At 30.4% G+C, this 46,249-nt stretch carries 42 protein-coding genes, 1 tRNA gene and 1 riboswitch; of the genes, 10 read left to right on the forward strand and 33 right to left on the reverse strand.

Going from position 1 to position 46,249, the window contains the following annotated elements:
* The 3 genes from B0A78_RS08665 to B0A78_RS08675 all read right to left on the reverse strand — a co-directional run.
* On the reverse strand, window positions 1-1,171 hold a 1,171-nt coding region (locus tag B0A78_RS08665), incomplete at its 3' end, for an oligosaccharide flippase family protein (RefSeq protein ID WP_097609584.1).
* A 94-nt stretch (window positions 1,172-1,265) separates the two neighbouring features.
* Complete coding sequence (locus B0A78_RS08670) at window positions 1,266-2,378, reverse strand: DegT/DnrJ/EryC1/StrS family aminotransferase (protein ID WP_014164593.1); 1,113 nt, start codon at window positions 2,376-2,378, stop codon at window positions 1,266-1,268.
* 28 nt (window positions 2,379-2,406) lie between these two features.
* The gene (locus B0A78_RS08675; protein WP_065213583.1) at window positions 2,407-3,354 is read right to left on the reverse strand and encodes a FemAB family protein; all 948 of its coding nucleotides are present in this window, start codon (window positions 3,352-3,354) and stop codon (window positions 2,407-2,409) included.
* A 107-nt stretch (window positions 3,355-3,461) separates the two neighbouring features.
* On the opposite strand from B0A78_RS08675, the gene B0A78_RS08680 reads away from it, so the two are divergent.
* From B0A78_RS08680 to B0A78_RS08690, 3 genes are all read left to right on the forward strand, one after another.
* Window positions 3,462-4,247 (forward strand): TrmH family RNA methyltransferase, encoded by a 786-nt coding sequence (locus B0A78_RS08680; protein WP_097609585.1) that lies wholly within the window; start codon window positions 3,462-3,464, stop codon window positions 4,245-4,247.
* A gap of 317 nt (window positions 4,248-4,564) precedes the next feature.
* The gene (ppk1, locus tag B0A78_RS08685; RefSeq protein ID WP_014164596.1) at window positions 4,565-6,679 is read left to right on the forward strand and encodes a polyphosphate kinase 1; all 2,115 of its coding nucleotides are present in this window, start codon (window positions 4,565-4,567) and stop codon (window positions 6,677-6,679) included.
* A 10-nt stretch (window positions 6,680-6,689) separates the two neighbouring features.
* Complete coding sequence (locus B0A78_RS08690) at window positions 6,690-7,580, forward strand: Ppx/GppA phosphatase family protein (RefSeq protein WP_014164597.1); 891 nt, start codon at window positions 6,690-6,692, stop codon at window positions 7,578-7,580.
* A gap of 300 nt (window positions 7,581-7,880) precedes the next feature.
* Here B0A78_RS08690 and B0A78_RS08695 read toward each other — a convergent pair whose 3' ends face one another.
* The 10 genes from B0A78_RS08695 to B0A78_RS08735 form a co-directional block, all read right to left on the reverse strand.
* Window positions 7,881-8,744 carry an IS3 family transposase gene (locus B0A78_RS08695; protein ID WP_097609586.1) on the reverse strand — a complete coding sequence of 288 codons (864 nt, stop codon included), beginning with the start codon at window positions 8,742-8,744 and terminating at the stop codon, window positions 7,881-7,883.
* Window positions 8,745-8,807: 63 nt separating this feature from the next.
* Window positions 8,808-9,047 (reverse strand): transposase, encoded by a 240-nt coding sequence (locus B0A78_RS08700; RefSeq protein ID WP_014164599.1) that lies wholly within the window; start codon window positions 9,045-9,047, stop codon window positions 8,808-8,810.
* An 18-nt stretch (window positions 9,048-9,065) separates the two neighbouring features.
* Complete coding sequence (locus B0A78_RS14480; protein ID WP_158649149.1) at window positions 9,066-9,398, reverse strand: hypothetical protein; 333 nt, start codon at window positions 9,396-9,398, stop codon at window positions 9,066-9,068.
* Between the two features lie 144 nt (window positions 9,399-9,542).
* Window positions 9,543-9,926 (reverse strand): IS1/IS1595 family N-terminal zinc-binding domain-containing protein, encoded by a 384-nt coding sequence (locus B0A78_RS15135; RefSeq protein WP_435528306.1) that lies wholly within the window; start codon window positions 9,924-9,926, stop codon window positions 9,543-9,545.
* A gap of 343 nt (window positions 9,927-10,269) precedes the next feature.
* Window positions 10,270-10,344: transfer RNA gene (locus B0A78_RS08710), tRNA-Val, on the reverse strand.
* A gap of 85 nt (window positions 10,345-10,429) precedes the next feature.
* Window positions 10,430-11,647, reverse strand: a complete 1,218-nt coding sequence (locus B0A78_RS08715; RefSeq protein ID WP_041253164.1) for a bifunctional folylpolyglutamate synthase/dihydrofolate synthase — start codon at window positions 11,645-11,647, stop codon at window positions 10,430-10,432.
* Between the two features lie 14 nt (window positions 11,648-11,661).
* Entirely contained in the window at window positions 11,662-12,429 is a 768-nt protein-coding gene (locus B0A78_RS08720) for an energy transducer TonB (protein WP_065213581.1), read from the reverse strand.
* 1 nt (window position 12,430) lies between these two features.
* Window positions 12,431-12,820, reverse strand: coding sequence for an ExbD/TolR family protein (locus B0A78_RS08725; protein ID WP_014164603.1), 390 nt, complete (start codon window positions 12,818-12,820; stop codon window positions 12,431-12,433).
* A gap of 2 nt (window positions 12,821-12,822) precedes the next feature.
* Complete coding sequence (locus B0A78_RS08730; RefSeq protein ID WP_014164604.1) at window positions 12,823-13,527, reverse strand: MotA/TolQ/ExbB proton channel family protein; 705 nt, start codon at window positions 13,525-13,527, stop codon at window positions 12,823-12,825.
* A gap of 320 nt (window positions 13,528-13,847) precedes the next feature.
* Window positions 13,848-14,405: a DUF6642 family protein gene (locus B0A78_RS08735; protein ID WP_097609587.1), complete on the reverse strand. Its 558-nt coding sequence runs from the start codon at window positions 14,403-14,405 to the stop codon at window positions 13,848-13,850.
* A gap of 506 nt (window positions 14,406-14,911) precedes the next feature.
* Between B0A78_RS08735 and cobW the strand changes: the two genes are divergently transcribed.
* Together cobW and cobN are read left to right on the forward strand one after the other, a co-directional pair.
* A complete protein-coding gene (gene cobW / locus B0A78_RS08740) occupies window positions 14,912-15,949 on the forward strand; it encodes a cobalamin biosynthesis protein CobW (protein WP_014164606.1) in 1,038 nt (345 codons plus the stop codon).
* Window positions 15,950-16,013: 64 nt separating this feature from the next.
* Window positions 16,014-19,748, forward strand: coding sequence for a cobaltochelatase subunit CobN (gene cobN, locus B0A78_RS08745; protein ID WP_097609588.1), 3,735 nt, complete (start codon window positions 16,014-16,016; stop codon window positions 19,746-19,748).
* A 263-nt stretch (window positions 19,749-20,011) separates the two neighbouring features.
* On the opposite strand, the gene B0A78_RS08750 is transcribed toward cobN, so the two are convergent.
* The 19 genes from B0A78_RS08750 to B0A78_RS08840 all read right to left on the reverse strand — a co-directional run bounded on the left by B0A78_RS08750 (window position 20,012) and on the right by B0A78_RS08840 (window position 41,410).
* Window positions 20,012-20,590 (reverse strand): cob(I)yrinic acid a,c-diamide adenosyltransferase, encoded by a 579-nt coding sequence (locus B0A78_RS08750; protein WP_014164608.1) that lies wholly within the window; start codon window positions 20,588-20,590, stop codon window positions 20,012-20,014.
* Window positions 20,591-20,622: 32 nt separating this feature from the next.
* Complete coding sequence (locus tag B0A78_RS08755) at window positions 20,623-22,296, reverse strand: VWA domain-containing protein (RefSeq protein ID WP_169859115.1); 1,674 nt, start codon at window positions 22,294-22,296, stop codon at window positions 20,623-20,625.
* 4 nt (window positions 22,297-22,300) lie between these two features.
* Complete coding sequence (locus B0A78_RS08760) at window positions 22,301-22,999, reverse strand: hypothetical protein (protein ID WP_014164610.1); 699 nt, start codon at window positions 22,997-22,999, stop codon at window positions 22,301-22,303.
* Window positions 23,000-23,038: 39 nt separating this feature from the next.
* A complete protein-coding gene (locus B0A78_RS08765; protein WP_065213577.1) occupies window positions 23,039-24,124 on the reverse strand; it encodes a cobalt-precorrin-5B (C(1))-methyltransferase in 1,086 nt (361 codons plus the stop codon).
* Between the two features lie 3 nt (window positions 24,125-24,127).
* Window positions 24,128-24,886: a precorrin-6A reductase gene (gene cobK, locus B0A78_RS08770; RefSeq protein WP_097609590.1), complete on the reverse strand. Its 759-nt coding sequence runs from the start codon at window positions 24,884-24,886 to the stop codon at window positions 24,128-24,130.
* Window positions 24,887-24,918: 32 nt separating this feature from the next.
* Window positions 24,919-26,754, reverse strand: a complete 1,836-nt coding sequence (cobM, locus tag B0A78_RS08775; RefSeq protein WP_097609591.1) for a precorrin-4 C(11)-methyltransferase — start codon at window positions 26,752-26,754, stop codon at window positions 24,919-24,921.
* The gene (gene cbiE, locus B0A78_RS08780) at window positions 26,747-28,000 is read right to left on the reverse strand and encodes a precorrin-6y C5,15-methyltransferase (decarboxylating) subunit CbiE (protein WP_097609592.1); all 1,254 of its coding nucleotides are present in this window, start codon (window positions 27,998-28,000) and stop codon (window positions 26,747-26,749) included. Before cbiE ends, cobM begins: the two co-directional genes overlap by 8 nt.
* An 8-nt stretch (window positions 28,001-28,008) precedes the next feature.
* Window positions 28,009-28,659: a 5,6-dimethylbenzimidazole synthase gene (bluB, locus tag B0A78_RS08785; RefSeq protein ID WP_014164615.1), complete on the reverse strand. Its 651-nt coding sequence runs from the start codon at window positions 28,657-28,659 to the stop codon at window positions 28,009-28,011.
* A 1-nt stretch (window position 28,660) separates the two neighbouring features.
* Entirely contained in the window at window positions 28,661-30,025 is a 1,365-nt protein-coding gene (gene cobJ, locus B0A78_RS08790; protein WP_097609593.1) for a precorrin-3B C(17)-methyltransferase, read from the reverse strand.
* The gene (cobI, locus tag B0A78_RS08795; protein WP_014164617.1) at window positions 30,022-30,729 is read right to left on the reverse strand and encodes a precorrin-2 C(20)-methyltransferase; all 708 of its coding nucleotides are present in this window, start codon (window positions 30,727-30,729) and stop codon (window positions 30,022-30,024) included. Before cobI ends, cobJ begins: the two co-directional genes overlap by 4 nt.
* A 35-nt stretch (window positions 30,730-30,764) precedes the next feature.
* Entirely contained in the window at window positions 30,765-31,703 is a 939-nt protein-coding gene (locus B0A78_RS08800) for a sirohydrochlorin chelatase (RefSeq protein WP_097609594.1), read from the reverse strand.
* On the reverse strand, window positions 31,693-32,481 hold the full coding sequence (gene cobA / locus B0A78_RS08805; RefSeq protein WP_097609595.1) for a uroporphyrinogen-III C-methyltransferase: 789 nt from the start codon (window positions 32,479-32,481) through the stop codon (window positions 31,693-31,695). The genes B0A78_RS08800 and cobA overlap by 11 nt, the downstream gene beginning before the upstream one ends.
* Before the next feature lie 3 nt (window positions 32,482-32,484).
* Complete coding sequence (locus B0A78_RS08810) at window positions 32,485-33,309, reverse strand: SDR family oxidoreductase (RefSeq protein ID WP_077225256.1); 825 nt, start codon at window positions 33,307-33,309, stop codon at window positions 32,485-32,487.
* A gap of 8 nt (window positions 33,310-33,317) precedes the next feature.
* The gene (locus B0A78_RS08815; RefSeq protein WP_065213572.1) at window positions 33,318-34,118 is read right to left on the reverse strand and encodes a HoxN/HupN/NixA family nickel/cobalt transporter; all 801 of its coding nucleotides are present in this window, start codon (window positions 34,116-34,118) and stop codon (window positions 33,318-33,320) included.
* Window positions 34,119-34,139: 21 nt separating this feature from the next.
* Window positions 34,140-36,761 carry a TonB-dependent receptor domain-containing protein gene (locus tag B0A78_RS08820; RefSeq protein WP_097609596.1) on the reverse strand — a complete coding sequence of 874 codons (2,622 nt, stop codon included), beginning with the start codon at window positions 36,759-36,761 and terminating at the stop codon, window positions 34,140-34,142.
* Between the two features lie 113 nt (window positions 36,762-36,874).
* Window positions 36,875-37,074: riboswitch (cobalamin riboswitch) on the reverse strand.
* A 49-nt stretch (window positions 37,075-37,123) separates the two neighbouring features.
* On the reverse strand, window positions 37,124-38,074 hold the full coding sequence (gene cbiB / locus B0A78_RS08825) for an adenosylcobinamide-phosphate synthase CbiB (RefSeq protein WP_097609597.1): 951 nt from the start codon (window positions 38,072-38,074) through the stop codon (window positions 37,124-37,126).
* Window positions 38,059-39,081, reverse strand: coding sequence for a pyridoxal phosphate-dependent aminotransferase (locus B0A78_RS08830; protein ID WP_060382195.1), 1,023 nt, complete (start codon window positions 39,079-39,081; stop codon window positions 38,059-38,061). Before B0A78_RS08830 ends, cbiB begins: the two co-directional genes overlap by 16 nt.
* Entirely contained in the window at window positions 39,078-40,559 is a 1,482-nt protein-coding gene (locus B0A78_RS08835) for a cobyric acid synthase (RefSeq protein WP_014164625.1), read from the reverse strand. Before B0A78_RS08835 ends, B0A78_RS08830 begins: the two co-directional genes overlap by 4 nt.
* Before the next feature lie 5 nt (window positions 40,560-40,564).
* Window positions 40,565-41,410 carry a GHMP family kinase ATP-binding protein gene (locus tag B0A78_RS08840; protein WP_065213568.1) on the reverse strand — a complete coding sequence of 282 codons (846 nt, stop codon included), beginning with the start codon at window positions 41,408-41,410 and terminating at the stop codon, window positions 40,565-40,567.
* Between the two features lie 62 nt (window positions 41,411-41,472).
* Between B0A78_RS08840 and B0A78_RS08845 the strand changes: the two genes are divergently transcribed.
* From B0A78_RS08845 to B0A78_RS14485, 5 genes are all read left to right on the forward strand, one after another.
* A complete protein-coding gene (locus B0A78_RS08845) occupies window positions 41,473-42,819 on the forward strand; it encodes a cobyrinate a,c-diamide synthase (protein WP_097609598.1) in 1,347 nt (448 codons plus the stop codon).
* Between the two features lie 850 nt (window positions 42,820-43,669).
* Window positions 43,670-44,428 (forward strand): hypothetical protein, encoded by a 759-nt coding sequence (locus tag B0A78_RS08855; RefSeq protein WP_097609599.1) that lies wholly within the window; start codon window positions 43,670-43,672, stop codon window positions 44,426-44,428.
* A gap of 40 nt (window positions 44,429-44,468) precedes the next feature.
* Entirely contained in the window at window positions 44,469-44,861 is a 393-nt protein-coding gene (locus B0A78_RS08860) for a DUF5675 family protein (RefSeq protein ID WP_097609600.1), read from the forward strand.
* 30 nt (window positions 44,862-44,891) lie between these two features.
* A complete protein-coding gene (locus tag B0A78_RS08865) occupies window positions 44,892-45,146 on the forward strand; it encodes a hypothetical protein (protein ID WP_014164630.1) in 255 nt (84 codons plus the stop codon).
* Window positions 45,136-45,306: a hypothetical protein gene (locus B0A78_RS14485; RefSeq protein ID WP_155761354.1), complete on the forward strand. Its 171-nt coding sequence runs from the start codon at window positions 45,136-45,138 to the stop codon at window positions 45,304-45,306. Before B0A78_RS08865 ends, B0A78_RS14485 begins: the two co-directional genes overlap by 11 nt.
* 70 nt (window positions 45,307-45,376) lie before the next feature.
* Here the strand turns inward: B0A78_RS14485 and B0A78_RS08875 are convergent, their stop codons facing one another.
* Entirely contained in the window at window positions 45,377-45,832 is a 456-nt protein-coding gene (locus B0A78_RS08875; RefSeq protein ID WP_231138885.1) for a DUF6943 family protein, read from the reverse strand.
* Between the last annotated feature and the right edge of the window lie 417 nt (window positions 45,833-46,249).

Here is a 46,249-nt window from a genome sequence, read left to right on the forward strand (position 1 = left end):
GTATTAATTTTATTAAATTTCCATATACCCCTTCAAAAAAAAAGTAAAATATTTTATCGCTTTTAGCAAAAGAAATATACCCCATACAGTAAGATACCAACTGAAAAAAAGTTGCAAAAGAAATCAATCGAATTATGAAAATCGAGTTTATAAATTGTTTAGATAAAAATAATTCAACTAAAAAGGGACTTACGATAATTAATAAAATTAATAAAGGAGAAACTAATAAAACCACCACATTGGTTTGTTCATTAACCAATTGTTTTACCTTATCATTATCTTTAGAAATGATAGATAATCTAGGAAAAAAATCCGTAGCTAATGCAGTTAATAAAAAACCGATATATTGGGTTGTTAATGAAATAGCCGCTGAATACAATCCTAAATCTTGTAAACCGCCTCTTTTTTCTATAAAAATATTAATTAGTTGATTTGTTATTAATCCTAAAAGCGAAACTACAATAATAACGAATCCCAGCTGTATAATTTTTTTAGTATATAAAAAAACCGAATAATCTGGTTTAAAACTTATATTAATCTTATTTTTTATGTAATAGAAAAGTAAAATTATAAAACTAACAAAAGCTGAGCCTACAATTGAAAAAACAATTCCTTCCTCTTTGTAGGTATAAAAAAACAAACTTGACAGTAAAAAACTAGCAATAGATATATATATACTTGAAACAATAATGTCCTGTATCATTTGTAAGGACTTAAAAATTGTTTGTATTCCTTTTCCTAAAATCGTAAAGAATACAAATAAAGATAAAAAGATAAAATCTTTGTAACGGTCAGAGGTATTAAATGTGAATAAACTTAATTGTTTTGCAAAAAGAATTGTTAATGCTGTGCCTAAAAGAGCTGAAAATAGGAATAATAAAACAGAAACATTAGTCCTTTTTTCTAACTCTTTTTTATTATCATTTTCTAATGTATCTGATATTTCTCGAACTACGCTTAACTCTAAACCCAATAAACTAAAAGTAGATATAATATTTAGAGTAGAGTTAAAAAGATTATTCAACGCAATACCTGAAGGCCCTAAAAAAACAGCCATTATTTTACCTTTAAATATAGCTATTATAATATTTACAAGCTGTACAAATCCAAAACTTAGTGTATTAGTCAAGCTTTTTTTATAACTCTTTATGTTTGGGTTTTCTTTTGTCATAGTATAATAATCTAAAACGTATTTTTCTTACTTCATACTCCTTAAACTAACAAATAGATCTAGATAGATTTTGTTTTTAATACAAACAAAAAATTTAAAAAGCATTTAATACCCTAATTACATAATCTACTTCTTCTTTATTCATTATAGGACTCATTGGTAAACTAAGTATTTCATCATGAATTTGTTCTGTAATAGGAAAACTCAAATTATTCCATTCTTTCATTGCTTTTTGTTTATGTGGCGCAACAGGATAATGAATAAGTGTTTGAACTCCATTAGCGTCTAAGTATTTTTGTAATTCATCCCGTTGTTTACATCTTATAACAAAAATATGAAATACGTGCTCATCTAAAGTTTTAATTGTAGGAAGAAAGATTCTAGGGTTTCGAATGTTTTTTAAATAGTAATCAGCTATCTTTCTTCTTTTTTCATTCTCTTGATCTAAGAATGGAAGTTTACTATTTAAAAAAGCAGCTTGTAGCTCATCTAATCTTGAATTAATTCCTATTAAATCATTATAATATTTTTTTGATGAGCCGTAATTTCTTAATTTTTGTATAATACTTGCAATTAATGAATCATCTGTAATAATAGCTCCTCCATCTCCTAAAGCACCTAAATTTTTACCTGGATAAAAACTAAATGTACGGGTATGACTTCCTTTAAATTTTAATCCATGAGCTTGTGCACAATCTTCTACTAATATTAAATCGTATTTATGTCCTATTGGTATTATAGCATTCATATCGGCTAATTGGCCATACAAATGAACGACTAAAATACCTTTTGTTTTAGATGTTATTTTTTCTTCTATCTTAGAAGGATCTATAGTATAGGTATCTAAATTAGGTTCAACCAATACAGGGGTGAGTCCAGCTTGTATAATTCCTAAAATAGAAGCTATGTAAGTATTAGCAGGCACTATAATTTCATCTCCCTTTTTTAAATTTCCTTTTTCTAGATATGCTAAAAAAGTAAGTGTAATAGCATCCAATCCATTCGCCACTCCAACGCAATAATTAGATTGGCAATAATCAGCAAATTGTTTTTCAAAAAGAGCTACTTCTTTCCCTAAAATATACCATCCTGATGTCAATACTTCTTGTAACTTATTTTGAAAAAGTATTTCATAAGGTTGATTAATCTTTTTTAAATCTAAAAAAGATACATTCATAGAGTCAGGGTATAATTTTATATTAGTCATAGCAATTCAGATCCATTTTTATGGTAATTTATTTATTTTCTATTTCAATTGTATAGGTATCTAAATTATAAATTGAACAGCCTAACTCTACTTTTTGTTGTAATAAACCTACGTTATAGCCTAAAAAGCTATCGTTACTAACTGTACCCATATCAAAAAAATGAAAGGAATCTTTAAATTTTTGAATGAGTTTAATAAATAAAAAATCAAGTGCTCTATACTTTTCTCCTAATATGGTTGTAGCTCCATATTGTGATTTAATACCTTTTTTAGATATAAAAAGCGTAACTCCAGCTATAATTTTATTTTCAAAATAAACAGAATATTGTCTAATGTTAGAAGGAAACTGATTTTTTAGTTTTTGAATTTCTAATAATGAATGTACTGGTTTGGTTTGATAACGTTCTAATAATCTAGGTTCTAAAACTTCTGTCCAAAAAGAGGTTAAATTAGATTCTTCTTGTATTTTTAAACCTAACTTGTCAATTTTATTAAAGTGTTTTAATTTACTTTTTGAAATTAATAATTCTTCTTTGTAATCAATAATTAAACTCATTTCTCGTTTGAACAAAAAACTTTTATAACGATTAAATAATATATAATCAATTCCTTGGTTTCCTTTTAGATATATACTAGGGATTTGTTTTAAAACAAGTTGTTTTATACCGCGTTTTTGTAAAAAGACAAAACTCTTTTGAATAATTATTTCTATTTTTTCTACAGTAAACTTAGAAGAAAAATAAAACCCTCCATAAGTTAATCCTTGGTGTGAATACAAGGTATCGCCTACTCTGTTCCCTGGTAGAATAGCTACTAATAATTGGTCTTCAAAAAGCATCAATGAAAAATCTTCAAAACGCGCCTTATGATATTCCATATAATCACGATGAAATAAAAAAGGAACACATTTAGATGTTTCAACAAACTGATTCCAAATCCTATAATAGCTTGAACTATATTGTACTGCTGTAAACAAACTTGAATTTTAAAAATTAAAGTCGAAAAATACACATTTTAATATGCTAATACAAATTTTAAGATCTCAGTTTTTTTAGATAATTTTGGTTTCTTATTAAAAATACAATGAAACAAATTAGCTCAATTCAAAATCCTTACATTAAATCATTAAGTTTACTACAAGAAAAAGCAAGGGAAAGAAAGAAAACAAAAACTTTTTTAATTGAAGGAATACGTGAAGTAGAATTAGCTAAAAAAGGGGGTTATCAAATAGAAACTATCTTAATTTGTACAGAAATAATCCCTACGTCTGATTTAAGTAAATTTGAATGCAATCAAATCATTGAAATTTCAAAAGAAGTATACCACAAATTAGCTTATCGTGATACTACAGAAGGAATTATAGCTGTTGCAAAAACTAAATCTTTTGAATTAACCAATTTAAAACTGCCTAAAAACCCCTTGATACTAATTGCAGAAGCTCCTGAAAAACCAGGCAATATTGGAGCTATACTTCGTACAGCAGATGCAGCCAATCTGGATGCAGTAATTATTGCAAATCCCAAAAGTGATCTTTATAATCCGAATATTGTTAGATCTAGTGTAGGATGCCTATTTACCAATCAAATTGCTATTGGTACTACTGATGAAATTATAGCCTTTCTAAAAACCAATCATATTTGTTTTTATGCTGCTACACTACAAAACTCAACAAATTATCATACACAAGATTACACAAAACCAACAGCACTAGTAGTAGGTACAGAGGCTACAGGGCTAAGCGAAGCATGGCGAACTCAAGCTACTCAAAATATAATAATACCTATGCAAGGTGCTATAGACAGCATGAACGTATCGGTTGCAGCAGCCATTCTCATTTTTGAAGCTAAAAGACAGCGCGATTTTAAATAATAAAAATACATATAAAATAGTTTTATTCCTATTTTAAACAAAAAATAACTTTTTACGTTATAACAGAATATTTGAAGTCATTTGATATTGTTAGAATTTATTATATCATTTCTATTTAAATATAAATTTAATGTAAAAATAGTGTTAAACAATTAATTCTTTTTAGAGATCATGATGTCATTACAAATTTTGTCAATAAATTTGAGGGTATTATATAAAATATTCTAATTCTATTCCTTTTATAAGTTTATAAAAGGAATAAGACTGATATTTTTAGAATAGATCCATATAATATTTGCAAAAAACAGACTACATAGATGCCAAATAATCAAAATAAATATATAGATAGAGAAAAAAGCTGGTTAGCATTTAATTTTAGAGTGCTACAAGAAGCAGCTGATGAAAAGGTTCCCTTATTAGATCGTTTGCGATTTTTAGGGATTTTTTCAAATAATCTAGATGAATTTTTTAGAGTTCGATATGCAGCTATCAGAAGATTGGCTTTAGAAGGAAAAACAGGAGAAGAAATTTTAGGAGGAATATCTTTACAACAACTAATCAAAGATATCACAGATACTGTTATAGAACAACAATCAGAAAGTCTTAGAATACTCAGTATTATTGAAAAAGAATTAGGAAAAGAAGGAATTTTTATCATTAATGAAACAGAAATAAATAAAGAACAACAAAAGTTTATTAGAAATTTCTTCATTCAAAAAGTAAGTCCTGAGTTAGTAACGATTATACTTAATGATTTAGACGAATTTCCTTTACTAAAAGACACTTCAGGCTATTTGGCCATTAAAATGGTTATGAAACCCAAAGAAGAAGCCTCTATGCTTCAAAAAATAAAATTAAAAAGAGAGGTCAGATATGCCGTAATTGAAATTCCTAAAACAATTAATCGTTTTGTTGTTTTACCTTCCAATAATGACAAACAATATGTCATTATGTTAGATGATGTAATACGATATAATATTCATCAAATATTTACCATTTTTGATTATGATAACATCAGTGCTCACATGATCAAAATTACTAGAGATGCTGAATTAGAGCTGGATAGTGATTTAAACAAAAGTTTCTTAGAAAAAATTTCACTAGGCGTTAAAGATAGAAGAATAGGAGAACCCGTACGCTTTGTCTATGATCAAACAATTGATAAAGATACTTTGAAATTTTTCTTATATAAAATGGGAATAAATTCAAAAGATAGTTTAATTCCAGGAGGACGATATCATAATCGTAGGGATTATATGGATTTTCCTAATCTAGGCCGATTTGATCTACTATACAAAGCAAATGCTCCATTAACAGTAAAAGGTTTAAGCTTAGAAGGAAGTATCCTAAAACAAATTGAACATAAAGATTATTTAATAAATGCTCCCTATCAGTCTTTTTCTTATATCATACGATTTCTTAGAGAAGCAGCTTTAGATCCGTATGTTACAACTATCAAAATTACCTTATATCGTTTAGCAAAAAATTCACAAATCATAAGTTCATTAATTAATGCTGCTAAAAATGGTAAAAAAGTAATTGTTCAAATAGAACTTCAAGCTCGGTTTGACGAAGCTAGTAATATTTCTTATGCAGAAATAATGCAAACTGAAGGCATAGAATTAATTTTTGGAGTAAAAGGGTTAAAAGTTCATAGTAAAATATGTTATGTAGAACGAATTGATGAAAAAGGGCGATTAAAACGCTATGGGATCATATCAACAGGTAATTTTAATGAATCCAGTGCTAAAGTATATACTGACGTAACACTCTTTACAGCGCATCAAAAAATACTCAAAGACATGGTTAAAGTCTTTGAATTCTTTCAAATTAATTATAAAGTCCATCGCTATAAACATCTAATCCTATCACCTCATTATAGCAGATCTAAATTCTGTAAATTAATTGATCGTGAGATACTTAACGCATCAATAGGCAAACCCGCTTATATAAAACTTAAAATGAATAGTTTATCAGATTACAAAATGATAGATAAATTATATGATGCCAGTAGAGCCGGTGTAAAAGTTCAATTAATTATCAGAGGAATTTGCTCATTAATTCCTGGTGTTAAAGGAATGAGCGAAAATATAGAAGCAATTTCTATAGTAGATGCTTATTTAGAACATTCTAGAGTTTATATTTTTTGTAACGAAAACAATCCAGATGTCTTTATTTCATCAGCCGATTTTATGACTAGAAATTTAGACGCACGTGTGGAAGTTTCATGTCCTATTTATGATCAAGATATAAAAGAAGAATTGATAAATACTTTTGATATAGGATGGAAAGGTAATGTAAAAGCACGTTTTCACTCAGAAAAACTAGATAACAAATATAGATTAAAAGGAAATAATCCTATTTTTAGAGCACAATTAGAAACCTATCAGTATTATAGAAATAAAATAGAAGTTATAGAAGAAATAATTTAAGTCAATCCAAATGATTAATATAAAAAAGTACGCAGCAATTGATATAGGATCCAATGCTGTAAGATTGCTGATCACAAATATAGTAGAGCAAAATGGCAAAGAAACTCAATTTAATAAAAGTGCTTTATTTAGAGTTCCCATTCGATTAGGACAAGATGCTTTTACAGTAGGAGAAATTACGCAGGAAAATATTAATCGGATGATAGATGCTATGAAAGCCTACAAGCTACTAATGGGCGTTTATAAAGTAGAAAAATATAAAGCTTGTGCCACTTCTGCTATGAGAGAAGCCTATAATGCCAAAGAAGTAGTAGAATTAATAAAAAAGAAAGCCGAAATTAAAATTGATATCATTGATGGCAAAAAAGAAGCCGCAATTATAGCTGCTTCTGATCTGCATTCATTTATAAAAACAGAACAAACTTATTTATATGTGGATGTTGGAGGAGGAAGTACCGAATTTTCTTTGTTTAGCCAAGGTAAGATTATAGCTTCTAAATCATTTAAAAATGGAACTGTACGATTACTTAATGAAATGGTAAATAATGTGGTCTGGGAAGAAATAGAAAAGTGGATCAAAAATGTTACGGATCCCTATGAAGAAATCACTTTAATTGGATCTGGAGGCAATATTAATAAAATTTTTAAATTATCAGGTAAACCACAAGACAAACCTTTATCTTATATTTATTTAAATACTCAGTACCAATACCTTTCTTCATTATCCTATGAGGAAAGAATTGCAGAATTAGGATTAAACACAGATCGAGCAGATGTAATCATACATGCACTTAGAATTTATTTAAATGCTATGAAATGGAGTAAAGCAAATAAAATTTACGTTCCAAAAATAGGTCTTTCAGATGGTATTATTAAAGCAATGTATTACGAAAAAATATAAAGTAATTCGTCAAAAAGAGTTGTGATTGTTTTTGGTAATGTGGTCAAAAATAGTTGGTGATTTTCCATTTTTTAATGCTTATATTACCCTGTCAAATTCAAGAGGAAGTTGGCTCTGCTGAGGAGCAACCAACCAGCAATAGGTTTTATAATTCATAGATAGTTAAGAGGATAGATTTTTAGTCTATCCTCTTTTAAATTATCGGTAATTGATATGGCTAAAAAAACCTATTTTAAGTTTGATTTTTATAGTATAAATACCATTTCAAAAAGTTTTTTCTGTTTTTTATGTAAACTTCCCTCAATTAGCTACATTCAAAACTAAAGAATTCCAATCAATAATTTTAAATTTCTCTTGTTGAAATATGGGAAACTCTTCGGCGGTTTCAAAGTTGAGTTTCCCATATTTCAACAAGAACCCTATAGACGTCATATAATTCAGCCCAGAATGAGGTCTTTCATTATTATAAATCCATATCCATGCGTTTACATAATTCTGCATTTGGCGGGTTGATTCAAACATATAACAATCCAATACTTCCTGTCGAAATGTTCTATTAAAACGCTCAATCAAACTGTTTTGGGTAGGTTTTCCAAGTTGAATATAGGTTAATTCTATTTGATTATTTTGGCACCAATCCTTCATCTTTTGTGCAATAAATTCGGGACCATTATCTACTCGAATTCGCTCTGGTTTACCCCTCCATTGGATTAAATTGTCTAATTCATTAATCACCCTTTGAGCAGGCAAGCTGTTGTTGATAGTAACCATTAATGCTTCCCTATTAAAATCATCTATGACATTAAGAGAACGAATTTTCCTCCCATCTTGTAGCGTATCCTGCATAAAATCAATACTCCATGTGATATTAGGTTGAATTGGTCTGAGTAAAGGCTCCTTTATTCTTGCGGGAATTCTTTTCTTACGCTTACATCTTAAATTTAGCCGCATTTCTGTATAAATCCGGTATACTCGTTTATGATTCCATAGATAATCTAAATTTCTCAATCGGTTATACATCATCCAAAAACCCCAAGTACGATGAGATTCAGCCAATTTTAATAACTCTTCGGAAATTTGAAGGTCGCAATTTTTTCGTTTGGACTTATAATAAAACACAGAAGTACTTATACGAAACAGCTTACAGGCCTGACGAAAGCTCATTTTAAATCGCTTCCCAACATAGATAACAAGCTAGGCATTAAAGCTTTTTTTCGATTACATCTTTTAAAACGGTGTTTTGCAAAGTGAGTTCGGCAACAATTTTTTATACTGGCTCAATTCTTTTTCAAGCTCTTTTAATTGTTTGAGCTGATTGGGTTCAATGCCAGAATATTTACTTTTCCATTGATAAAAAGTGGGCTGACTTATACCAAATTCACGGCAAATTTCATTGACCGTTTTGCCCTTGTCTTGTTCTGAGATAATTTTGATGATTTGTGTCTCAGTAAATTTACTTTTTTTCATATTGCTAAAATTAAAAAATTATACTTTTAATCGTAGCTGTTTTTGGGGAAGCTTACAAAACATATTAGGTAAAGCTTTTTTGATTACCATAAATGATCTTTTAACCATTTTGTGTGTATACCAATATCTTCCTGTTTCGGGATTATATGATTTTTGATTAATAAAATCTCTATAAGTTTCTTCCCATTTTATTAGCTCCATAAGCCATAACTGCTTTTTGTACTCTGTGTTTATATAATGAATTTTAACTGCAATTTGTTTAAGTTCAAAACCAGATTTATGTTTTGGATTTGCTGTAAGCCATATTCTACACATTCGTGATATATGAACTAAACATCTTTGAAAAGGCACTTTTGGACAAACTTTTTTAATGGATTTTATGGAAGATTTATCACCATCAGAAGTAATACTTTTTATTGTTATCCCAAGCTTTAATAGATTCTGTAAGTCTTCGGCTATTTCCTCAAAATGTTCTCCATTGCTTATTCTGTAAAGTTATGTTAGCTTTAAATGAAAGTTTCTATATACAACTAAACAAATATCGTTTGGAAAATAAGTACCACCTAGAACTAAGTAAATCTCATCAGCTGAACTAAACTCTAACACAGGAGATTTGTTTAGCATCGTATAGAAGTAGCCTTGTAAAGTACTTATACTATATCCTGATTCTTGTGAAATTTTGTTAAAAGTATCTTTGCCAATTATCCAATTTTTAAACCAAATTTCTTTATTAGAATCTGAAACAGATTTATTGCTACTAGTAAATAATTGTCCACAATACTTACACTTAAATCGTTGTTTGTTTTGTTGAATTCCCCATTTTATAGTTTCTAGACTTTTACAAGTTGGACATCGCTTTTTTTTGAGTTTTTCATAAATAAAAAAAGTTTATTGAAATTCGTTTCAATAAACTCTTCGAAACTTCATATTTTATAATGCCTAACTGCTATTTTACCAACTATTTTTGACTATTAAACCTAGATTTTATAACGAGTAAGTTTATTCGAAATCCGATGGATTTTATTCTTTTTACCGCCTTTAAGAAAATCGGTTTTTATCTAAGTAAACACAACTTTTAAACTTAATCTATTACAAGTTTTATTAGGTTTTAAAAATAATCAAAAAACATTTTGCTTATTAAAAAAGGATATGGTGGAATACCTTTAATATAGAAAATAAATAGGCTAATCAACCCAAATTAGAGATTGTCTTTTGACTTCTGTGGGCGATAAGGGATTCGAACCCCTGACCCCCTCGGTGTAAACGAGGTGCTCTGAACCAGCTGAGCTAATCGCCCGATAAATTTAAGAAGTATACCCTCCGTTATTGTGGGTGCAAATATAAGATAGTTTTTTTGTAAAACAATAAAAAAATAAAGAAAATTATACAATTTCTGCTACTACAAACGTACTCCCTCCTATATAAACAAAATCTTTAGGGTTTGCTAATTCCTTAACACGTTTATAAGATTCTGAAACAGAACAAACTATCTCATTACGCACTAAGCCATAAGACTCAGCTATCTTTTTTAATTTTTCCGCTTCCAAACCACGTGGTACACTAGGCTTTGTAAAAATATAATATGCTTCTTTAGGAAAAAGAGGTAAAATATCGTCTAAATCTTTATCATTAACTACTCCTAAAACAAAAAACAATTGATTATAGGTTTCATTCTGAATCTGATTCAGTACAATTTTTAAACCATGACTATTATGAGCTGTATCGCAAATAATTTTAGGAGACGAATCCAACTGCTGCCAACGTCCTAATAAGCCTGTATTTTGGACTACATTTAATAATCCTTTTTCTAACTGTTCTTCTGTAATACTAAAATACTTTTGGAGAATTTCAATCGTTTGTAAAACTGTTTTTTTGTTGTGTTTTTGATAATCTCCTAATAAGGTACAAGTATATTCTTTAAACATTCGATCTGAAGCAAAATAAATATCTGAATGTGTCTCTTTTGCTTTATCTAAAAAAACAACTTGGGTTTCTGGTAAATATTCCCCTATTACTACGGGTACCCCCTTTTTTATAATCCCCGCTTTTTCTAAAGCTATAGAAACCAAAGTATTTCCTAAAAACTGTGTATGATCCCAACCTATATTAGTTATAATAGAAACCAAAGGGATAATTATGTTAGTAGAGTCTAATCGACCGCCTAAACCTACTTCTATAATGGCAACATCCACCTTATGATCGGCAAAATATTGGAAAGCTAAACCAACTGTCATTTCAAAAAAGCTCAAATGATGTTGCTCTAAAAAAGATTTATTTGTTTTAATAAATTCTACCACATATTCTTCGGATATCAAATTACCATTTATTCGAATCCGTTCTCTATAATCTTTTAAATGAGGAGAAGTGTATAACCCTACTTTATAACCTGCTTCTTGTAAAATTGATGCTAACATAGAAGAGGTTGATCCTTTACCATTAGTTCCTGCTACATGAATGGTTTTAATTTTGTGTTCAGGATTTCCTAAATGAGCTGTTAGCAATATGGTGTTTGTCAAATCCTTTTTATAAGCAGTAGCCCCTTGTTGTTGATACATAGGAAGCTGTGCAAACATCCACTGAATCGTTTCTTGATATGTCATAAAAAATTGGAGAACTATTGCCCCACGTCAAAATTAAAAACTATAAAACCTATTTGTTTTTCAGGTGCTTGTTGATCAGCATGCCATTTAAATGCTCTTGCTGCTTCTAAAGCTGGGTTAACTAAACAAGGATGTGTATTTGTTGTTCCTTTTATATAATTAGCAACTACTACCTGACCGCTTCTATTTACAGTAACCTGTACAACTACCCTTCCTGTTTCATTACAATCTTGTACTTTTCGTGATTTAGAAGCAAGGGTTCTTCCTTTTAATCCCCAACCTGATCCTCCCATTCCAGTACCTGAACCATAGAATGAATTAGCATATCTATTTCCATTTGGATCGCCTTTATCTCCAGGCACTTCATCATTGCCATGACTTCCATTAGCACCTGTTACTTTAGGACCATTAATCAAACTTGACAAAGCATCATCTGTAGATCTACTAGGTTTTTTAGATTCTTCTTTATTCTCAGGCATTTGTTTAACTCCCTTGTTTTTTATAACCAGAGAATTACTTGAATCATCATTTAAAACCTCTTCTTGTTGATTTATAGGAGTTGATTTTTCTATCTTAGGTTGAGGCGAAGAGGCTACCCTTTTTTCAGGCTGTATTTGCCCCTGCCCTAATTGGGTTGTTCCAAAATTAATTGTTATTCCATTTTCAGGAGGAGGATCTATATAGGTCAATCCAAAAAACAGAAACAAAAAGAGTAAAATAGCAAAAATTGCCGTAGTAATGGCAAATGATTTTTTTTCTTCTGGTGTTTCTAAAAATAACATATTATTTAGGTCTTACAGCTAAAACAATTTTTATATGATTACGATTGGCTATATCCATAACATAAACCGCTTTTTCTATAGGTACTCCTTCGGCTACCCGAAGTATGAGTGATTGGTTTTCTTTACCAAGAATTGTTAACAATTTAGTTTCAATCTCATTTTCAGCAACCGTTTGCTCGTTTATATAATACTTTTTATTTTTATCTATACTTACTGATATACTTTTGTTGTTATCCGTCTTTCCTTTTGCTTTTGGCAAAACCAAGTCCAAAGCATTTGTAGTAACCATAGTAGATGTTAACATAAAGAATATCAACAATAAGAAAACAATATCTGTCATAGATGACATATTAAATTCTGCTGAAACTTTATTTCTTCCTCGTAAGTTCATATCTATCGTTCATTTAATAAATCTAAAAACTCAACTGCGTTTAATTCCATTTGATGTACGACTTTATCTGTTTTTACAACTAAATGATTATATCCTACATAAGCTATTAAGCCTACTATCAAACCAACAACCGTTGTCATCATAGCGGTATAAATACCCTCTGCTAGCATACCTACTTCTATCTGTCCGCCTCCACTTGCCATTTTATGGAAAGCCATCACCATTCCTACAACTGTTCCTAAAAAACCTGTCATGGGACCTGCTCCTGAAAGTGTTGCTAACATACTTACGTTTTTTTCTAATTTATAGACTTCTAATTTTCCAGCATTTTCTATAGCGGTATTAATATCTTCTAGGCGATTACCAATTCTTGAAATGCCTTTTTCAATCAATCGAGCCACTGGAGAATCAGTTGCTATACATAATAATTTTGCAGCATCTAATTTACCATTCCCAATATGATCTTTTATTAGTAACATAAACTTATCGTCTATTTTAGAAGCTTTATTAATAGCCATAAGTCGTTCAAAATACAAATACAATGCAAAAAACAACATGATAAATAAAGACAACATGATCATTTGACCAACCAATCCTCCTGAAGTTAATAACGCCCATATAGACAAAGTTTTTTCTACTGGCACATTTCCTTCATTAGCTTGATTAACATTTGTGGCAAGTGAATCCACTTGAAGAAATAAACTCATATCCTTTTTTATTTTAAACGGTTTTATTTTGAAATAATTGTTTGGTAAATATAGTAGAATTTTGATTTAAAGTTAAAAATGATTCTAAAGACTCTATTTATAAGAACGCAAAATAAGCTTAATTATCTTTTAGAAAATATTTAATAGATGTTCTATAAAATACTCATAATGTGTATTTTAAATAACTTTATTTTAAAAGTAGATTTAAATTTTAATACCTTTTATTTTGTATCGTATTCAGTTATTTTTTATACATCATATAATTATGATACTCTTCAACATTTTAAGAACTTTTTTTACTGGATTTACTTCAGATGGGTTCAATAATACATTCTAAAACCTAACGATTGACAAAGAGAATATTGTTTTTCAAACAGAGTCTCTGTCAAATCAACCACATCATCTATTTCCTCACTGAGTGAAAAATATAAATTATCTAACATGGTACTTAATATCGGCACACGATTAATATATCCTGAAAGAGCTTTGGCTCCTGTAGTATCTAAAAAGTATTGAAAAGTTTCTTCTTCTAAATCTAAAGGAAAAGTATTTGCAAAATGGATGATTTTGCCCTTTAGTTTCCCTTCAAAAAACTCAGCTATTTCCTCAAAACTGTAATAATAATTATCAATTTGAAGAGCATTTCTTTTCCCTTGGATTACTAAATAAATAATGGAGTAATTTTTAAAAAATCTATCTTCGTATAGTAAGGTGCTAATACTTTCTTCAAATCCTTCTATACAATCAAAAGTTTTATAAATATTTGTTATTTTGTATTGAAAAGCTAAATTTTCTAATGAAGTTAAAATAACACTTGGTCTTTCTTCTGTTACATCTGCAACTGATTCTAAACAATAGATGTGGTGATTTTCTGGCATCTTTCTTAATTCTATGTGTTTTTTAAAACGTATTCCAAGAATTGATTTTTTTAAGTTTTAATTTTTTTATAAAAAACGCAAAGTTATCTAAATCGTAAAATAGTTGAAAGAATTTACATCCATTTATTTTTGTTTCATTCCCTGAAGTTATAATTAGATGAAAAAGGGATTGTTATTTTTTGCTTTTATTAGTCTTATCCTAAAGATAAAAGTTTATTTTTTATGCCCTTATTATCTATTCTTTTACTCTTAACCTCAGATTACGTATTATAAATTTATTAGAGATAAAATGCCATTGAGTATAAAAGAGGGTCCCTCTTTTATACTCAATGTGATAACACTACAATCTTTGAAAAAATTTCCATATATTTTTATCTTCTTTTCCCTTTATAGTTTTCATCACAAAGGCTAAGGCATAATCTGGGATAAAATAAAAATAACTTCAACTATTTTTACTTTTTTCTTACAGATATACTATTTTTAACCAATAAAAAAATAAAGCTATTATGACAAATAAAATTCCTGTAACGATAATAACGGGGTTCCTAGGATCAGGAAAAACTACAATTATTCGCAACTTATTAGAAAATAATAATGGAAAACGATTGGCCGTTATTGTAAATGAATTTGGTGAAATGGGAATAGATGGCGAATTACTAAAATCATGTTGCAGTTTTGAAGAAGACATTTTAGAACTAAATAACGGTTGTGTTTGTTGTACTGTACAAGACGAATTTTTACCTGTTATGTTAGAACTAATGGAACGAAAAGATTCGATAGATCATATACTAATTGAAACATCAGGACTTGCTTTACCCAAACCTCTTTTACATGCTTTTAATTGGCCTGAATTAAAACCACAAATTACGGTAGATGCCGTAGTAACTGTGGTTGACGCTGTAGGACAAGCAACGGGCGAAATTTGCGATCGTGCTAGAGTTGATGCTCAACGTCTAGCAGATGATTCATTAGATCATGAAACGCCAATTGAAGAATTATTTGAAGATCAGTTATCATGTGCAGATTTAATTGTAATGACTAAAAAAGATTTGCTAGATCAAACGCAATTTGAAGAAGTACAATCTATCATTACAAACAAAATTAGACCCAATGTAAAAATAGTAAGTGCTAATAAAGGCGTAATATCCTCTGATATTTTACTAGGAGTGGGTGCACAAGCAGAAAATGATTTAGAAAGCCGACACTCACACCACGAAGAAGATCATGCTCATGGCCACGAACATGACCACGATGATCATATTGATTCTGTGGTTGTAAAAATTACGGCAAATCATACACCAGAAACTTTAATTAATACTTTAAAAGAAATCATCAAAGAGTATGAAATTTATAGAATTAAAGGTTTTATAAATGTACCCGAAAAATCTATGCGCATGGTTTTGCAAGGCGTTTCTACTCGTTTTGAAAGCTATTTTGATCGTAAATGGAAAGAAAACGAACCCCGAACGACAAGTCTAGTTATCATTGGAGATGAATTAAAACATAAAAATTTGCAACAAATTATAAATGAAAGATTAAATTAAAAGTATATTTGAATGGATAATTAACTCGAATTAATTATCCATTTTTTAATTTTGAATACTACAAATGCACTTAATACCTACCATTCCTGGCGGCTGGAATCCTAATGAGGACGGCGTTTTTTATATAGAACAATCCAAAGGCGATATTCTTTTTTTATCTGCTGCAGATACGGAAATACATTCTTTAAATACTGCTTATAAGGAATGTATGCAGAGTCTTAATAAACAGGGACTCCCTTCTTTACGAATGACTAATCTTACTTATTTAAAACAAGAGTTAACAATAGACAAATATGTTGAAGAAGTAGTAGGAGAATCAAAACTTGTAATATGTAGACTATTAGGAGGTGTTAGTTATTATCCTTATTTAATAGAATCACTTGAATTAGAATGTCGAAAAAAAAACATTCCTATTCTTTTTTTGTCCGGTTATGATGTACCTGATATTGAATTAATGAACCTATCAAATATTGATTTCTCCATTTCAGATTTAGTTTGGAAGTATTTTTGTGCTGGAGGAAAAAACAATTTAATAGAACTATTACGTTTTCTTTTTCATCATTTTTTTGGAGCAAAAGAATTGGTTTATAAAGAACCTCAACGTATACCTGATTTATTTTTGTACGATTTAAAAACAGGTATATTAACTAAAGAGCAAGCTTCTAATTGTGTATTTAACACCATAATCTTAGTCTATAAATCACATTATTTAGCCGATAATTTAGAGCCTGTCTATGCTATTTATAAACAATTACAACAAAAAAACATATTCCCGATTATTGCTTTTGTTAATAATCTAAGAGACAAAAATACAACTGATGAATTATATGAATTACTAACTCAATCTAAAAATTGTCAGTTAAGTTCGATTATTAACACCACTAGTTTTTCAATAAAAAACGTAACAGAAAATGACAATGGCTTTATTTTTCAAAAATTAAACATACCTGTTATTCAAGCCATTTTTGCTTCTTGTACTAAAACTATTTGGGACAATAATTTATTTGGCTTACCTCCTACTGATGTAGCCATAAATGCTGCATTACCTGAATTAGATGGGCGAATCATTACTACAGCTATTTCTTTTAAAACCCCTTTAGGTAAAGATGCTATTACTGATTCAGATATTTTGAAATATGAAACACATCCAGAGGGAGTCGATTTTGTAGTGGATTTTGCAATTCGTTGGTATAAATTACAAAATATAATAAATTCAGAAAAAAAAGTGGCTCTAATCATGCCTAATTATCCCAATAAAGACAGTCGTTTGGCTAACGGGGTTGGACTTGACACGCCAGAAAGCATGGTAAGAATTATACAAGCTCTTAAAGAAAATGGATATGATTTAGGTAACTTTATTCCTAATTCGAGTAACGAATTAATTCAATTGATTACACACTATATAACGAATGATATAGATACCACACAAGCTCGTCCGTTTCAGGTTTCATTAAAATTAGAAGATTTTTATAAAAAATACGAATCTCTTTCCCCCTATTTTAAAACACAACTTGAAAAACAATGGGGAAAACCAGAGGATTCTCCATTTTGTAGTAATGGACAGTTTGCTATTGCAGGTTTTTTATTAGGAACTATTTTTGTGAGTATTCAACCTGCAAGAGGCTATAATCAAGATGAAAAAGCCATTTATCATTCACCTGATTTACCTCCAACGTATAATTATTTAGCATATTATTTTTGGGTAAATCATATTTTTCAAGCAGATGCTATTGTACACGTTGGGAAACATGGAAACTTAGAATGGTTACCAGGCAAAAGTATTGCCTTGAGTAAAGAAAGTTGTTATCCAAGACTGTTATTAGAAGCTATTCCTCATTTTTATCCCTTTATTGTTAATGATCCTGGCGAAGGAACACAAGCCAAACGAAGAAACCAAGCTGTAATTTTAGATCATCTCATTCCTCCTATGACACGTGCTGAAAATTATGGCGTTTTAACAAGATTAGAACATCTTATAGATGAATATTACGAAGCTTTTACACTGGATAATAAACGTACTGCATTACTAAAAAAGCAAATTAAAGCTTTAGTTCAAGAAGCACATTTAGACACTGACTTAAAAACTTCTGTAGATGACATAGATCAATTATTAGTAAAACTAGATGGCTATTTATGTGATTTAAAAGAAGCACAAATTAGAGATGGTTTACATATTTTTGGGGAAGTTCCTAAAAATAATCAATTGTTAGATTTGCTTATTGCCCTACATCGTTTGCCTTCAGGAACAACAAAAGGTATAACCCAAGCTTTAGCTATTGATTTAGAATTAGATTTTAATCCTTTAGAATGCAATTATGCGGATTCTTTTAAAAAAGAAATTCATCAAGTACATTGCAGAACTATTGGAGATGCTATAGAACAACTAGAATTAATTTCACGTACTTATCTATCGCAATTTTTATTAGATAGAAAAAAAACAGGATATTTACATTTTGATGAAGTCCTTCAATTTATAATTAATACTACCTATCCTAAAATTCAACAAACGACTAATGAAATTACTAATTTAATAACAGGATTAAATGGCAAATACGTTCCTTCTGGAAGCTCAGGAGCTCCTACAAGAGGCCGTTTAGACGTATTGCCCACTGGTAGAAATTTTTATTCAGTAGATGTACGTACCATTCCTTCACCAACAGCGTATACATTAGGCGTAAAAAGTGCCCATTTAATTATTGAACGCTACCTCCAAGAAAACGGGGAATATCCAGAAACAATAGGACTCTCGGTTTGGGGAACTTCTACCATGCGAACAGGAGGAGATGATATTGCACAAGCCTTTTCTTTAATGGGGGTTAAACCTATTTGGGAAGGAGCTAACAGAAGAGTTATTGATTTCGAAATTATTTCACCTTTGATACTCAAACGACCAAGAGTAGATGTAATACTTCGTATTTCTGGCTTTTTTAGAGATGCCTTTCCTGATGTAATTTCGTTATTTAATAAGGCCGTTGAACGACTAGCACACTTAGATGAAGATCCTGAAATAAATCCTATTAGAAAACGTTTTTTAAAAGAAAAAGAAGAGTGGATAACAAAAGGAATTACTCATGATAAAGCTCATAAAAGAGCCTTATTTCGTGTGTTTGGATCTAAACCTGGGGCATACGGAGCAGGATTACAAGCTGTTATTGATGAAAAAAACTGGCAAACTAAAGAAGATTTGGCAAAAGTATATATGCAATGGAGCGGTTATGCTTATGGTAGCGACAGAATAGGAGAATCAGCTCATGAAGTTTTTGAACAACGCTTATCTGATATTCAAATTGTAATGCACAATCAAGATAATAGAGAACATGACCTTTTAGATTCTGATGATTATTATCAGTTTCAAGGTGGTTTGACTAATGCCGTACAAACAATTAGTGGCAAGCAACCAAAGGTCTATTTTGGAGATCATTCGCGTCCTGATAATCCAAAAGTCAAAACGCTTAAAGAAGAATTACTAAAAGTATATCGTTCACGTGTCATAAATCCAAAATGGATTGAAGGTGTAAAACGACATGGTTATAAAGGTGCTTTTGAAATGGCTGCAACAATGGACTATCTCTTTGCCTATGATGCTACTACTGATATGATTGACGATTTCATGTACGAAGGAATTACACAAGAATATTTATTTAATCCCGAAAATAAAGAATTTATAGAAAAAGCAAATCCATGGGCTCTAAAAGATATGACTGAACGAATGTTAGAAGCTATTCAACGAGGTATGTGGAAAGATCCCAAACCGGAAACGCTTGAAAAACTACAACATCTTTTTATAGATACAGAATAAGATTTTTTTCTGAAGGTTTAATTTTAGAAACTCTTAAAAAACGAATTGAACAGCCAAAGTAAATCTCACAAAGCGAGTCACGCAATGTAATTCAAATGTAAAACATTATATCTTTTTGAATTAGATTATGTGACCGCTCTCCTTTGGAAGTAACAAACGAAAGGCTAAATTCTAACTTTTTAAATACTCCCAATGCCCCCACTAAAAAAACCAAATAAACAGGATCCTTTTTTAGCAGTTTCACTATAATAATCTTATTTATTTTATTCAGGTTGTTTTTTTCTTTTATATAAGAATAACTGCCACTTTTCTTCTGCTACTCCCGCTTTGTCCATTTCTGCACGCCCTAGAATAAAAAATAAATCAGAAAGTCTATTGATATAAGCCGGAATATAATCATCTACCTCATCTTCTTTCATTAAACTTACTAATAATCGTTCGCCACGACGTATTTGTGTACGCACTACATGGCATAGAGCTGAAATTTCATTTCCACCAGGAAGTAAAAAATAATCCGATTTAGTAGTCATTGCTGCTTCTAATTCATCAATCCATGCTTCACAAAAAGAGGGTCCATCTTCTGGTTTTGGATTAGGATTGACTTTTTTACAGTCAGATGGACGTGCTAAATGAGACATCATGTCCATCATGTCCTTCTGAATTTTATGCAAATTAATTTGCCATTCGTGTGTAACTCCTAATTTGGCACGTAATAATCCTATTGTAGAATTTACTTCATCTAATGTTCCATAACAATCTACACGAACATCATCTTTATAAACACGACTTCCACCAAATAATCCTGTTTTACCTGTATCTCCTTTTTTAGTATATATCTTCATCTTTTTGTTTTTTTTCTGATTTTCTATAATTTTTAATAAACAAAGGTTTGGTAATTTACGCTCATTTCATTAGCTAATTTTTTGGCTAATGCTAACTTTACAAAACCTTTTTCGGTATCTATTATTGTTGTATTCTTGTTCATTTTTAGATAGGTTTTAAAATATGAAACCGCTTCTGCAAATGGGTTTTGTGTTTTTCCTTGATTTATTTTACCATCTGTTATTATATATAAAAGAGTTTTTTCTTTTGTTTTTTTAGACTTTATAAGTTGTTGTACTAACTGTAAGCCTGCTTTTAAATTTGTTTTCCCCCCAGATCGTAGATCTTGTATTTCTGCAATAAAGGTTTCTATATTTTGTGTAAGTTTTAAAACAATTGTAGCCGTACCATTTTGTAATGCCACAGCTGAAAGAACTATTTTTTTATTCTGAAATTTATGGACTGTTTCTGAAATTAATCCTTTTATAAAAGAAATTTGTTGATCTTTAATCATTGAGCTACTGGAATCAATCAGAAATACTAAATGTATTTTAGATTCAGAGATAGCTTTCTTGTAATAAATTTTAAACTTTTGAGTAGTTAAATATTTTTTAACTGTATTTACTATATTTATACTTATTGCGTTTTTTTTAAAAATATTATAACTCTCTTTTTGATTGGTTTGAGAATTAAAAACGGTTCTCTTTTGAGATTCTTTTTGGGGAATCTGAATTTTTAAAAACTGATCTGTACTTGTAGCTTGTAACAAATAGTCATTTAAACCTTTACTTCCATTTTTATTTAGGTTATCCTCCTTTTTATGATTATTTTCTTCTGTATTTGTTTTTGTTTGATCATTTTCAGGAAAATGTTTCCCTCTATGATTTAGAACTAAAGGGGCTATTTTTTCTAAATGTACAGATGTTACTTCCGTACAATTCTTAAAAGCGGCATAAGCACGACTGGCTTTCATGAGTAAAATATCAGCACGTAATCCTTCTACTTGATAAGCTATACATTTTTCCGCAATCGTTTCTCTGATTTCTTCCGAGAGATGAATATTTGAAAGTTGTTTTCTAGCACTTGTAATTTGGTTGGCTAATTGTTTTTCTTGATCTTCAAATTCATGATAGAATTCGTTTGAATCTAAATCAAATTTCAAACGACGATTTACAATTTCCATTCGAATTTTTTTATCTGTAGGTGTTTTTATAGTAACTGCTAACCCAAAACGGTCGAGTAATTGCGGACGCAAATCGCCCTCTTCTGGATTCATAGTGCCTACTAAGCAAAATCTACTATCAAGCCACTGTGAAATAGAATCTCGTTCTAAAAAATACCCACCACTTGAAGAAGCATCTAATAGCACATCCATTAAATAATCATTCAACAAATTTACTTCATCAATATATAAAATACCTTGATGAGCTTTGGATAGTAATCCTTTTTGTACTTCTAATCTTTTTTCGTTAATGAGAGTTTCTAATTGAATAGAACCTAAAACACGATCTTCTGTAGCTCCTATTGGTAGATTGACAAAAGGAAAATGGGGTTCAATATTTTTCATTAAACCTTGTAAAGCACGAACAGTGGTTGTTTTACCTGTTCCTTTATCTCCTTGAACCAAAACGCCTCCTAATGAGGGATCAATCATACATAAGAGTAAAGTCAATTTAAAATCATCTTGTGCAGAGATAGCTGTAAAAGGGAAACTTTTTTGCTCCATACTATTAACCATTTATAGCGTTGTAAATCCAAAGAAATCCGATAAAAATAGAAAAAATACCTACAATAGCATTCATTATTTTGAAAGCTATTTGATTTCTTTCAATAAAACGAGACACAGAAAAGGTCAGAACACAACTGTAGGTAGTCATTGCAATAATAATTCCTATACTTTGTAAAATAATAATTCCTATTGCTGTATACGAATCCTTAGATGCCATAACTAAGGCAATAGAACAGGCACCTCCTGTACCGGCTAATCCGTGTAACATTCCTACCCAAAAAGTACGACTTAATAAATTCATAGAAATTTCTTCGCCTTGTTTACCATGTATATGTAAAACATTGGTAGTATGCTCATGATCAGGAATAGCTCTATGGTCAGCCATTATTTTTTTGAGTTCGTGATTACGACGAATAGCTGATATGCCTAGCCAAATCATTACAGGTCCTACTAGTATTTCAGCATAAGTAGAAAGATTAAGTGGTAAAGTAGATTTTAACAATAGAGCAAAGGCACTAAATAGTAATAAAGATACGGAATGTCCCATAGCCCATTGGGAGGAACGCCATAGGAGTTTTCCTAGACCTATTTTGTTATTTTTTCGTTCTGATGCTAATACAGAAACTGCTACCATGTGATCGGGTTCAAAAGAGTGTTGTATACCTAATAAAAGTGAATCTGTAAATAAATAGCCTATCATTTTTTTTATTTTTAAAATTATTATTTATTTAATAATGAATTAGTTAAAACCTATTATTTGATCATTTGCATCAATTAAAAGTATATTTAATTCTACATTGGGAATATGTTGTTTACAAACATTATAACAATGTTGTCTTAGAGAGTAAAAAAAAGGCTCTTCAAGTGTAAAATTAAAAATTTCAGTAAGCCGTCTTGCCATATTTAATTCTAAAACAGGAGTACATTGTTTATCTGTATAACCACAGTTTTTAGCCATTTGATAAATAAACTCCTTATCCCATGTAGATTTTCCACTATGGGTATCTAGTTCTCCTTGGGCTAATTTAGCTGCTTTGCCTATCATGATTCCAATAGTTACTTTTTTTAATGAAACTGAATTTATTTTTGTTAAGGTATCTCCAATCCAATTACCATATTGTATAAAGGCAAAATCGGGTAAATTTAAAAATTGCTTTCTTAATAAATTTTCTGATCGTCCTCCTGAATTGATCACAATTTCTGTACAACCATTAGCTATAGCTACATCTATTCCTTGGGTAATACTGGCAATATAGGCTGAAGAACTAAAGGCTTTTACAATTCCGGTTGTTCCTAAAATTGAAATTCCGTTTAAAATACCAATTCTTGAATTGAGTGTTTTTCGAGCAATTTCTTCTCCTTTTTCTACAAAAACTTCAACATTTACACCTTTATTGCATTGAAATTTATGTTTTATAAAATTAAGGGTATCTGTAATCATCTTTCTTGGAATAGGATTAATAGCTGGTTCTCCAACTGCAATGGCTAATCCTGGTAAGGTAACTACTCCTACCCCTTTACCTTGTAAAAAATGAATTTCTTTTGTTTCATTTAATGAAATGGTACAACCAATAGTGGCACCGTGTGTAACATCAGGATCATCTCCTGCATCTTTAATGGTAGTACAAGTTGCATAGTCTGAATTAAAAATAGAAGATGTCATTTTAAATACTACCTTTTCGCCTAAGGGCAAGGTAATTTCTATTTCTGTAATTTCTCTTTGTTCCAAAAGGCTTATAAAGGCTGCTTTAGCACAGGCAGTAGCACAAGCACCTGTTGTATAACCATGGCGTAAAGGTCCTTTAGGTATTGGAATTAAAGACATTTTTTATTTTATTAAACTTATAGCATTAAACAAATCTATTTCATTTGAAACGAGTAAAAAACTATTAGGCAAAGGTTTTCTTTGAATAATAATAATTGGAATATTGTTTCTTTTTGCTGCTTCTATCTTTGTTGATAAAAAACCAGATTCACCACTTTCTTTGGTAATAATAGCATCGCAACTGTATTTTTTTATGGTGTTAATTTCATGATTTAAATCATTACTTGGATATTCCATAATTATTTTTTTTGTTGGAAAACCTGCTTTTTCTGCTATTATTATTGAATTTTTTCGAGGCAAAATTCTAAAATAAGTAGAATGTTTTTCCCAATAAGGTTTTAGTTTTTCTATGGTTTGTACTCCTGTTAGTGCAAGCAAATTAGAAAAAGTGCCGCCCATCAAATAATCAATAGCTTCTTTGTAATTTTTTACATAAATAATCTCTTTAGAAATTATTTTTTCGGGATATTTTCTTTCAAAACGAATTACTGGAATTGATAAAATTTGACTTGCTTGGGCTATACACTCATGTAATAATTCTGCAAAAGGATGAGAAGCATGAATTATTATTTGAATTTTGTTTTTTGTACAAAATTCAACAAGTTCATTAGTTGTGAACGCTCCAAAACGGTAGTTTCCAAATGAGTACTCTTCATCCCATTTGATTTCCGTTTTAGTAGAGTAAAAGTAAGATAAAGCTTCTTTTTCAAGAAACTTTGCTACTTTTTTCCCTTCTGTAGTACCTCCAAAAACTAATATCATTTTTTATTTAATTCAGAATTACAAATATCAGATTAACCTTTGATTTTTACTTCTTTTCCTGTTCTAAAAATATGTTTCCATTCGGGATTGTATAAATACGAACGATTTTTTCTTGCTCCAATGGCTGCTCCAACAATTACTAAAGTTGTTAGGGTTAATTTGTTATCCCTAATTATTTGGGCTAATTCCGTAAGTTTTCCTATAAATACTTTTTCATCTTGCCACGTAACTCTATACAATACGGCTACTGGTGTATCTTTTGGATAGTGTTCTAATAATTGTTCTTGAACGGATTTGGCAATGGTAGCACTTAAAAAAATACACATGGTGGCTTGATGTTTTGCCATTTCATTTAGTTTTTCATTTTTAGGAAGAGGCGTTTTCCCTTCTCCTCTAGTTAAAATAATACTTTGTACTACCTCAGGAATGGTAAATTCTGATTTTAGATAGGCGGCGGCGGCTTGAAAAGAAGAAATACCTGGAACAATGGAGTAATCAAACCCTTTTTCATCAAAAATGGTCATTTGCTCTTGAATAGCACCATATATAGAAGGATCACCTGATTGTAAACGAATAATTAAATGACCTTTAACATAGTGTGTACTCATAATTTCTATTTGTTCTTCTAAAGTCATACTAGCTGAATTGCGTACAATAGCATTAGGTTTTGCATAATGTGTTAGTTCTATAGGAATAAGACTTCCTGCGTATAAAATTAAATCAGCTTCTTCTAATAGTTCTTTTCCTTTTACAGAAATTAAATCAGCTGCTCCTGGACCTGCTCCTACAATTATAATTTCTGCTTTTCGTTGTGCTCTTTTATCTAATGCTAGAGCAATGGTGTGTTTTTTACCTGAGACTAGGTGTATTTTTTTCTTTTCTAAAATTAATTCATTGTTCTGTGCTAATAGCATTGCAGATGACTCTGCAACACTATAAACACCCAATTTGCTCATAACTATTTCTGAAGGATTTAGCGATATTTTTGAATTCAATTCATCTGTAGTGAAAGTAATAAATGGAATTTCTAAGGTATTTGCTAAATCTATAAAGGCTGTTTCATCGTGTTTTACATCTAAAGAGCCTAATGATTTTATAGATTCTACAGCTATATTTTGTTCTTGTAATTGATTTTTAACGGATTTTTCTAATAAATGGAATTCAATTCCTCTAGAGCATCCCATTCCCATAGTAATAACGGGAGCATAATAATATAATGCTGGAATTGGCGCTTCATACACTGTATAAGTTACAGCTATTAGAAGTTCGTATTTAGAAAAGTCAATGGCATCGTAATGATAATAAATAGATACAAAATGAGGTTTGTTTTTTTCTAAAAAAGCACTGCCTTTATCTTTTATGTCTAATAATAATGCGGTAGGTTTATTATTAACAAATATAGAAATGATTTTATTCATTTCTATAGTACTTTTACTTTTCCAATTGTATTCTTTTGGTAAAGTATCTAGAGCCCAAATATTTTGCGCATCACTTGATGTTGTAATTATGGCTTGTGCTCCTATTACTTTAGAAAGATTGTTCGTTAATGTATTTGCACCACCTAAATGTCCTGATAATACTGATTGTACGAATTTTCCTGCATCGTCTATATTAATAATAGCAGGATCTTTTATTTTATCTTGAATATAGGGTGCTATACTTCTTACACAAATTCCTAATGCTCCAATAAAAATAAAGGAATCAAATTTTAAAAAATTATTTTCTAAAAAAGTATGAATTGAGTCTATTTGGGTTACATCGTTATTCTTTCTAGTAGATACTAAAATTGATTTTTGAAACTCTTTTTGAATGATTAATCCAAGTTCAATACCTTTATCAGTACTTGCTATAATTGCTGTTTTATTCATTTCTTTTTTTTTCTGCTGTTAATATGGTAATTGGATTATGTGTATCTATCGTTATTTCTATTGGTTCTAATAAATCGTAATTTAAGTTTTTAACACTCTTTATAAAGCATTCTTTACTTTCTTTTTTTACGGCATTTATTACAATTCTTCCATTTAATAAAAGGTATTGATCTATTAATAGAATAAGTTCTTCTAATTTGTTTCCATGACCACCAATGAAAACGCTATCTGGAACAGGAAGTGTACTTAAATCTATTTCAAAAAAATCACCTATTATTTTAGTGATTCCTGGTGTGGAATGTTTTTTTGTATTGATATCAAAGATGGTACTGCATTCTTCTCGTTTTTCAAAGGCAATACTGTTTAAATGTGGAAATTGTGTTTTTGTTTCAATAGATACGGATCCTGTACAAAATCCTATATCCCAAAATGTTTTTTTATTGTGTAAATCTAATTGAGAAAGACTAATTAATCGTATAGGCATTTTGGTAATCATGTTGGGACGATTTTCTAAACCTATAAATTCAATATCTCTAATTCCAAATTTTTTTTGTTTTTCTTCTTTTTTTATAAGTAACAAACAATTTAGTACATCAAATGTTTTTTTTGTTGCTTCTATTAGACTTAAAGTGGTTATTTTTTCATTTTCTGCTTCCAATGCTTCTCCTATAATCATTTCATAGTTATTAAAATTGTAGTCGAGCATTCGTTGAGCTATTATACTTGGCGTTTTAATATGATCTGTTAAAACGCCTATTAGGCTTGATTGATTAATAAGTGCTATATCTAGTTCTTTCCATGAACGTCCATGAATTGAGGTATTAACTATATTTTGATATGGAATGGTTTTTTTTTGACATAATAGTTGTAAACTATTAAAGCTGGGGTATACTTTTATGGTTGCATTTGGATGATTTTTTTTTATAGTATTGGCAAAGCCATAAAATAAAGGATCTCCAGAGGCAAAAACAATTATGGGCTTATTTATTTTTTTGTATTGATCAAAAAGTAGAGGCATTTCTTTCGCAATTTCAATCCATTGATGATTAATTGGAAGTTTTTCTTTTATTAATTCATAGTGTCTTTTGCCTCCTGAAAAAACGTGATGTTCTTTTACTATTTTTTTTACTTCATCGCTTAGAATAAAATGAGGATTATTAGGAATTCCAATAACGTAATAATCTATAGTCGGCAATTGACAATTATGAGTATTAAATGGTAATGTAAAGGATAAATTATGAGTCATTTTATTATTTATTCATTATCAATTATTCTGACCACACTGTCTTTTTCTTTTCTTTTTTCCCATTTGATTAGCTCTAATTCTGGTTGAGTATAAAACTTATCTACATATCCTAAGCATAAATAAGCTACTAATTTATTTTCTTTAGGAACGTTTAAAATGGCTTTTACTTTTTCTTCATTTAAAATACTTACCCACCCCATTCCTATATTTAATGAACGAGCTGTAAGCCACATATTTTGAACAGCACACACTACACTATATAACCCCATTTTAGACATACTGGTCTGACCTAATACAGGCTTATCAGAAGGTTTGTAGAATACAGCTATATTTATAGGGGCTTCTATAATACCTTCTAATTTTAATTTTATATATTCTTTTTGTTTTTTGTCTTGAAAATGATCAATGGCCTTATGATTTTCCTCGTCAAAGCTTTGTTTTATTTTTTCTTTAACCGTTTTATTTTTTATAATTATAAACTCCCATGGTTGAGAAAAACCTACAGATGGAGCGTTTAATGCGGAGAATAATAACTTATCTAGTAAATCTTTTTCGATTGTCTTATTCAGGAAGTGGTTCCCTCTTACATCTCTTCTATTTAGAATAATTTCTTCTAATAGGTTGGCTTCTTCTTTACTAAATAGTTTTCCGCTTTTCATTTTAATTATTATTTATTGTATGAACTGTAAAAGCTGCATTTACAATACTTGCTGCCACATTACTACCTCCTTTACGTCCTCTAATAAGAACATAGGGAATAGCTGTTAAAGCTTGTAATTTTAGTTTTGATTCAATTACATTAACAAATCCTACGGGAACCCCAATTACGCCTACTGGAGTGCATTTTTTATCTAATATTTGTTCACACAATTCAAATAGTGCTGTAGGTGCATTACCAATAACATACAAAGCGTTAGGATGTTTTTTAAATGCTAGCCTAATTCCCGCTTGGCTACGTGTTATATTTTCTTTTTGAGCTAATGCTATTGCTTCAGGTTCGTTTAAATAACAAAGTACTTGGTTTTTGTATTTATTTGAGTATTCTTTGGTAATGCCCGACTGTACCATCGTAACATCGGTAATAATGGTTCCTCCCTTTTGGAGATAATTATTCCATTTTTTTATAGCGTCATTATTAGATATATAAAGATCTTCGTATTCAAAATCAGCGGTGGTGTGTATACAACGTATTACAGCCCATTTATCTTCTTCTGAAAGATTTGTTTTTTGTAAATGTTCTCTGATTTGACGGAAACTTTCATCCTGGATTTCTTGCCCTGTATGAGGTTTTCGGGCTAGATATCCTCTAGGTGTTATTAAAAAATTTTTGAATTGGTAGGTTTGTGAATTTCCTATCATTACAAGGGAAAACATGTCAACTACGTTGGTATCAAATGTATCTAAAGTAGTAATAATGATGTTTTCTTCAGGACGTGTAACTTGACGAATTATGGCAACTGGAGTTGAAGGATGACGATATTCTAGAAAAATTTCTTTAAAACGATTGAGCTGCCAAAAGCGTTTTTTACTTCTTGGATTGTATAGTGATGTAACAAAATCGCCCTTGGCGGCAGCATAAATCCTGTTTTCTATTGTAGTCCAAGGGGTCATTAAATCAGACAATGAAATACAACAAAAATCATGTCCTAGAGGTGCTCCTAATTTTCCTGCAGAAGCTATAAATGCGCTAATTCCTGGAATTGTTTGCAAATCTATTTCTTTATCTGTTTGCGTACTGGCGTATTGATAAACCAAGGATGCCATGGCATAAATGCCCGCATCTCCTGAACTTATTACAACTACATGTTTTCCTCTTTGACAAGCATTAACAGCTAATTCAGCTCGCGCTTCTTCTTCTGTTAATTCTTTTCCTATACATTCACAATTTTCTTTTAATAAATGTTCTATAAATTGAAAATAATACTGATAACCAATAACTACATCTGCATCAGCCAAAACATTTTGTGCAAAAGGCAAAATATACTCTTGACCACCAGGTCCGATACCTACTACGCTTAATTTCATTTTCTTTTTTTTATAATTAACAATGAGAAATAAGGTATCTCTCTGTTTTTAATATCATTTATATTAGAAGTAATATATTGTTGGGTAGTTCCTAATCGTTCGCCATATAAAACGGTTAGATGACTTTTTTCTAGAAAAGATATTAAATTATGAAGTACACTTCGTATTTTTATAAGTACGACTGTTTCATAGTCTTTTAGTATTTTTTCTAGCTCATTATTATTTTTTATTCTAGGGATAATGGCAATTTTTTCGTTTAATATGGCTAAAGGAGTTTGATATTCTGCAGTTCCTAATATAAAAGATGGAATTCCTGCAATAATTTCTACATCCAGTTGGTGTTTTTGAATATGCTCTAACAGATAAGCAAAGGTACTGTAAAACAAACTGTCTCCTTCGCTTACAAAGACAATTGTTAGTCCCTCGTTATAATCTTTTAGCATAGACTGAAAAGTAGTTGCGTAAGTTATTTCTGCTTGGGTTCTATCATCGGACATTTGTAGAAACATACCTACTAATTTATTTTCATCTAACTGATGGTATTTCAAAATAGGTAAAGAAAAACTTGTTTTTTTCCCGTTAGCTAATAAAGATCCTGGATAATAAATTTTATCGGCATGTTGAAGTACTTTTAAGCCTTTTAGCGTAATTAGTTCTGGATCTCCAGGACCTAATGAAACGGCATATATTTTTCCTTTCTTCATTAATACTTTTTTCTATTTATCTTTAATTTTGTGTATTAAATTCCTAATATTTTTTTTAGGCTTGTAAGAATTGTTTTTTTTGTGACTATTTTTTCTTCTTCTTCAAATAGAATTCCTTTTACCGCTAAGTGATGTCCTATTTGTTCTTTTCCTACTTCGTTTTCAAAACCTATGATTTGTGTACGATATTTACATAACTGGCAGTTCATATTAGGATTTCCTTGTTCCGTTTCTATAATACGATCATCAATGGTTTGTAAAAGTAATTCGTCACATTCAAAAGAGGTTGTATAGCAAAATTCAGTATTTGATTTTTCTGCAAATTCTTCTATTTGATTATATATTTTTTTTAGTAAAACTCCTGTAAATAAAAAAACAGGTAATACTATAACGCGTTTAAAGGGTAAAGTATCTACCAAAGGTAAGGTATCTTTTAATAAAGGTTGTGTTACTCCTATATAGGTAGTTGTTGCAAAACCAAACCCCATACCTTCCCAAAGCATTCGGGTCATTTTGGCAATATCTGAATTGGCATCAGGATCAGCAGTACCCCTTCCTACCACTAATAGACAGGTTTCTTTTCGTTCTATAGTTGTTAGTTTAGCTTCAACTGTTTCTATTAATTTTTTAGAAAGTTGAAGTATTGAAGGGGTTATTCCAAAATGTTTTCCTAATCTAATTTTTAGATCGGGATACTGACTTTGAAGTGTATTCATTTCATAAGGAATATCATTTTTAGCATGACTTCCTGCAAAAAGAATCGCAGGAATAGCTATTATTTCACGAACTCCGTTAGTGTATAAACGTTCTACTGCTGCGGCATAAATAGGATGCGCAAATTCTAAAAAACCATAATCAACTTCATAATTTGGATAACGCAATTTCAAAAGACGTACTAATTCTTTAAATCCAGTAACTCCTTCTGGGTCTCTACTTCCGTGTCCACAAATTAGGATTCCTTTTTTAGCATTCATTGTCTTCTACTATTTTAATGGGATTATGATCTATAGGGAAAGCGTATTTTCCTAGTATAAAAACTACAGGCATTGGAACTGTTTTTATTTCTAATTTTTTTTCCATTTCGTCTAGAGTTCCTGTAAAAATGGTTTCTTCTTTTTGGGATACTTTAGAAATGGCCGAAATATATAAGGTTTCGTTTGGGGTAATTCTTTTAAAAGTAATAATTACTTCTTTTAAATTTTTATATCCCATATACATGATGAGTGTCGTTCCTGTTTTGAGCATATTGGCTAACGCTTCTAACTGTTCAAAGTCGTATGTAGCGGTATGTCCTGTACAAAACAATACGGAATTGGTTTTGTTTCGTTCTGTAAGTGGAATATGTTGAGAGTTGGCTGCTGCAATTCCTGCTGTAACTCCAGGGATAATTTCAAAAGGAATTTTTTTTTGGGTTAAAAATCGGATTTCTTCTGCTACTCTTCCGTAAATAAAGGAATCGCCTGATTTTAGACGAACAATTTTTTTATCTTCTTTGGCATGTTGAAGAAAATATTCATGAATTGTATCTTGACGTTTCATGGCATCTTCTATATCTCCATACTTTCTGCCTACATATATTTTTTGTGCACTGGGAGAAGCTAAATCTAGAATTTCTGGTGATATTAAATTATCATATAAAACAACATCGGCATTTTGAATTCTTTTAACTGCTTTGACAGTAAGAAGGTCAGGATCTCCTGGTCCAGCACCTACAATGGTTATAGTAGTTTGTTTTTTGTATTCTGAATCCATATTCTATTCTTGATTTAACAGATCCAACGGATTGGGATATTTAAATTGATACCCCAATTTAGTTTTTAATTTGTCTGAATTTATAATTTTATATACTATTTTTTGGGTAATTGCAAATGTTGGTTTTTCTAATCCTATTTTCTCTGCGGCTAATTCATAATATTCTTTTCGTTTAGGGTGTAGATCTGCACTAGCATTGAATACATCGTTCCAAATTTCTTTATTTATAATAGTTTCAATAATATTAATACAATCGTCTTGATGAATTACATTTATAGGTGCTTCTCCATTTTCAACCTCTTTTTTACCAGCCAGAAAACGTCCTGGCATTCGATCATAACCTATTAATCCTGAAAAACGGATGATAGTGGTTTTAAACTTAATTTGATCTAAAAGCATTTTTTCTACTGCTAATAAAGCCTTTCCACTTTCTTTTTCGGGTGTTCCTGTCTCCTTTTCTGTTACTATCTTATTGGTATTAGGATAAACCGAGGTAGAACTAATGAAAAGTATTTTTTGTATCTTACTTTTGAGAATTTCAGGTATTAATTTTTCAAATTGTTTTGTATGATATGTAATAATATCAGCTCTTCTTTTGGGTGGAAAATTAATTATCAGAATATCTGAATCTAAAAAATCTGCTATGTCTTTTGCTTCAATGTGGGTATCAGTTATAGAAACCAAATAAGGTAAAATACCTTTTTCTTGCAATAAAGGTATTTTTTCAAGAGTGGTAGTAGATCCCTTTATCAAAAACCCTTTTTTTATAAGGCTTTCTGCTAAAGGCAATCCTAACCAACCGCAACCTAATAGACTTATTTTTTGCATTTTTGTTTTTACTTTATTTGCTTTTTTGAACGAAGATACAAATCAAAATATAAAATAAGAATGATTCCTAAAAATCCTAAGCCTACTAAATTGTTTTCTAAATCGTTTAATTCCATAGTTGGTTTAAAAACAGTTGCTATTTTATAAATAGGAATGATAAAGCACATTATTGTAATCAATATATTTAGTTTAAAACGATGTTTTTGAATTTTCGTACGATCAAATGTTTTTAATAATTTACTTAATAAATAGGAATCAATTGTTCCTGTAAAAATAAGTCCTATAGAAAAAACAATTCCTCCTATAACTGAAAATAACCAGTGATTGGTACCTGAAATAGCTAAGCCAAAAGCAGCTATTTGGGAAGAGGTATCAAATATAAATCCAAAAACAATTCCTGTTATAAATACTGTAATGGGACTTACTTTTTTATCTAAAAATTTAGGTATTAAATATTTTTTAAGGCTCCAAGAATTGTTTTTTCGGGAATATATTAAAGAATTTATATTTCCTATTCCCATTAGTAATAATAAAAACATGGGCAACCAATTAAGAACCCAATCAACCCAAATAGGAACTTGAAAATTATTTTTTAAATAGCTTAAAATTAAAGCTATCAATGTTACCATTACGCCATGGCCTAAAGTAAATAGGGTTCCGACCCATCTAGACCATGTATTTTTATTTTCGTGCAAACGATAGGTATAATTGTCTATTACGGCAATATGATCTGGGTCTAAACCATGTCGTAAACCTAAAATAAGTAGGATTAGTAATGCAGATACATTGTTATTATTTAGTAGTTCCATAATGAGCTGATGATCTGATAATTAAAAGAAATAGGAAATACTCCCTTTTAGAAAAAAAGGCGTTCCAGGGGTGTTATGAAAATCTATGATTGGCTCTGTTTCATTTTTTAATTGTGATTGATCATAAAATTGGGCTTCATCCCATTTTGTATTAAATATATTTTCGGTAGAAAGACTAATTTCGTATCGTGGTCTGGTATATCTAATAACTACATCTGCTATAGTATAAGGTTTAGAATATACTGAGCCATCCTCAATAGCAGGACGTTCTCCCATAAAACGGTAACGTAAACTAGCGTTGATCCCATTTTCTAGTTTTAAGGTCAATCCTCCTGTTGAGTTCCATCTAGTATATAAAGGAATTAGGTTTTTTTCTTTTGGAGCTTCTCTTAAAAAGCTATAGGCATAATTTAGGTTTGTATCTGCCCATAAAAAATCTGTAAATTGAATTTTTAAAGAGGTATCTATTCCATATTTTCTACTTGATCCTAAATTTTCAAAACTTCCATCATCTGAAATAAATTTAAATTCTGAGCCACTATCTGTCCACCAAGCTGTAAAATTAAAAATAGATTTTTTATACAATTTCATTATAAAACCTAAATCAACACTTTCTGATTGTGGAACGGGATTCGTAGCAGTAGGATCTTTACTAACGGCTGTATGCGCATAGTTAGAATGAAAACCTATACCCCATTTTGCATATACTGAAAAATTAGAAGTTGGAGTAAAATGAATTTGTGCTTTAGGGTTAAAACGATAAACAGTCTTTTTGCCCGAATTGTTATCCTCTATTTTATTTTTTAAATAAAAATTGAAAAGTTCATTTCTAAAACCCAATTTAAGTGACCATTTAGGTGCAAATTGCCAATCTTCATCTAAATATAAACTATAATTTGTAATAGCTACGTCATCATTTGCGGCTTTGCTTAAAAATGCTCTTCGTAGAACATAATCTCTTCCTAATCCTAATATATCCGTTCGGGTGGCGAATCCAACTTCTGATGATAATTTTGTTGAACTTATATTATCGAGTCTATTATATGTACTTTTTAATCCAAATAAGTCCCTTTTTTCCCATTGTAATATTTCATCTCCGTTGATAGGGTCATTCATAAAAAAAGTAAAGTTTGAAAACAAATCAAAAATATTTTTGGAATAATAAAACTGATTTTTCCATGATTGATTTTCCTTTAGTTTAGTATCTAAAATAACGTTTGTATTGAGTCTTGATGCTATTCCTCCTTCTGAATCATCTATAGCACCGTATCTAGATAAAGTACCTTTTTCTATAGCTCGTAATGGCAATTGCCCAGAAGCATTCCAAGTACTTGAAAAATAAGACCCTGATAGTATAAGTGTTGTTTTTGGGGTAAGTTGTGCGTTGTATCTTCCAAAAAAATTAAAACGTTTGAATTTTAATTTACTTTCAAAAAAACCATCGGTATAATTATACTCTGAGGCAAAATAAGCGTTGTCATTCCATTTAGAAACTAAGTGCTTTTGATCTAAAATTTGAAGCATTGTTAAAACCCTTTGTGTATTAAACAAGCCCGATTCTAGTTTAACTATATTATTTTCTAAACGGTATTTAGAATTAAATTGAGCAGCTCCTGCCACTGAAAAATCTCCAAGAGAGGCCTCATAAGGTCCTTTAAAAAAATTAACAGTACCAATGGTTTCTGGAATCATAAAGTGCATATCCGCATACCCTTGTCCATGTGCATGAGAAGGCATATTAGCGGGTATACCATCCATTTGAATAGAAAAGTCTGTTCCGTGATCGTTATCAATTCCTCTTACAAAAATTTGTTCCGCTTTTCCTCCACCTGCATGTTGTGCAATAAATAGCCCTGGAACGGCTCTAAGTAAATCTTGTGCTGATTTTATAGGTTGTAATTGTAAACTGATTTGATCTATTTTGTTTTCTTGTTTTTTGATTGATAAAGCAGAAATAACCAATTCTTCTAAGTTCATTACATTGTGTAATAAGGAAATATTTAGTGATTTTTGTTCGTCTTTTTTGAAATTTATTTTTGTAGTAAATACATTATAACCTATATGAGAAACGACAATTGTTTTTATTCCTTCTGAAGCGGATTGCAACTTATATACTCCATTTTCTTGTGATATAGTACTTTCGCCAGATTCTTTTATTTTTATTGTGGCTCCTTCTATTTTGGTTTGGTTCGTTGCGTCTATAATAAAACCGTTAATACTACTTTGTCCTTGTGTTTTTTGAAATAAAAATAGGAAAAGTAAAAAACAACTTAAATTAAACAATTTAGTTATGAAATTGCTTTTATTTTTTTGAGGTTTAAAATCATCTTTTGTACTATTTGAAGAAAAAAGTAACTGCTCTTTTATTAATGTATCTTTTAGAATATGAGTTGTTACAATTTTATTTGAAGTTTCGATATTCACTTCTTTATACCAAGTATTTTCAGGTTGGATATTTACAATGGGGCCTTTTTTACAAAATCCTTGACATTTCGTTCGAATGGTATGAATTTCATCATTTAGCTCGTATTGTGTCAGGCTTTTTCGAAGCGTTTTAATATTTTCTTCTGCTCCATTATCAGTACAACAAGTACCATTACATAAATAAATGATTTTTTTAATCTTTGATAGATCCTTTGACATGTTTGATTTTTTTTTCGTTAATAATCCCGTTAACTGATTATTAGCGACTTTAGAAAAAGGACGTGTGAAAGATGGGAAGCATTACATTCACCCGTCAGCCTTTACTCCGAAAGCCGCGAATCAATACAAAGGCAGGTCTTCTGACTTGTTTTAATTATAACGCCTTCCCATTTTAGTTTTTAGATAAAAACAGTGGCATTTAGTTATAATCTTTTTAAAAACTTACAGCAGCGGGTACTGTTCCAGATTTACACTGGATTCCCTTTTAATTCATTTCCAAAATGAAAACAAAACCATTGCGGCACGAAAGTACAAAAAACTAATAGAGTTTGTTAAAAAAATACTGGTTATAGAAGAAATTATCAAAAATAACCCAAAAACACTATTTTTATTATCAATATCATAACAATTGCCGTTAGAGTAACTAAATGATTTATAAAATATACTTTTTTGAATTCATTATGCTTAATAACACGAGGATTGGTTCCTATAAATGGTTTTTCTACGATCTTTCCGTGGTATTTATTAGGTCCACCGAAACGACAATTCATAATTCCTGCTAAAGCTGATTCTGGATAGCCTGAATTAGGACTTGCATGTTGAGTTCCAAATTTTAATACAAAAGGGAATAAGCTAAGTTTTCCACTAATTAAAACCATTAAAAAAGCAGTTATTCGAGCAGGGATATAATTAGCTACATCATCTAATCGAGCGGCAAATTTTCCAAAATAACAATATTTATCATTCTTATAACCAATCATAGAATCTAAAGTATTTATCATTTTATAAACCATCATAAATGGTAATCCTCCAATAGCATAATAAAAAAGAGGAGCAATTACACCGTCACTCAAATTTTCAGATAATGTTTCTAAAACAGCTATTCGTATTTGATTTTCAGAAAGTGTAGACGTATCTCTTCCTACAATCCATGATAAACGTTTTCTTCCTGCTTCTAATCCTTTTTCTTCTAATGTATCAAATACTTCTCTTCCTTCTTGTAATAGGCTTTTATTAGCTAGACCGTAAAATATAAAAAGACTGGTAAAAAGGATATAAAGGTTAAAATTAATATCTAATAAAATACTTGATAAAAAATAAAAAAATAAAAAAACAGAACTGCATAATGCTAGAGTAAGAAAGAGTCCTTTTATAAATCTACCATTTCCTTTATTTAAAAAGTTTTCACCAAAATAGATTGTGTTTCCAAAAAAACGAATAGGATGTGGTAAGCTTCTTGGATCTCCCAATAATAAATCTAAAAAATAACCTATAAGTAATGGTATTGAAAAAATAATTAAAGAATTGTCCATTGTTGAATAGCATCAATTAAAAGTTTATTTTCTAAAGGTTTTTGTGTTGCCACTCGAAAATATTGTGATGAAAGTCCTCGGAAATTGCTAGCATCTCGAATGAGCAACTGATGTTTTTTTAAAAGGTATTCTTTTAGTTCTGGAGCTGTCTTTTTATTTGTTTTGCACAAGAAAAAATTAGTGTTTGTTGAGTAAACGTCTATATTTTGAATTTCTTGTAAAGCATTAATAAATTGAGTTGTATCTGCTAGTATTTTTTCTATTGGTAATACAATGTTAGCAGCATTTTTAACGATATATTTTCCTGCTTCAATTGCCATAGTATTTACGGACCAAGGCATTTTAACGGTTTCAATTGCTTGAATGTTTTGTTTTTGACTAATGATATAGCCTAATCGTAAACCTGGAATAGAATAGGTTTTGGTTAATGATTTTACAATGAATAAATTAGAAAAATTATTTATTTCGTTAACTATTGAAATATCAACCAATGTAAAATCTACATAAGCTTCATCAATTATAAATAATGTGTTAGGATTATTTTTTAAAAGAAAATGAAGGTCTTTTTTATGAAAAACCAATCCTGTTGGATTATTAGGATTTCCTAAAAAAACAGCTTCTGTAGAAAAAAGACTTGTTTTATTTAGATCTGACCATTTAAGGAAATTTAATGAAATATCATGTACTTGACAAGCGTCATTATATTCTGAAAATGAGGGTATAATAATTGTGGCTGACTTCTTTTGTAAAAAGTGTGCTATTAAGTAAAATGCTTCTGTAGCACCATTGGTTACTAATATTTGATTGGGTTTTAGTTGGTGCCAACTAGCTAATTCTTTTTGCAATGATTCAGCATTTGCTTCGGGATAATGAGCTATTTTATCCCAATACTGAGAAAGATGTTCTTTCAAACCTTTAGGAAATCCTTCATAAAAAACGTTTGAACTAAAATTTGCTTTAATGCTTCCGTTATATAAATAACCGTCATCTCCATGTCCTAAAATCATGCTTCTGTTTCTTTAAGAACTTCATAAATATAGTTAATGTCTATATGCTCTCGTAAGTGTTGGGCTAATAAATCATATTGTTCTTCTTTAAAAGTCTTATGATCAAATGTACTTGCTGCTACTTTTTTATTGGTTTGTAAAAGTAAGTCTTTTATAACAATTTCATTATCCAATATTCCATGAATATAAGTCCCCCAACATTTATCAGATAAATAATAACCATCGCCTGTTTTGTCATCAAAAGTATTTAGAATAGACTCTTTGTTTTCTATTGTAGAAACGCCCATGTGTATTTCATACCCTTTGCATATTTTTTGGTGTTTTTTAAAATAAAATTGTACCTGACGTGTTATTTTTTTTTCTGTAAGAATCGTTTTAACAGGAAGTATTCCTAATCCAGCCATAGTTTCTATAGTTCCTTCAATATGGTTTGGATCTTCTATGGTTTGTCCCATCATTTGATAACCGCCACAAATTCCTATAACTATTTTATTATTTTTGTGTGCTTTTATAATCGCTTCAGCTACTCCATTGTTTTTAATATCAATCAAATCCGAAATGGTGTTTTTACTTCCTGGAATAATTACAATATCTGCTTTTTCTATTTCAGAAGTTTTTTTTGTATAAAATAAATTTATGTTTTTATGTTGTTCTAATACATTAAAATCCGTGTAATTTGATACTCTATTAAGCAAAATAACCGCTATATTTATTTTATTTTCTACTGCTTGGGAGGTTTTTTTTTGAAGACTAACAGAGTCTTCTTCTTCTATATAAATATCTTTCCTATAAGGTACCAATCCTACTACAGGAATACCGCAAAGAGTTTCTATTATTTTTTTACCTTCTTCAAAAAGACGTGAATCGCCACGAAATTTATTAATGATAATTCCTTTTATTAAAGCTTTTTCTTCAGGAGTTAATAAAGCTATACTTCCATAAACACTTGCAAAAACCCCTCCTCTATCTATATCCGCAATTAAAAAAGTAGAAGCATTAGCATATTTTGCCATGCGCATATTGGTTATATCTCGATCTTTTAGGTTTAATTCTGAAATACTTCCTGCTCCTTCAAGTACGATTGGATTGTATTGTTCTGATAATCGGGTATAAGCCGCTTGTGCTTCTTTCAATAATTCCTTTTTATCATTTCCCATAAAATAATCAAAAGCTGATTGGTTCCCCAATGGTTTACCGTTTAAAACAACCTGTGAGCTCTTATCATTAGTAGGTTTTAATAAAACAGGATTCATATCCGTGCTACACGCAATCCCACAAGCTTCTGCCTGAACTGCTTGAGCACGACCTATTTCAAGTCCGTCAGGAGTAGCAAAACTATTGAGTGACATATTTTGTGATTTAAAAGGTGCTGGATTATAACCATCTTGCTTAAAAATACGACAAAATCCAGTATTAATAATACTTTTGCCTACATCAGAGGCGGTACCAACAAACATTATAGGTCTTAATTTTTGCATAGAATTTATTCAATGTAAAGAGTTGTTTTCCAGTGTTTTTCGACTAAACACCTAACTTTAAAATCTATAGATTTTAAACGATAGGGTTCTATGAGTAATCCCATAAATGTACCACTATGTGCCACAAATAAACCACAATTATTTTCTATAGCAAAATCATACAATAAAGTAAAATTTTTTTTAGGCAAAATAGTTTCGTTTATAAGAGCACTTTTTGTAACGCATTCAAAAAATGTTGTATAATCATTATTTTTTGCACTTATTTTAAGAATAGAATACAGATTTTTAAATTCTATCATTTGACTTTCGGAATATTCTCTAGCCTTCGATATTTTAATTGTATCAATATCCACATTTGGATCCGAATCAAAATATAATATGGAATAAGAAATAGGATTTAAATTTTCTAAAATTTCTCCTGACTTTTGATTAAATAATAAAGAATTAAAATCCAGACAAGGATCCGTAGGATCTATTTGAGAAGCTATTTTATAAAGAAAATGATTTGAAAATTGGGTCTTATATAACTTATTTAAAGTGAGCAAAATCCCTAATATATCAGTAGAACTAGAAGATAACCCTTTACCTACTTTAAAATTCCTTTTTTGGTTGAAATAAATTTTATCTATAGGAGAAATTCCTTTTTTTTCTATTAATGAATGAAATAACTCCCTTGCTCTATTTGATTTTATATCTAGTTTTGTTTCTTCAGCAATAGAATTTGTACTTGCAATAGTATCTGTTTTAAATAATTTAGAAGATTTATTGCTTACTAAAAATGGTTGATTTTTACCAAAAGCTCCTTGAAGAAGCTCGCCCACTTTAGCATAAGTAGTAATCTGTATTGTCATTTTCTCTTTCTTTATAGAGTTACAAAGATAAAAATTGAGAATTGATTTTTATCTTTGAAATTATGAAACCACAATTTCTTATAGCAGCACCATCTAGTAACTCAGGAAAAACAACTATTACACTTGGTTTACTACGATTATTAAAAAATAACGGATATAAAGTACAACCATTCAAATGCGGTCCTGATTATATTGATACGAAACACCATACAAAAGCTGCGGGGGAGCCAAGTATTAATTTAGATACCTATATGATGAGTGAAAGTCATGTTAAAACTTTATATAAAAAATATAGCCAAGAGGCTGATATATCTATCATAGAAGGTGTAATGGGGCTTTTTGACGGGGCAAATCGTATGCAAGGAAGCAGTGCTGAAATAGCATTATTATTAAACATTCCTATCATTTTAGTTGTCAATGCTAAATCTATGGCTTACAGCGTTGCTCCATTGTTATTTGGGCTTAAAAATTTTAATCCCATGATAAAAATTGCAGGGGTTATCTTTAACTTCGTAAATACAGAGAGCCATTATTCTTTTTTAAAAGAAGCTTGTAATGATGTAGGCATTGAAGCTTTAGGGTATATCCCTTCGAATGCTGATATTACTATTCCTTCACGTCATTTAGGCTTGTTTATATCTCCTGAACAGGACTATGAATTAATAATTGAAAATGCAGCAAAACACTTGGCTAAATCTATTGATATAAATCGTATTTTATCAATTTGTAAAGCCGATATTTCTAGTACTAAAAATCATCCTTTTATTCCAAAAAATACAATCGAATTAAAAACCAAAATCAACCCTTTTTTTAAAGACTATACAATAGCCGTAGCCCATGATAATGCTTTTAATTTTACTTATTTTGAAAATATAAAAGGATTAGAAAATTTAGGCAAAATTATTTATTTCAGCCCTATCACAGATAGCAAAATGCCTAAAGCTGATATTTTGTACTTAGCTGGAGGTTATCCAGAATTGTATTTAAACGATTTAACAAATAATATATCTATGCGTAAATCTATCTTTGATTTTTGCTCTAATGGTGGAAAAGTAATAGCTGAATGTGGTGGAATGATGTATTTAGGTAATCAAATTATTAATTCAGAAGGAATTGCTTATCCAATGGTAGGTTTTTTACCTATAGAAACTTCAATGGAAAAAGCTAAACTTTCTTTAGGATATAGAGAAATAAGGTTAGATAATCAAATAGTTAAAGGACATGAGTTCCACTATTCTAAAATAATCGAGAAGAAGAAGATACCAACTGTTGGTCAAATTTTTAATGCTAAAGGAATAGAAGTGGCAACTCCTATTTATAGATTAAAAAATGTTATGGCATCTTATATTCATTTCTATTGGGGAGATTCTAATCTTGTTGCTGATTTTTTAATTCAAGTGCCTCTTTAGAGGCATCAAAAAAACAAAGGTTTAATGAAATTTGTTTGGTGATCCAAAATTTTAAAATTGTGGGAATATTTGTCAAACAAAAAACCCTAACTCCTTTACTTACAAGGGTTAGGGTTTTAAACCTGCGGAGAAAGAGGGATTTGACTTCCTATTTCAACATATTCTATAACAGCTCGTTACAATTGAATTTTTATTTGGGTAACCGATTTTACCCCCTTTTTAATCGTAAATAATTCATTTCATTTGTGAGTTGTAAATATACTCATTTGCAATGATATAGCAAATTAAAATTCAATAAACATTACTAAAAATTGAACAAGTTATTCAAGTATTTGATTGTCTACATCTTGATTAAAACTTGTTTTTATATTTATTCAATTTCAACCAAAAATCAAGTGAGTTACTTGTTCATATTTTATGCCACTATATGTACAGAACTCTTCAATCGTTAGAAACTCATTTCCGAGCTTATTGAGGTCTTTTTTTATCTTTTGCATCAATCTAGTACTTTGGCGATAACTCTTGCCTGTTATTCGTTGTATGTCCTTCGGATAGATGCAAACCCTCTGACTATTCAATTTCATACTTTATCCATACCTTTGATATAGCTATGCTATACTTCTGACGTGCAGAAAATCTTTTGCAATTTAGTTATAATTTTCCATACTTATTTATTGTGTATTTATGTTCGTTTAAGACACTTGTGTCGATTTTGGACATATGGTACACTTGTGACTTTTTTTTTAATGAAATGCTTTGTAAACTTTGCTTTAATCATTCAAAATATGGTTGCAACTGATTGAAAGAATGAAGGAGATTTTAGATGAATGTTTAACAAAATTTTGAAGTTATGGCTAGACAGAAAGGCATAATTAAATTGAAAGGTACTATCGGAGATATTACTTTTTACAAAACGCAAGATGGACACTTGGCAAGAGAAAAAGGTGGAATTGATGCGAGCAGAATTGCGAGTGATCCTGCGTTTCAAAGAACTCGTGAGAATGGTTCGGAGTTTGGTAGAGCTGGAAAAGCAGGAAAAATACTTAGAACAGCTTTACGACCGTTGCTTTTAAATTCTGCTGATGGTAGAATGGTAAGTCGTTTGACACAAGCAATGGTTAAAGTTATCCAAGCAGATACAACTAGTGATAGAGGTTTGCGTAACGTTATTGATGGAGAAGCTGAATTGTTATTTGGTTTTGAATTTAATATTCGTGGTAAGCTTGGAACTACTTTATTTGCTCCGTTTGTGGCAACTATTGACCGTGTGGCTGGTGAAATTACTGTGGATTTGGCATCATTTATTCCTGCGAATATGATTGCTGCTCCAAGTGGAACTACTCACTACAAAATCATTTCTGGAGGAGCTGAAATTGATTTTGAAGTTGAAACGTATGTGGTTGCTACTTCTGAAACAGCAATTTTGGCTTGGGATGGAACTGCTACTGCTCCAATTAATCAAGTGAATGCGGTTACTGCTAACTCAACTAAGCCATTATTTTTGGCTTTAGGTGTTGAGTTCTACCAAGAGATTAATGGGCAAATGTATCCATTGAAAAATGGTGCTTTTAACCCATTATCGATTGCGAAAGTTGATAGCGGTGTGTAATGGACTTCGACAAGCTCAGTCTGACAAAAAAGGTTAAAAAATGGTTTTATTTTTAACTAGAACTTATTTCCCTGAAGGAACGAATGGTAAACTCGAATGCGAAGGCAAATTGATTTGTAATACAATTGAATTGCCATGGAAGATGAACGAAACGAAGGTTTCCTGTGTTCCGGAAGGGAAATATTTTATTAGAAAGCGATATAGTGCAAAATACAAATGGCATTTAGAATTGGTGGATGTGCCGAATAGAAAGTTTATTCTATTTCATCCTGCCAATAATGCTCAAAAGGAATTGCAAGGTTGTATTGCTCCTGTTACTAAACTTTCTGGACCTGGTTTAGGTATGCTATCGAGAAAAGCTTTTACGAAGCTAAAAGACTTTGTTTACAAAGCTTTGGACAATAAAGAAAGTGTTGAATTAATTATCCAATAGATCCTTTACAGGATGACAAAAAACGTAATTATGAAAAAAATCATTAATAGAGCAAAAGCTCCCACGCCAAAGTTTTTCAAAGTGCTTCGAACTGTTGGGTTGACATTGGCTGCCGTTGGTGGAACTATTTTAGCTGCTCCAATTGCTTTGCCTGCCATTGTAACTACTGTAGGTGGTTATGTTGCAGTAGCTGGAGGAGTTTTGTCAGCTGCAAGTCAGCTTACTACAACTGAGGACAACATCCTTCGACAAGCTCAGGAGGACAAAAACGGAAATGGACAATAGAACATTGATGGGAACTGCTGGAGGCACATTTTTAAGTATTGTACCCAATCTTTCATCTGATGATATTGCCAAAACGGTTATCTTAGCGACTGTTGGAGCTGTGGTCAGTTTTACGATTTCGTTATTGCTTAAAAGCCTAAATAAGAAGCACAAAAAATAAGTTTAGCCCTAGTTGTGGTGACCTTTGGGTTAAACAAAATGAAAGCCAAGTCGTGAGACCTGGCTTTTTTTTATTTACCTATATATCTGTATAAAATTACTCTTCGCATATCATTGATAAGATTTAGATTTTCATGGAAACGTTTTTCGCTTTGTTCCAAAAGCTTTAAAGTTTCGATGTTTTTAACGTGCTCCTTGTGGTCTTTTATCTCTTGGTTAACTTTTATAGAAAATTCTTTTTTAATGTCGTGTAGGTTCAAAAAAGGAATTACTGAACCTCTAAGGAATTGATGCCAGAATTTTGTTTTCCAAAGTGCATAAGCAGTTAAATTGATAGTATCAAAATCAGCTTCGTTTTCAAAAATTATAACAAAACTGTTTGTAAATGGCTCTTTTTGTGGCTTTCCGCTGTTCATCCCTTTGTTAAGTAGGAATAAATGCGGTTTTGTATAGAAAGCTCCTTTTTTGTGGGTTTTAATGATAAATTTTAGCATAACATCGGCTTTAAAAATTAAATTAATTTTCAATTTTTTGCAGTGTTTCTTATGAAATGCAGATGTGCCTCGCTACGCTCCGCCCATCAAAATTTTTCAAAAGAAAAAAAAGAAAAAAAGAAAGCCATTCGTCCAAGTGGAAGGTTTCAAAAAAGCAAGTTTTTCAGAAAAAATACTACCCGATACGTGATTGAATTTGGAAGCGTCTAATCAGAAGTTAAATGTGTTTTGAAACTGTTTGGGTGGAGATTTTTTCTGAAACCCGAAGGGCTTGAACTTGCTTTTTTGAATACCTGGAACTTATCTTTGCTTCCTTTTTTTATTTATTTTTTTTGAAATTTCCAATCATAGTTGTTATGTAATCGGAGTTGAATCGGATGAAGTTATGGTTTACGAGATTTTGAATTGAAATCAGGTCGTCTTCTAAAGGGTATTGAATTTTAAAACAGG

This window comes from Flavobacterium columnare NBRC 100251 = ATCC 23463 (assembly GCF_002530675.1).
Taxonomy (GTDB): Bacteria; Bacteroidota; Bacteroidia; order Flavobacteriales; family Flavobacteriaceae; genus Flavobacterium; species Flavobacterium columnare.

Coding starts and splice junctions, on each gene's coding strand:
- B0A78_RS08670 (WP_014164593.1), bottom strand. CDS start 2,378: ATGACTAATATAAAATTATACCCTGACTCTATGAATGTATCTTTTTTA.
- B0A78_RS08680 (WP_097609585.1), top strand. CDS start 3,462: ATGAAACAAATTAGCTCAATTCAAAATCCTTACATTAAATCATTAAGT.
- ppk1 (WP_014164596.1), top strand. CDS start 4,565: ATGCCAAATAATCAAAATAAATATATAGATAGAGAAAAAAGCTGGTTA.
- B0A78_RS08690 (WP_014164597.1), top strand. CDS start 6,690: ATGATTAATATAAAAAAGTACGCAGCAATTGATATAGGATCCAATGCT.
- B0A78_RS08695 (WP_097609586.1), bottom strand. CDS start 8,744: ATGAGCTTTCGTCAGGCCTGTAAGCTGTTTCGTATAAGTACTTCTGTG.
- B0A78_RS08700 (WP_014164599.1), bottom strand. CDS start 9,047: ATGAAAAAAAGTAAATTTACTGAGACACAAATCATCAAAATTATCTCA.
- B0A78_RS08715 (WP_041253164.1), bottom strand. CDS start 11,647: ATGACATATCAAGAAACGATTCAGTGGATGTTTGCACAGCTTCCTATG.
- B0A78_RS08720 (WP_065213581.1), bottom strand. CDS start 12,429: ATGTTATTTTTAGAAACACCAGAAGAAAAAAAATCATTTGCCATTACT.
- B0A78_RS08725 (WP_014164603.1), bottom strand. CDS start 12,820: ATGAACTTACGAGGAAGAAATAAAGTTTCAGCAGAATTTAATATGTCA.
- B0A78_RS08730 (WP_014164604.1), bottom strand. CDS start 13,527: ATGAGTTTATTTCTTCAAGTGGATTCACTTGCCACAAATGTTAATCAA.
- B0A78_RS08735 (WP_097609587.1), bottom strand. CDS start 14,405: ATGCCAGAAAATCACCACATCTATTGTTTAGAATCAGTTGCAGATGTA.
- cobW (WP_014164606.1), top strand. CDS start 14,912: ATGACAAATAAAATTCCTGTAACGATAATAACGGGGTTCCTAGGATCA.
- cobN (WP_097609588.1), top strand. CDS start 16,014: ATGCACTTAATACCTACCATTCCTGGCGGCTGGAATCCTAATGAGGAC.
- B0A78_RS08750 (WP_014164608.1), bottom strand. CDS start 20,590: ATGAAGATATATACTAAAAAAGGAGATACAGGTAAAACAGGATTATTT.
- B0A78_RS08755 (WP_169859115.1), bottom strand. CDS start 22,296: ATGGAGCAAAAAAGTTTCCCTTTTACAGCTATCTCTGCACAAGATGAT.
- B0A78_RS08760 (WP_014164610.1), bottom strand. CDS start 22,999: ATGATAGGCTATTTATTTACAGATTCACTTTTATTAGGTATACAACAC.
- B0A78_RS08765 (WP_065213577.1), bottom strand. CDS start 24,124: ATGTCTTTAATTCCAATACCTAAAGGACCTTTACGCCATGGTTATACA.
- cobK (WP_097609590.1), bottom strand. CDS start 24,886: ATGATATTAGTTTTTGGAGGTACTACAGAAGGGAAAAAAGTAGCAAAG.
- cobM (WP_097609591.1), bottom strand. CDS start 26,754: ATGAATAAAACAGCAATTATAGCAAGTACTGATAAAGGTATTGAACTT.
- cbiE (WP_097609592.1), bottom strand. CDS start 28,000: ATGACTCATAATTTATCCTTTACATTACCATTTAATACTCATAATTGT.
- bluB (WP_014164615.1), bottom strand. CDS start 28,659: ATGAAAAGCGGAAAACTATTTAGTAAAGAAGAAGCCAACCTATTAGAA.
- cobJ (WP_097609593.1), bottom strand. CDS start 30,025: ATGAAATTAAGCGTAGTAGGTATCGGACCTGGTGGTCAAGAGTATATT.
- cobI (WP_014164617.1), bottom strand. CDS start 30,729: ATGAAGAAAGGAAAAATATATGCCGTTTCATTAGGTCCTGGAGATCCA.
- B0A78_RS08800 (WP_097609594.1), bottom strand. CDS start 31,703: ATGAATGCTAAAAAAGGAATCCTAATTTGTGGACACGGAAGTAGAGAC.
- cobA (WP_097609595.1), bottom strand. CDS start 32,481: ATGGATTCAGAATACAAAAAACAAACTACTATAACCATTGTAGGTGCT.
- B0A78_RS08810 (WP_077225256.1), bottom strand. CDS start 33,309: ATGCAAAAAATAAGTCTATTAGGTTGCGGTTGGTTAGGATTGCCTTTA.
- B0A78_RS08815 (WP_065213572.1), bottom strand. CDS start 34,118: ATGGAACTACTAAATAATAACAATGTATCTGCATTACTAATCCTACTT.
- B0A78_RS08820 (WP_097609596.1), bottom strand. CDS start 36,761: ATGTCAAAGGATCTATCAAAGATTAAAAAAATCATTTATTTATGTAAT.
- cbiB (WP_097609597.1), bottom strand. CDS start 38,074: ATGGACAATTCTTTAATTATTTTTTCAATACCATTACTTATAGGTTAT.
- B0A78_RS08830 (WP_060382195.1), bottom strand. CDS start 39,081: ATGATTTTAGGACATGGAGATGACGGTTATTTATATAACGGAAGCATT.
- B0A78_RS08835 (WP_014164625.1), bottom strand. CDS start 40,559: ATGCAAAAATTAAGACCTATAATGTTTGTTGGTACCGCCTCTGATGTA.
- B0A78_RS08840 (WP_065213568.1), bottom strand. CDS start 41,410: ATGACAATACAGATTACTACTTATGCTAAAGTGGGCGAGCTTCTTCAA.
- B0A78_RS08845 (WP_097609598.1), top strand. CDS start 41,473: ATGAAACCACAATTTCTTATAGCAGCACCATCTAGTAACTCAGGAAAA.
- B0A78_RS08855 (WP_097609599.1), top strand. CDS start 43,670: ATGGCTAGACAGAAAGGCATAATTAAATTGAAAGGTACTATCGGAGAT.
- B0A78_RS08860 (WP_097609600.1), top strand. CDS start 44,469: ATGGTTTTATTTTTAACTAGAACTTATTTCCCTGAAGGAACGAATGGT.
- B0A78_RS08865 (WP_014164630.1), top strand. CDS start 44,892: ATGAAAAAAATCATTAATAGAGCAAAAGCTCCCACGCCAAAGTTTTTC.
- B0A78_RS14485 (WP_155761354.1), top strand. CDS start 45,136: ATGGACAATAGAACATTGATGGGAACTGCTGGAGGCACATTTTTAAGT.